Below are 46,190 nucleotides of genomic sequence, written 5' to 3' on the forward strand. Positions count from 1 at the left end.
GCTTTTAACCATAAAAATTAAGCTTAATACGTTTGTTTCGTTAATTATTGTATCGATTGCTGTCGCCATCGCCAGTGGTATGGATTTGAGTAAAGTCGTCACCTCAGTCGAATCCGGACTTGGCGGTACGTTGGGACATATTGGCTTGATATTTGGTTTCGGTGTTATGCTCGGTCGCTTGCTGGCCGATGCGGGTGGTGCACAGCGAATAGCGCTGACCATGCTGAATTATTTCGGGAAAAATAAACTTGACTGGGCAGTGGTCTGTTCGGCGTTTATTGTCGGTATTGCACTTTTTTTCGAAGTCGGTTTAATTCTTCTGGTACCTATTTTATTCGCTATTGCCCGTGAAGCAAAAATATCACCGATGTTTATGTGTGTGCCGATGCTTTCCGGTTTGCTGGTCGCGCACGGTTTTTTGCCGCCGCACCCCGGCCCGACAGTTATCGCCAGAGAATATGGCGCTGATGTAGGATTGGTACTGATATACGGTATCATTGTCGGCATTCCAACCTTTATTCTTTGCGGCCCGATATTGAATAAATTTTGCCAGCGCATTATTCCAGACGCCTTTAAAAAAGAGGGGAATATCGCCTCTCTCGGCGCGACCCGCCGATTCAGCGAAAGCGAAATGCCTGGCTTTGGGATAAGTTTTCTCACGGCAATGCTGCCGGTGATCCTGATGGCGGTTGTCACCATCATCCAGATGACTCATGCCAAAAGTGCTGCGGATTCAGGCTTATTCAACAACGTGATACTGTTCTTAGGTAACTCGACGATCGCCATGCTGATTTCACTGCTGTTCGCGATCTATACCATGGGCCTGGGGCGCGGGAAAACAATCCCTGACCTGATGGATTCTTGCGGAAAAGCTATCGCGGGTATTGCTGGTCTGCTGCTGATTATCGGTGGTGGTGGTGCATTCAAGCAAGTTCTCATCGATTCTGGCGTCGGTCAGTATATTTCCACCCTGGTTTCGGGTATGGATATTAACCCGATCCTGATGGCCTGGGGCGTGGCCGCATTCCTGCGTATTTGTCTGGGTTCAGCCACCGTCGCGGCGATCTCTACCGCCGGTCTGGTCATCCCGCTGTTGGCAGTACATCCCAATACCAACCTGGCCTTGATTACGCTGGCTACCGGTGCCGGATCCTGTATTTGTTCTCACGTTAACGATGCCAGTTTCTGGATGATTAAAGACTTTTTTGGCCTTACCACCAAAGAAACGCTGTTATCCTGGACGCTGATGTCCACACTCTTATCCATCAGTGGGCTGATTTTCATTCTGCTCGCCAGCTTAGTTTTATAATCGGGTTCTCGCCAGTGAGCCAACCTGTCGGTTCACTGGCCCTCATCATTTAGTGAGTGGCGGCAACTGTCTGCGCGGTGACGAATCGCTGACGATCAAAAAGGGGTGATATTGAACCGTTTTATTGTGCTGAAGGAGTTTACCCTCAGTAATACTGATAAAGCCGGAGCATGCCTCCGGCTTTTTTACCAACCGTTATGCAATTAAGGGATACAGCCTAGAAAATTATCTGGATAAACACCGGGCAATAACTGAAATTTTCTGAATACCGCGGTGTAAGGTAACTAAGTCACTACATATGAATAATAGGGCGTAACTTATTTTACTGCTTATGGTCGAATGGCCTGATACCCATGAGGTAAAGCAGTAATTTATCAGACATGAAAAGCAAACTCAGAATATTTTTAATATGTTACAATTGATTACACAGTACAAAATCACTCGATCTTTATTGGTTCATAACTTTAAATGAAGAGCAGTAACCGACTGATTAATCGGTAACAATGAATAGTTCTAAAACACTACAGAAAATGACAACGGCAGAATATCACCAGCACATAACAGAGAGGGATGCTCAAAACTTCATGGAACTAATATTTGTCTGTTCACATATGTTCATTATGCTTTAAAAAAGGGAACAATGTAAGATAAAATAGTACGAGAGAAAATGCCCAGCGTAAATTCCGTTATTGCAGATATGTTTTTCGCCCCCTCATAATGAGAGGGCATCATATTTATATTTTTTAAAGGTAAGTCAGTAAAACTATTCATATGAAATTACAAATGTACCCGAGGCTCTAAGATTTCCTGGTTTGTAGTCATTCCTTCGTTTTATATAAAATGCAGTGATAGGAATTGATATTTGCGACGGATTATATATTTCAATCCCTGCTTGATTCTTCCCCTTCCAATAAACAGGTTGTTTATTTCCAAACTGATCCTTATAGATAAAAATAAATCCTAAACCACTATCTTCACCATTTTCATTTTTTGCTATAAGAGAAGTACTGTCGGAAGATATAGCACTTGAAAAAAATTCAAACTTAACCTTTTGAACAGATGAGCATACGGCATTAAGAGTATTACTACTAGATGCAGTATTTAATATAACACCCAACGGAGTATCAAGAAAGTCACTACTTGATATTACAGGTAGTGAAAAGTTTAAATCTTTAGTATTTAGTACACAAGCTGGAGCTTCTACTCTTCCTTTTAAAATAAAATTATAACTATTTGTGTATATTACTGATCCTGATGAGTCTACGCGACGAACATTCATTGAAAATAAAGGCTGAGAAATGTTTGTCATTCCTAAATTAACATTGGAGGTTTTTAGTAAAGATATAATCATATTAATTTTTGTATTTACATTTGGTTTACTTAATCCGCCTGAATTTTCAAAAGTATATGAAGCAGAAAAAGGTGTGCTACTAATTCTAATTAGGTTCGGACCTGTTATAGATACCCCTGGTGCACCTGAGACATTATTTATAGTTGGTGCGCTTAATGAATAGTAAATAGTCGTACGCTTACACTCTGTATAAGAGTTGCATACTTTTGGTAAAGTTATCATTTGAGAGTGAAAAGGTTCAGTATCACTGATTATTTTATCTGGTGCCACTGACACATCATTAAAGTCAATGATAATCTCCTCTGCATAAATGTAGCCAGAATAAATCAATATGATAATTACTTTAAAAAAACATTTAAGCATGTTTATGGTCCTATTGATAGCAGATGGCATTTACCACAGTAATTGGAGATGTACTTTCTGGCAAACTATACTTGGCTAAACATCTTTTGTCAGCAGTTCTTCCCCAACTCACATTCAAAACCCCCTTCATAGGCAAGCCAGCTAAGTAAACTTGTCCATTCTCAGAAGCAATTCCGGTTTGAATATTATCATCATCTTTTAACGTTACAATGGAACCAAATGGAACCGCTTTGTTATTTAATGAAATAGATATTAACGCTCTGTTTCCTATCGATGTTTTATACTGTGAGAGAACCACGGCTCCTTTTGTTGGTATAACGGATTTATCTGCACTGATTATCTCAACATTATCAGGAATGCTATTCACATCCAATGATATGGTGTTTTTTGAATAAGGCATTAAATTAGTAATAACGCCTAATCCGAATCTATTGGTCTTCGCATAACTATTACCGTTAAACTGAATACCTTCTGCATTAGGTGTTCTTATTAGAGCATTCCCTCCTGAAAAGGAAAGCGGTGTAGACATAGCAACCCCATACCTTGAAATTAGTAAACCGCCACGTCCATTGGCACTAATCTGTCTACTGTTTTTGCTCGAACTATAGCTTCCTCCAATATCTCCCATTGAACTATGGTAATTGGTATTAAAGCCAAAAGCATTATTTGAATGATTTCCTTTACTTCCATAAAGTGAATAACTTAAATTATTATGCTGAAACATCGATCCACTTATGCCTATTTGGTTTTGTGTTTTCCCAGAACTGTTTGCCATCATATAATTTGCTGAAGCATTACCATTTTTTAAAGGAACGGATAGCATTAAAGAAATGTTGTTTTCTTTTTTATTAGAGTATATACTTTTTGAAGTTCCGGCGGCTAAATTCATAAATACAGTCCCAATTAATAAATTATACCCAACTTGAAAATTTTGGCTTGGAAGTGAACTCCCCCAATAACTATCCTGACTTCCTGATAATGTTAATGAACCATATGAATTGAGATTTTGTGAAATTGATATTGAAATTCTTGATTTTATATGGGTATCGTTTATCGGGTTTATCTTTGACAGGTTTTGTGTCTCACTAAAATTATAAAAATCATGTGAGTTATATTTCACCCCAGTAACATTTATATTAGTATCAGTTTGCTCAAAGTTTCTAGAGTAATTAATACGTAAAGATTGTCCTTTTTTATTATCAAAATTACCATATTTATCTAAAATTCTTGCATTTGCCTGCGTTATGTCAAAAGATATTGCCCCTAAAGTTTCTAAATATTTAGCTATACCTAACAATTGTGCATTATAATCTTTTGATAGTTGAAATCCGCCATATAGCGTTTCTGTTCCAAACCCCCACCCAAGAGTTGTTTGAATTATTGGGGATTCTCTAAACATTGATTTATCATCTGCACGATATTTCCCTATTGCTAATGAATACCGTGCCCTACCTTTGCGCAATAGCATTGGGACCGAAGCCGCCACCTGATTGTAAGTCTGAACCTTGCCATCTGAACCTCTGATTTCAACTTTTAGATCACTACCGCTTATCGCTTGAGGAATATCATTAAATTCAAATGGGCCAGTTTCAACATTCTTTCGGAAAATTACATTGTTATTTTGTTTAACTGTTACAACAGATGGTGACGATGCTATGCCTCTAATTATTGGTGAATATGATGTCATGTATGGTGCCAACATTGAATCATTTGAAGCTAGCTGTAGTCCAGATAATGGGAAGCTATCAAAAATGACACCATCACTATTGGCCTGGCCTAAAGTTAATTCACCACCTTGTAATACCGAATAATCTTTTTGTAAATATGTATTTAATATTTTAAATTGTTGTTTTCCTCGGCTCTGCTTACTCCAACTAAAATCCCGACGAAACCTCCATGCGTTGATATTAACACCTGAATTTATTCCAATAAAACTCGATGTGTAATATTTATTGTTATTCTTTTGATTGTTTGTATTATAGTCATAATTCAACAAAATGGAATTAATGCCTTCATTCCATTTGTCTGGCACTGTATTATAGATTCCTGGTTGTTTTAAATATATTTGAGGAATTGAGATGTCTAATCTCATTTTCTTATGATCAAATTTCACTCTTGCATCAGGAATAATTGATTCAATTTTCTCGCATTCATCTAAACATTGTTGTTTCCCTAAAAAATAAATATCAACCCCCCATGAGGAAAGCATTTCCTTAGTAATGTAAGGGTATACCTCTCCGGATTTTTCTTTACTTTCTATAAATTTTATATTCTCAGAAGTGATATTTTCATTGTTGATGACAATGTCGACTTTGTATGTACCAGGCAACACACCAGAACCATCTTGCGAGAAGTATTTTAAATTAATATCCTTCGAACTTTTACCATCAGAGTAAAATAACAAATCATTATCAAACTCCATATCTGAGTATGCCAGAGATGAGTGATATTTGAATATTAAAATAATTGCAATTGCAATTTTTTTCTTATGCATTGATATAACCACAACTTAAAAATTTAATTTTTTTTCTGATGTCAATCCACCAAAATCATTTATGGCTTTAAATTTTACGCTATTGCAATTTTTCACACATTTCAAATATTCACTTCCAAATGGAGATAACATTAACCCTTCATAACCTTCATTTTTATTATTGCCTATTTCTATTTGTGTTAATGTTATATAATACGGAGTTGGATTTTTTAATGTAAATCCTTTAGGTTCTTTTTTTACTGAGATTTTATTGAAGGCTTCATTAGCGTTGCTCTGAGAGTTTATTGATTCAGGCCTATAAAACATTTTTATTTTATTGTTTATTGAAAATTGAATTTTTGTACTATCTGTAGATTTTTTATCAACCGGTGGAATAATCATTGCATTTATATAAAAAAGAGATTCTTTATTTTTTGGCAGGGCATCTGACAACCTGTTTATTTTTAAGTTTATGGTATTTTGTGGATCTAACCTATATAAAGGTGGTGTAATGATAAAATCATTGTTTTTTTCATCATCAGAATCACCTAAAGATACCCAAGAACGAACAAGCCAAGTTCCATTTTTACTAGAGTTTGTCACTGATAAAGATTCAGATGTTGCTGATGAAGGAAAAATAACTCGAGTGCTTCCAAGGTAAACACCACCATCATTAGCAAATGAAAATATTGTTGGTATTAATAAAAGAAGGAATAAGTATTTCATATATCTCTCTATCGGCAAAGGTTTTACCTCCTTTGCCGAATTGCCTTATTGTGCTATAAAATTTATTGGTATGCTAATGTATAATTAATGGTTCCTGCTAGAGGACCAGTCAGTCCTGACAGTGATCCGCTACCACGAACCAATTCAATATTCAATGGAACGACCTTATCTGCGGTATTAGCACCTGTTACAGCAACTAAGTTTGCAGCGCTTGTTACATTACCATTCAAATCAAGAAGTTTACTGTTATCTTGAGTGTATGTGCGATAATAAATTGTTGTCGTATCCTTCCCTGCGATTGTCAACGCACCTTTATTAGCAGAACCAGCAACTAATTTATTTGCAGTTAATCCGAATTTAATCGTTCCTGCTGGGCAGTCACCAAATGTAAAATTAACTTTCTGAGCAGCACCTTTAATAAATGAGTTTGGGTTTGTAGTTTTAACTACGTTAGCTTCTACATTACCAAAGTTGAAGGTGGTTTTATCTAAATCAACCGAGCATGTTGCAACTTTAAGCTGACCACTAATTGTGAGAGTTCCTGTGTTCCCAACAATTGGCGTCGTAGCAGCAAGGCATGAGGTAGTAAAAACAGAACCAATAACCACAGCAAAAATTGTTTTCTTTAAGGATGTCTTCATTTAAATACCTATAAAATGAAATATTATTTGAACTATTAATGTTGATACAAGCACATGTAACAACTGACTTCATTAAATCATTATGGATGCTGACTTTTCAAGTTGAATAAAAGCGCCAGTAATAAGTCTAATGTTTATATTCGAGATTTTATTTGCGTATTTATATCTAATACTTTCACTTCAAGATAGTTTACAAAGATGATGATTTTATTTTTCAGGCTGTTTTTGATATTTTTACAATATTACAAATTTGAAAAAATCCGATTATTATGTTTTTGGACCTTATATTGGCATCAATGATTTTGAAAACCAATTCAATTATCTTGTTTGTTACTTTTATTCTAGGTAAAATGAACCGTCAGATGCACCTAAGCTATTGTGTATTTAATGATTTTGAAATTATCACTCAATAATGAGTTTGTTTCTCAACTGTGATTCCAATCCGCTTAATCTTCCAAGAGGAAAGGATTTTTACATTAAAAAGCAAATTCGCCAGCGGGATTCATTGGGAATGTTAAGATTGGTTGCACTGATCGAGCCGCCAGACGGTATCTCAGATACCTTAAGCTGCCAGGCAGAAAAACAAGCTATAGAACAGTTACACGTAAACCTTCATGAACTGAATCGTCATAGGTTTAACAGACACCTCAGAGTCATTTATGGACTGACCCCGCCACGCTAGACGATCCTGCCCTATAGTTTGAGCATAGGGTAAGTATATGTGCACACTACAAGACGGCGAGGTCATCGTACATATCGATAGTAACAATGCAATGTCAGTTTTTATCATCACTCAGTTTGCCGTTTAACCGGATTGGTGTGATTACTGATGCAGTGAAGACCTTCCCGCATCCTGACTCACGCAGCGATCGACATTTTGTGTCCTGCCCTGGACTCGTCGGTTGCCGGAAGCATCTTCATGCGAGGCATCTCCTCACCGGTGCGCGTGACCCAAGAAGGACCTGACGGCTTGTTTCTTTAAGTTATCTGTCAGGAGATTCAATTCTGTTTCCTCACAAGAGCTCTGTCATGGCTGATAAAGTTACCGAAGCTGCCATTATGGTTGGCATGGATACACATAAAGATCTGCATGTTGTTGCTGTCGTTGATCAGAACAATAAAGTTCTGGGGACCCAGTATTTATCCACAACACGGCAAGGTGACCGGCAGATGCTGGCATGGATGACCTCATTTGAGGTGTTAAAGCGAATTGGCGTTGAATATACCGGTACCTATGGTTCCGGGCTGCTTCGCTATTTTCAGAACGCCGGGTTGGAAGTTCTTGAGGTGACTGCGCCAGATCGGATGGAGCGACGCAAGCGGGGTAAAAGTGACACGATTGATGCTGGGTGTGCTGCTCATGTAGCATTTTCGGGTATCAGGATTGTCACCCCAAAAACACGTGATGCCATGATTGAATCTCTCAGGGTGTTAAAAACTTGGCGAAAAACAGCGATATCAGCCCGCGGAGTCGCTCCCCAGATTATCCATTCCAATATTATCTCTACACCGGATGAATCACGTGAACAGCTCAGAAATATGACGCGTATGCAACTCATCAGGACTCTGAGATCCAGTCGGCCTGATGCCAGTGAATACCACAACGTTACAAACATTTATCGCATTGCATTAAAGTCCCAGGCATGGCGCTATCTCGAATTACATGATCAAATCGCTGATCTGGATGCCCTGATTGCAGCGATTGTCGACGAGCTGGCACCTGAACAGATCAAACGTAATGCTGTTGGGTATGAAAGCGCTTCACAGTTGTGATCACTGCCGGAAATAATCCCCAACGACTAAGCTCTGAATCATGATTTGCAACACTGTGTGGTGTTAGCCCTGTTCCTGTATCTTCTGGAAAAACGAATCGCTACCGACTTAACCGGGGCGGAGATCGTGCTGCGAATAGTGCACTTCATATCATCGCCATCGGGTGTTTAAGAACAGACGCAAAAACTAAAGAATACGTCACCCGGCGAGTAGCCGAAGGACATACAAAAATGGATGCAATACGCTGTCTTAAGCGATATATCTCACTTAAGGTTTATACACTACTACGAAATCAAAACAGGCAGGTCAACAGCATCCCGATAATGGCTTGACTCTTAGAAGGACGTTCAGGGTAGCCAGTATAGCAGCGGCGACTAGCAGCGCTTCTGTCGGTCCAATAACCTAGCACCTAGCATGAACCTCCGTGGCAACTGCCAAGATAATGCGGTTGCTGAATCGTTCTTCAGCTCACTGAAAAATGAACGCATCAGGAAGAGGATATACAAAACCAGGACTCTGGCTCGGACGGATATCTTCGTTACGATAAAAATTATTTTCAGTAGTAACTCGGGTAGTTAATCCACCTAACATAGTGACTTTTTTAATAAACTCTAATGGAGGAGTGTTTATAAGGATATTGTTCTTGATCTGTTCTCGAGAAAACCAGTGGGCTCCATAATATCATTCATTCCAGACAGCTGACTAACACAAATTAAGTTAAACCTACTGTTTGTAAATTCAGAGTAGGTAGTCTGTTTTTGGATGATATGAAGTAAGTGAAAATACAGAAGAAAAAATCAATAAAAGCTATCACCATATAGAGTTAGGAGTTTTTAATAAAAAAACAAAAGACTTGACAGTCTTATGCAACAAAGAAAGGCAGAACAACAGTACTAACAAAAGTGTTATATCAAGAAGCCAAACGCCATGACTTAACCAGGTCTTTATTTTATATGATTGCGTCTATTATTGTCTTTTTACTGTAGGATTTTACGTTTAAAATATAAGAATAATATATCAATTAACTTTATTTGTTATTATTGTTTAGTTCAGTTAATAATACGTATACTTCTCATAAGACACTTAATTTAGTAATCACGATAATTTTACAAGGTGTAAAATGGTTAATCATGAAAATTTATTCATAAAGCAAGTCTCAACTGGAATTTATGATGAAAAAATCAGAAACTTAGAAATATCTTTGCCTTTTTGTCTTTTGCTATATACAAAAGATAAACCTTTTTATATATCATTTGACGGTGTAATTCATTTAATTACTAAAGATTCAGCTGTTTTTATAAACAAGTCAATACCATTCTCAGTGTTGCTTAATTGGGGGAGGTTAGAAAATGGTTTAGCCAGGACTGATATTGTTTCTTTAAAAATACCTCAGCAAGCAATTAGTGAGTATATTCGTGACTATTTACAAGAAGATCTACTTGAAGCAAAAAAAGCATCAACGGATGATTATGTTTTGATAAATTTAAATGATAAAATATCAGAGGACTTTAAAATAATTGACTCACTAATAAACAGCTTTCATGTTACCTCCACAGGAGATGTTATTTACGACGATGTTGACAAGGCAAAATATATGCTCATTCTATCGTTAATACAAAAAACATCACCTAAACTAGAGGGGATAATATTGTCATGTTCATCGCTTACAATATCTGAAAAAGTTTCTAATCTTGTCATGAGTGATTATAGTAAAAACTGGACAAGTAAGGAAATAGCAAAAACATTAAACATGAGTGTATCCACACTCAAAAAGAAAATGTATCAGGATGTTGGTGCTGTTAATCACTTTATCACAAAGGTAAAAATGATAGAGGCTCTTAGGCAATTAAGACGAACGAACTTACCAATAAACATTATAGCGATGTCCCTAGGTTATACATCAGCATCTTATTTCACAAGTGTTTTTAAGAAACATTTAAATATATTTCCTTCGGACGTAAGAAAACAAGATAATAATTTAGATTAAATAGAGACTTATTTTCAACAACATAAAACCATCATGAAGATTTATTTAATGCTGATTAATTCAACTATCTAATTGTGGTAAGTAATTATGGAGTAGAAAAACAATTGATTTGTTGTTTCTTTCAATATTTTTATGAAGACGCATTTAATTTATTGTTTTCTCACTCGCATCAAATACATCAGTAACTTATTATAAAAAACCAATGATAAATCGCGATTTAGAGGTATATTTGAAGAAATTAATTTTCATTATTAATCCCTTGTTTAACTTGGATTAGTTGATATATAACTTAAAGACATTAAGAGGGTAACTGTATCTGTTAAGATGATGACATTGCGATTGTCATAAGTGCTGATAATACAGCAGAACAGGCTCCAATAGTGCAGTGTGATATAGGGAATATATCCTTAATGACTGCTTCACGGAAAAATTTGGATTGGCAGGCAATCCCTATTATTATATTATTGATTCTGAAGGCACTGGCTTTGTTGCTATACAACGCCAGTGCTTTATAGTGCTTTTCCAGATCGGACCGGGTGGTTTCAAAGTAAGTGAAGGTTGATTCCGATTTCACAAATTCGAGTTGTATCGTCAACGTAGACCAGATCAGTATAAGCGGGAGCGCGGTTCTCAACCAATAGTGGTTACTACAATCTGGATCAGTTCATCGCAGCAGGCACGGCGATAGCGTGGCTGCTGAATTTTTGGTGCTCGTTACTTGCGGGGCCCCATAGACCGACTTTAACTATAAGTGACCGGACAATCCAGATACTGCCAGACATGAAGATCTTTTCTCAGAAAACGATGATTTTCTTTGTCTTCAAAAGGATAAAGATTATATAGTGTCAGCTTTTTAGAATTTATGCTGGACCAGCCAAGTAAACATAGCCTGCAAATTCTCATCATTATCCAGAAGATGGTGAACATCGAAATCATCAATATGTCTTTCCGGGATATGATATGTCATTCATATAATATGCCATATTTATTTTTTGATGTGATGCAGAAAGTTAAGTCACGGCATTTATATTTTATTACTTATGTTTTTAAGAAATCTACAAGGAGTAACTCCATAAAAACACTTAAAGACAGATATGAAATATGATGGATTATGGTAACCACATAGTTCTGATATTTGATTTATATTCAGTTCACTAGTCCGCAAGAGCTTCGCTGCATGATGCATTCTACAATTAGTTAATATTTTACCATAACTGACTTTCTCAGATTTTAACTTCTTCTTTAAAATACTACTGCTTAAATATAGTGACTTTGCAACTATATTTAAATTCCATTCAAACTTCAAATCACTATTCAGTAGTTGGCGAACTCTATCACTTACACGTATTCGATTTATATCTATCAAATATAATAGGAATTCAGAATTAGTAAGAAAATTAGATAATAATGTAAAAAGGAGAAAGCGCATGCGCTGTGATTCACAAAAGTCAACTATTTCTGCTGAACTGTATTGCGACGCAGTCTTGAATATTTCTGGTGTTCGATTGTAACAAACGAACACTGGTGGCAAAGGAGGCTTATTCACTCTATGTTTAAAGCCAATAGAATCGCACTTGATTGAGTTTAGATAATCTACAATCACATCATGACCAATGTGAGTAACAAGTTTTGTATTTAATGATGAAAATTCTACATGCTCCCTTCCTGACAGAAATACCAGATGCCCCTCAGGTATCGTTATAGGCTGTAAATCATTGACTCTTACTTTAGTTGATTCCTCAGTTAATACTATCGCACACGTTTTTTTTGTATAAAAAATCATTTTCTAATCCAACTTGTTATTTGCTTTTAAATTATTAAAACTGAAGTTGAATGTCTTAACAACAATGTAATCAATGAATAAAACATCAACCAGCATAGTTCGTAAATTAAATTACATTTAAATCAACTCTTGTTGATAATAATAAAACAATAAAAACAATGTGTTTCAACATGTAGTTATCATACCATGATTTTTTTTGAAAAATGTAAATATCAGATAAATATACTGCAATTAATAGCAATAGAATAAACTACCTAATTCTTAAATTTAAATAACTAAAAGTGGTATAAATCATGTCTTAATATAATAAGGTAAATGCATTTTAGACTGGTCACGTAAATCACCAGACACTTCGCCTCTCTAAAAATAAGAGAGGGACTTAGCTTTATATTAAACATCAGTCAAAATGATTAGACGGTTGAAGTGTTATCATGACCTGAGCGGCGTCGACTCTATACACTGAATAAAAAAACAGCCATTATTCAGTAGATTATGGCGCCCGATATGACGGTGTCTCAAGTAACCCATCTGTATGGTATCAATGCTAGCTAAATCTTCAAATGACGCAGGCAGTATTAGGGCGGATCTCTGACCGCCGTTGCATCGAGCGAAGAGGTTGTACCCACCTATGAACTTGCTGCGACCAATAAGTAAATCCGCGAGCCCCAGCGTCTTCTGGGCAAAAAGACAGTAGAAGCTAAGCCTTACGCCAAATCGGACATCCGGGTAGTGTTAGCTTTCAATTATTACAACGAACCTCATCCGCGCAGCGCGATGGGATATCGTTCACCACAGGAGCATAAATGCAGAAGGCTATCGCAACCGTAGGAGATGAAACATGTAAGGATATATAGGTTAAAATCCATCTAAATATAACACTTAAATGCCAAATGTTTTTATCCTAAATATTTACGACATGATACTATGTAAAAATATATTAAAACACCATTTCTAGGATATATAAAGTAGGATGCACATGAAAAATAAACAGTATGATGAATGTCATGTTCTTAACTCAGAATCATTTGAACCCTATTTCCAACCGATAATTGATATTAATAATGATAGATGCATAGGTGTAGAGGTTTTGGCTAGACTGGTAAGTACTGAACATTCTTTTGCAAGTATTTTCCCAACGTTATTGGCGACTTATGTCGAGCAAAAAGAAATAACCAGGATTATGTTTGATAAAGTTATTTTACTTCTTAAAGACATTCCTTTCCCTCATGATTTTAAATTGAGCTTTAACATTCCAGCAAATCTTCTTTCTGAAGATTGGTTATCAATAGTTTGCGATGATTTTCTTCGAGCCTGTAATAATAATTTAAAATTAATACTTGAAATAACTGAGCATACTTCTCTTTCAATCAATAACGACTCAATTAAATCTGGCTTGTCTAGATTGAATAATAAAAACATTCAAATTGCTCTTGATGATTTTGGAACTGGATATTCAAATATTATACTGGTTAAAATGTTACCTGTGGATATAATAAAAATACCTAAAGATTTTATAGATCAGTTACCTAATAGTAAAATAGACAGTGCTATCATTGATAGCATTATTAACTTATCTCTGCATGCCAGTATTCAGCTTGTAGCTGAGGGAGTCGAATCAGCTAAGCAATCTCACTATCTTGTAAACAAAGGAATTAATTTTCAGCAAGGCTATTATTTTAGCCATCCAATAAACTCGAGCGACCTTGCGCTTTATTTAAATAAAAAGTTTAGTTTATATAACCAAATTGATAACTCTATGCCTTGTACAGAGAAACATAATTCTAATTTTAAATTCCCACAATCTTTATTAGTTAAGTGCGCAAATGAATTTAATTTATCCGGTCGAGAAAAGGAAGTTTTAACCTTTATATCTAAGGGGGTCAGTGTAAATACAATATCAAGAATTAAGCATAGAAGTTATAAAACCATATGGGCACATAAAAAAAACGCTTATAAAAAAATAGGTGTAAAAAATGATGCGGACTTTATCAATTATCTTCATGTATTAGCATCTGTTCTTTGATTTTATATATAGAGAGAATAGTATGTTATGGTATGTTGAAACATCAGTTAGACTAAGTTACCGAGATAGATACGCCCTGATTATTTATTCTACATCTTTAAGAATGATAGTTAAAGTTTCAACAACAGCGCAAATCGAAAAAAAAGACTTGCTTTATCCTATCGAAAATGCATTATATACTATCAATAAAAAAACAGATAAAACATTGAAAGTGCTATATGCGATAAAATACTCACGTCAAAAGTGGAATGCTATAATAAACATTACTCCATAAATTAATCATAATGATACTTTGTATTACTAAGTATCATTGAGTGGTAATTAGGAATGGTCATCTGCGATGAGTTATTACTGTTATTAAACATAATCACTGACGTTATAGCTGTCATCTAAATAGCTATGCCGAATACCGCTATGCTTTTGCCAGACCATGTTTATCTTTGAGGAGAGTGGGCTGGCTGTTTCCATAAAATGATGAACCGTTCTCAACAGTTGGTACATAGAACGTCACTGATGATTGCGCGTTATCGTGTCATGAAGCTCCTGCCATAGTCTCTCAACATCATTTACACATAGAGAGTAAATCATCTAAAAAATCATCCTAAATATTTAACCTGCGCTGTGTTTCTTTGCTTTTGTGGATAATGTAATTGTCCACAATGAGTGTTATCGTTTTTGCTAATCGGTACGTCAAATTAAAGTGATTTAATAGGCTGATAAAAATGACTGAGCTTTTGCTGTTACCCGCCATATAACTGAAGGGTCCCGTTCCGCTGCTCAATTCACCCACCAGATAGTATTTTTCATCTGTCCCGTCGTTACTGTAAAAGGCCCCGTTTTAGTTCCATGAATTTTTTGAGATCCCGGCCAAATAATGGTGCTGTCGAGACTCCTCCGGCGTCATATTGTTCAGTGATTCATGAGGGCGTTCACAGTTATATTCTGACCCCCATCTTTCCGTGATTTCCCGCACTTCATTCAGCGTTCTGAATAGATAAAAATCGAGTATTTCTTTACGGTATGTTCGGTTAAAGCGCTCAATAAAAGCGTTCTGCGTCGGCTTACCCGGCTGGATAAACTCCAGTTTTACTGCATGTTGCTCTGCCCATTCAGCCAGTGCAAGTGAGATAAATTCCGGACCATGCGTAGAGCTGGCAGATTCAGATCGATTTCAATCGACAACGCCTCACGGTTAAAGTCATCAACGACATTGAACGTGCGAAAACGACGCCCACAGACCAGGGCATCATGCATGAAATCGACTGACCAGCTCTGGTTCAGCGCTTCCGGTGTGGCCAGTGGCGAGGGATTACGCACCGGCAAACGCTGTTTGCCCTTACGGCGAAAATTCAGTTTCAGCAGACAATAAATACGATGGATCCTTTTGCGATTCCACGGGTATCCCTGATGCTACAAAACATGGAAAAGTTTTGGAAAAGTGTGTCGTGGATATCGCTCTGCCACTTCCTGCAAGGCAACAATTACGGGGTCATCACACGTGTTATCCGTACGGCAATAGTAAATCGTTCTGCCCAAATGCTGGATGAGACAGGCTATCTGCAGATGACCCGCGAGGAAGCCAGTCTGTCCTTCTGGTTGCTGCACCGTAGATATGAGAAAGCGAGCATCGTGCTGACGTCAAATACTGGGTTTACCGACTGGGGAGAGATGTTCGGCGATATCATGCTGGCAACGGCAATCCTGGATCGGTGCTACACTACTCAACCACACTGAACATCAAATGAGAATGCTACCGGTTAAGGGAAAAACGCAAAGCTGGAGTGCTGGAAAAAACTCCACGCCTATTAGTGATGATGAAATGGCGGAGAGCGGACAACATTAATGACCAATAGCGGATATTAAAAATGGCGAAAACGGCCAACAATCTTGGCCGTGACATTATGCGGGATACTTACATTACCACACGTTTTTGTTGTACGTGAAGTTGCTAGTCCGCATCTACTCTGGGATCAAGATGTATATCCACTTCATATTCATAAAAAACTGGATATTCTGAGCTATCTTTTTCCGGGGCTTTATGGATTGCTGCCATCTTTTCGTGTTTTATGTGGGGCACGGATATGCAGAGTTGACGCAACCCTGCGCCAAACAAGCTCTGCAGAGGATATCGGCGGCGAACAGAACAAGAAAAGTGAATTAACAAGTTAATTTATATAGTTTTTAAAAGCCCTTTTTTATAAAAGAAAGGGCTATAAAATATTATGGGAGTGTTGTAATGTCCTTTGGAATAAAAGCGTCTAAGATTACATTATTTTCGTCACATGTAATTACTGCGCGAGCATAAATGTTTAGTTCTATGATCCTCAATCCCGAATCAGACATGAATCGATGGTCAGAATAATCAGATAGAAAAACAATACTTTTATCAATATTATTTTCATTAATAAATCTAGTTTGTGCAAATGGAGTATCAACACTTACAACAAACCATTCATGATTTTCATCATCACCATTTATTCTGAGATCATTACTTAATGATTTTATTTGATGCTCACAAACAGGTGTATCTAGAGACGGAACTGTTAGGATCGTCTTTTTTTTCCCCATCTTAAATGATACTTTCTCAAGTGCAGTATTTACTAAACTGATGCTTGGTGGCAGTACCCCTCCCTTACGCATGATACCTTTATCAAGAGTGAGACGCATATCAGCAAACCATACACAATAATCTTCACCTAACATCAAATTTTCTGTGGATTTTTTAAATTCCATGTCTTACCTCTACCTTATATAAAAAAGTAATTACTTAAACGTACTCTCAACTTTCTATCGCTAAATACTAAAATTAGGTGTTTGAAGTATAACTTATAGATAACCTATATTCACTTTGATAGCTCTGTGAGATTAAATATATACTGATAAAATAGCAATATCAGAAATAGAACAAACAGGCATTAAAATAAAACATTTGCGCAAATATTTCTGTATCCTGTAACCAATATAAAAATGTACACTATAACTAATCATTATTGGGCCTCTAGCTATTCTGGTGTTCATTCACATTGATTATCATTACGGGTTAACCCGGGTAGGTAGCAGTTGTCATTTCCTCCCTGAAAACGGTGCCTTGATAAACTGAAACCTCCGGTCTTTCTCATATATCAAAGAGAGGCATATCGCCATGAAAAAGACCCGTTATACTGAAGAATAGATCGCGCTTACCATGAAATAGGCAGAAGTTGGTACTCACTCCAGAGAAGCCTGAAGAAAGATAGGCATTTTTGAAGCCACATTCATATCTATGGACTACCTTTGTTTGAAACTAGAGAGACTCATATGGCTAGTGTTTCATGGCATTGGCTAATATTACTGTTATACTTTAGAATCCATCATAATTTAGTCATAGTTACAATTGTTCTATTAAATTAAGATATAATTAATGTTCTGACAAGATCTGCGCCCGGAACTATTGTAATGCGGTGTAACTTTTAGATCTTTCCTTGTCATAAATTGGCATTTAAGTTTATTTTATGTTGATGGTTTCATTTTTATCATCTACCTTGAACGAGAACTCAGAGTACTGAGTTTCATCTATACGTTGTTGCGTTTATTTTTCTCTTGTTTATATTTTTACTTATGCGGCTTATGGCCGCATTTTTTCTAAACAAGATTTTAATTTTAGTAAAGGGATGATATAACTGATAAAAGTATTAGAAGCATACAGGGTTAAAGAATTTACAACTCCTAAGGAATGGAGCAGAACAACCTGAGTAGAGATTATGCAAGGCGCATTCAATCAGAAAAGTATAAAATGCTCAACATCTTCTTTCAGAAGGTAACTTGTCAGGTATTAAAGCCATAGCTTCTGAAATTAAATAAATTAGAAGCACGTGGCATAATAACATCAAAACGTTACTCATCCGTGCAGTTGAGTAATAGAGTAGAGAAATACTTAAGCAGAATGAATGATTCATTTAATAATTCCGCATTCCATTCATGAATCCGAAATTAAAGATTTTCATCCTCGAAATTTTTAATAAAGAAGTGCGGTTTATATAAAAAATAACCGCGACTCCAGATATTAAAGACGCACATACTAAAAAATTTCAGAACACTATCCAAATACAGTTCACTCTGTTGAGGGACAGGCACATTCCGCAATATTATACTTAATAAGTCATTTCAAAAAAACACGAACAATTTGTTATGAAATTGTTTAAATGGAGATAGTTTTATTGATATAATTAAAAACCTTAAAAGGATATTAATAATATAGAAATTTCAACTATAAAACCAAGAAAAGAAAAAACTTTTCAAGCGAGAATAGTGTTAATTGAACGTCACGTGAAGATGATGTGTGCGGGATTTTCAAGACCTTATCATCTATTATTTTTGCTATAGATGAGTCTATATATAACCAATTACAAATAGATACTACATCATGGGATGTAAATAACGAGTTAGTTTCATAACTTAATACTAACTAAATATATTTCATTACAAACATAAAACACTTCTCTTCAATAAGGCCGAATACGGCCCTGAACTTTTGTAAGAGTTCATTAATCTATTCAAATACGTAGATATAAAATAAAGATAGATTGTAAAAAGCCATTTGCAACTAAAAAGTCTCTTTTTATGAATGTTCTTTAATCCTTGTAATGGTGCTGTGCTAGACAAGGAATTGCTATGGAACACACTCTAAATTCATTTTCTATAAACTTTGCATACCACTGCATCATTTGCCCCCTCCCTTCCAGATATTGAGGATGGTTATCCGTCCCGCGAATTGAGTTTTATAGACGGGAGCCAACTGAGTCTCAATCCGAGCCGTATTGAACCCTTCCTCATGCAAAATTGTACTCATAGTGTGCCTAAAACCATGTCCAGTAACCTTTCCCCTATACCCAATCCGCTTGAACACCTGATTAATACTCGCTTCGTTCCTCGGTTTGCGAGGATCATTACACCCAGAAAACACCAGAGGAAATTACCCAGACATCACTTTGAGCTGCTGTATGATCTCCAGCGCTTGGGTAGAAAGGGGGATAAGGTGAGGCCGTTTCATCTTCATTCGCTCGGCAGGAATTTCCCACACCGCTTTCTCAAGATCTAACTCACTACAGAAAGCACCTCGAAGCTCGCCAGTACGAACTCCCGTAAGGATCAGCACATGAGGCAAGAACAACTAGCGGGCTTCCTGTATAGCTGGATAGGGCCTTAAAGAAGTTTGGTAACGCTTCAACGGTAAGGAAGGGATAATGCTTCGACTCATGCCCTGACATCGCACTGGTAAGGTCCGCAGCAGGGTTGTATTCCGCACGGCCGGAAACGATGGCGTAACGAAAAATCCGCTGCAGCGCTGGCGAACCTTCCTGAACTTTTCGGTCGCGCCACGACTTTCCATGCGACGTAGCACATTCGGCAGAACAAGGGGTTTAATGTCGTTGACTAGCTGCTGACCATCTCCAGGTAATTAGGCTTTAGCTTCAGGCTTAGCGCGGCGAATCTGCATATCCTTGAAAGGCATGTGTATAGGAATCCAGACCGAACAGGAACATATACACAATCCTATACACATTCAGTACCGGATTCTACTGGATGGTTACGGACTACTATGGACTTAAAAAAATAAAAAACGTTATAAGTCAGAGATTTTATGGACTAATACGGACGTTTGAGGAAGTTGAGATGGTGCCGATAATAGGAGTCGAACCTACGACCTTCGCATTACGAATGCGCTGCTCTACCAACTGAGCTATATCGGCCCTGAAAAGGACATGTCCACGAATGTGAACACGGGTAGAAGGTTAAAACTAACCGGGCGACGCGTCAATGGCCTTGCTAATCAAACGCCTATTTTTGCATCATCCGGTATCAATTAGGCACGAATCATGTCGTCACAGGAAAGCTTGTACACGGTCGGGTAATTCTATAACCAGCGTCAAACACGCTACTCTTAGCGTTCCCATTCCAGCCCCAAATGTATCCGCAGTTGCTCCTCTTCAAAATCAATATGCAATCTGGCAACCGCCAGCATAATCAATGATACAACCAGTACCCCAACCAGACTGACACCAGCCAGCAATGCACTGATTACGATACTCACTGCGCCAAAGATGATGACAATTGTTTAACCGAAACGCTGAAATAACGTGCCGAATCTGTTGTCTTGGTAATTTTTTTCGATAATGAACTCTCAGCCAAAGTCATTATCGACGTGATATCACCAACATTAATTGCCCAGCCGGAAAAAGATGTTACTAATCCTACCAACATCGCTGCCGGTAAATATTTATTCATGACATCATTCCTGATAAATTCTGGAGAAAAAAATCTCCTGAATTTTTATTTCTTAGGCAGACGGAGTCGTCCAGATTGCATTGAACTGTATTTTTACATCCCCAATCCAGTAGCCGTCTGGCAGACGCGGAGTAATCTGTGACCGGTGTACTACCATCAGGAACAAGACGTGAATTGCGGTCCAGGAAAATTCATGTGGGCACGGAAAATTCTGCGATATGCAGACTTCTGACGCGACGAAGGAGAGCAAAGATGATTAATAAATTGCAGAACGGAAAACAACCACGTACCAGAAGCAACAGATAAAACTAACCGGGAGATGCATTAACCTTGCGCATCAACGCCTGCTTGTGCATCACCCGGTTTCAATTACGCTCGGATCGTGTCGTCGCCGAAGCCAACCCACTTATATGTGGTCAGTGCTTCCAGCCCCATTGGACCACGCGCGTGCAGTTTTTGCGTACTTACCGCTACTTCCGCACCCAATCCGAACTGGCCGCCATCGGTGAAACGCGTAGAAGCGTTAACGTACACGGCAGAAGAGTCTACTTCATTCACGAAACGATCGGCGTTACGCAGCGTGCGCGTCAGGATCGCATCGGAATGTTGGGTCCCATGCTCGCGAATGTGGGCGATGGCATCGTCCAGGTCAGTAACGACTTTCACATTCAAATCCAGCGACAGAAACTCGTCGTCATACTCTTCGGCTTTCACCGCGACCACGTTAGCGGGCCCTGACTGCAATGTAGCCAGCGCCATCTCATCGGCATGCAGCGTGACGCCACTTTGCGCCATCTGCTCGCTCAGTGCAGGCAGAAAACGTGGCGCGATGTCCTGATGCACTAACAGAGTTTCTACAGTGTTACAGGTGCTCGGACGCTGGGTTTTGGCGTTGACGATAATCTTCAGCGCAGGGGCGATCTCTGCCGTGTCATCTACATAGATATGACATACGCCAATACCACCGGTGATCACCGGAATGGTCGACTGCTCACGACATAACTTGTGCAGACCCGCGCCACCGCGAGGGATCAGCATGTCGATGTACTTATCCATACGCAGCATTTCAGCGACCAGTGCGCGGTCCGGGTTGTCTATCGACTGCACGGCTGCGGCGGGTAAACCGCAGGCTTCCAGCGCCTTTTGGATCACCGCCACGGTTGCGGCATTCGTCCGGTACGTCTCTTTTCCTCCGCGCAGGATCGCCGCATTGCCGGTTTTCAGGCACAGGGAAGCCACGTCGACGGTGACGTTTGGACGCGCTTCATAAATCACGCCAATCACACCCAGCGGGACACGACGACGCTCCAGACGCAGGCCGCTGTCCAGCAGACCGCCGTCAATCACCTGCCCGACCGGATCGGCGAGATGACACACCTGGCGCACATCGTCAGCAATCGCTTTCAGACGCGCCGGCGTCAGGGTCAGGCGGTCGAGCATCGCATCGCTCAGGCCGTTGGCTCGCGCCTGCTCAACATCTTGTACATTTGCGCTGAGGATGCTTTCGGTTTGTGCTTCCAGCTCATCAGCGATTGTTTCCAGTACGCGATTTTTTTCGCGACTGGAGAGCAGCGCCAACTTGTATGACGCGGCTTTGGCAGCAATGCCCATTTTTTCCAGCATATGCCTGTTCCTTAACGGGTAATCATGTCATCGCGATGGACAGCAACCGGGCCGTATTCATAGCCCAGGATGGTATCAATCTGTTGTGAGTGGTGTCCGGCAATACGGCGCAGCGCGTCGCTGTTATAGCGGGTTACGCCGTGGGCAATATCGCGCCCTTCCAGATTGCAGATGCGGATCACTTCACCACGAGAGAAGTTACCTGTCACGCTTTTAATACCTTTTGGCAGCAACGAGCTGCCGCGCTCCAGAATAGCTCCTGTTGCGCCTTCATCGACGGTAATTTCACCGGCAGGTGGCGCGCCGAAAATCCAGCGTTTACGATTTTCCAACGGAGAAGCCTGAGCATGAAAACGCGTCCCAACGGAAACGCCTTCCATCACGTCGCCAATCACGCCTGGCTTGCTGCCTGCGGCAATAATGGTGTCGATCCCGGCGCGGCACGCGACATCGGCGGCCTGTAGTTTAGTCCCCATGCCGCCGGTTCCCAGGCCAGAGACGCTGTCCCCGGCAATAGCGCGCAGCGCATCATCAATACCGTGCACGTCTTTGATCAGCTCCGCCTGCGGATTAGTACGCGGATCGGCGGTGAACAGTCCCTGCTGATCGGTCAGCAACAGCAGCTTATCGGCCCCGGCCAGAATCGCTGCCAGCGCCGAAAGGTTGTCGTTGTCACCCACTTTAATTTCGGCGGTAGCCACCGCATCGTTCTCATTAATGACCGGAACGATGTTGTTATCGAGCAGCGCGCGCAGCGTATCGCGGGCATTGAGGAAGCGCTCTCTGTCTTCCATATCCGCACGCGTTAGCAGCATCTGCCCGATATGAATACCGTATATCGAGAACAGCTGTTCCCACAGTTGAATCAATCGGCTCTGCCCTACCGCCGCCAACAGCTGTTTCGAAGCTATCGTTGCCGGGAGCTCAGGGTAACCAAGATGCTCACGTCCGGCAGCAATCGCGCCCGAAGTAACGATAACAATACGATGCCCTGCGGCATGGAGCTGCGCGCACTGGCGAACCAGTTCTACGATATGGGCGCGGTTCAGGCGGCGCGATCCGCCCGTTAACACACTGGTGCCTAGTTTTACCACCAGCGTCTGGCTGTCACTCATGATTCTCTGCCATTCAAAATTGGGGAAAATGATATCAAACGAACGTTTTAGCAGGACTGGCCCCGGTTGCCAACAACCAGCGTACAAAGCATGAAATTTTATTGCGCAGGATCAGCAAGCGTAGCGGCTGATTTTGACGCCTTTATTACAGAAACAAAAAAACATCCTTTTTTAAAATTATTCTTACTTTGTCATAAAACGTTCATTGCCAGACGTTAAAAACCTTCCTGTCTTTTAGCGGGGATCACACCCAGTAAATATTAGCGCGTACTTTTTAATCAGGAATGAAAATGAAAAAGAGCACTCTGGCATTAGTGGTGATGGGAATTGTTGCGTCGGCATCCGTACAGGCAGCGGAAGTGTATAACAAGAACGGCAATAAACTGGATCTCTATGGCAAAGTAAAAGCCATGCATTACATGACGGATTATGACAGCAAAGACGGCGACCAGAGCTATGTCCGTTTAGGTTTTAAAGGTGAAACGCAAATTAACGATGAACTGACGGGATATGGCCGTTGGGAAGCGGAGTTTGCCGGTAATAAAGCCGAAAGTGACTCCAACCAGCAAAAAACGCGTTTGGCTTTTGCTGGTCTGAAATTAAAAAATCTTGGCTCATTTGATTATGGTCGTAACCTGGGCGCGTTGTACGACGTGGAAGCATGGACCGATATGTTCCCGGAATTCGGCGGCGACTCCTCTGCGCAAACCGATAACTTTATGACCAAACGCGCCAGCGGCCTGGCGACCTACCGCAACACTGACTTCTTCGGTGTTGTGGATGGCCTGGATCTCACCTTGCAGTATCAGGGTAAAAACCAGGACCGCGATGTGAAAAAACAGAACGGAGACGGTTTTGGTACTTCCGTGACCTATGACTTTGGCGGAAGTGATTTCGCGGTAAGCGGCGCGTATACCAACTCCGATCGTACCAACCAGCAGAATCTGCAATCGCGCGGTACGGGCGATAAGGCAGAAGCCTGGGCGACCGGCTTAAAATATGATGCTAACGATATCTATATTGCGACCATGTACTCCGAAACACGCAATATGACGCCAATTTCCGGCGGCTTTGCCAATAAAACACAAAACTTCGAGGCGGTTGTTCAGTACCAATTTGACTTTGGTCTGCGTCCGTCACTGGGTTATGTGCTGTCGAAAGGTAAAGATATTGAAGGCGTTGGGAATGAGGACCTGGTGAATTATATCGACGTGGGTGCAATGTACTATTTCAACAAAAATATGTCTGCGTTTGTTGATTATAAAATCAACCAGCTTGATAGCGATAATAAGCTGGGTATCAATGACGATAATATCGTTGCCGTCGGTATGACCTACCAGTTTTGATTATACCCTTCATACTTCAAGCTGCATGTGCGTTGGCCTTCCTGCAACGCGAATTATTTAGGGTCTAGCATAAAAAATGCCGGATGGGGTTGCGCCGCCATCCGGCATTTTGCTGTTCGTTATGCCGTTAATTTAACGGGTTCATCCTTAAAATCATCAGCAGGCTCCAACGCCAGATTCAGCGACGTTAACAATCCATGTAATTTTTCATGAAACTCACGCAAGGTGTATTCCAGTCGCTCGACCACTTCGGTCTCTTTCACTGGCACCGCAGTCCAGTTACCATCTTTATCAAACAAACCAAAATGATAGCTGTAGGTAAAGCGTTTTTCCTGCGCTTCCAGTTCCATCCACCAGCCCCAGAACTCGCGTTTCTCGGGGGCGGGTTTCACGTTGACGCAAACAGCCAGACAATCGAAGAAAAATCGATTATCTTCGCACTGTCCTTCGCGGATATACGGACCCAGCGCGGTGAATTTCTTGATCAATCTACTTTTCGGATGCCCACTCGGTAACGTCATTACGATCTCCTTAGGTGAAGCACCTGTTTTACCAAATCGATAAAATTTAGCAAACTTTTAACACAATCTCTGATTGATCCAACCGGTTATTTCCTGCAGCCCTTTGTCAAAATTGCGATACACCGGGTTGAATGGAATCTCCAGCAACTTACCGTCAGAAGATGAAGATGTGATTAAACGCGACTCCTCTTCCGGGCTAAATGGATCGTTTTTCCAGAACCCCGACAACATTGGCGTCGGACAACGTCTGCCCAGCAGACCCTGCACTTTTAATGAATAGCGATTAAGCTCTACACGCAGCGCTTCATCGGAGGCGTCATGCATCCCCAGACGACTTGCCAGAACGTCAAGATACATTTCCGGAACGCTTGCCTGGCGCTGCGGGTCGCTAAGCAGCGCGTGAACCACTGGCCCCAAACAGGCCACCGCTTTCAGACGCGATGATTCCAGATACGCCAGGCGTACCGCCACGTTAGCGCCAAAGCGAAAACCGAAGGCCGCCACGCGGGTGTGATCCACCCAGGGAACGTTTGGCAACGCTTTTAATACGTGCTGGTGCAGCAGGCTGGAATCCTGGGTCAGTTTCCATTTTGACGAGAACCCGACCGACGGCATATCCAGCGTCAGCATGGCGATACCGCGCGGGGCAAAGTAGCGCTCATACAGACTGTAGTAATCCGTTTGCATAGAGTCGAGGCCACCGCACATCAGCACCGTCGGGAACGGACCGTCGCCTTTTGGCATATGCAGGAAGCCAGTGATTGGCGCGCCGCCGGTAACGGCAAATTCCATCTCACGCAGCGTACCCGGCAGACGCTGTGCGGCCTCTTCATAGGCACGGTTGGCCAGAGCCTGCGCCTGCTCTGCCAGCTCATCACCTTTTAAGTGGGGATAAGCGGCAATGTTGTACAACGTGGAGGCATGTAGCCAGTGGCGTCCGCTCACCTGCGGATCCGCTTCCATAGACGCTTTCTGTTGCCAGTCCATCGCCTGCTTCGCCCACTCGTAGATCCAGTTCCCGCCGCGATACCCGATGACCGTGTCGTAGAGTTCTTTATCCGTACGTTCGGCTTCACTCATGACGATGCGGGCCTGCACTTCGAGAATTTCACGCGGATCGACGCCACGCCAGATCCACATCAGGCGATTCACCATGCGATACCAGTGCGGAACTGTTTTGCCATCAAGAGCCGATTGTACGGACGGCTGCGCGCCGCGATTAAAACGACGAACCAGCGTTGACGTTTCAGGGTGTTTGAAGCGGGGTTTAAACAGGACTTCGCTGAGGTTAGCCTGTGACATGATTGCAGCCTCCATGAATACTCACTAAGGCATAGTGTAACCTGACACCGCAAAAAAAGAACAACGCCCGGCATTGCCAGGCGTCGAAAACGTTATTGATTAGCGACCAGAGATCGGCGGGACAAACACAACGCCCATATCCCACGGCTGCTCAATCCAGGTATCCTGAGGGATATCAACAACATAATCATTCACCAGCGGACGACCGGCCGGCTTAGCGAAGATCGTGACGAAATGCGCTTTAGGATACATTTCGCGGATCGCAACGGCGGTACCACCGGTATCAACCAGGTCATCAATTACGATAAAACCTTCACCGTCGCCTTCGGCACGCTTCAGCACTTTCAGTTCGCGCTGGTTGTCGTGATCGTAGCTGGAGATGCATACGGTATCGACATGACGAATACCCAATTCACGCGCCAGCAATGCGCCCGGCACCAGACCACCACGGCTAACGGCAATAATGCCTTTCCATTGTTCAGAAGGCATCAGGCGGCTTGCCAGTTTACGTGCATGGATCTGCAACATGTCCCAGGTGACGACGTATTTTTCGCTCATGTGAAGTGTCCCAGCCTGTTTATCTACGGCTTAAAAAGTGTTCGAGGGGGAAATAGGTTGCGCGAGATTATAGAGATCTGACGCACTAAAAACCAGTGTTTCGCGGAATCCGCGCCTCTTTTTGCATGCTTTATGCTAGCCGTCGGCGGAGAAAGTGGTATTCTCAATCGCATCGCGCAAGCCTGACTTGTGGTGTTTTTAATTCTGCTAACCCTGTGGCCTGCAAGCAAGTTTTGCAGGACATCGCCAAGGAGACTCAACGTGTCTGAACTGTCTCAGTTATCCCCGCAACCGCTGTGGGATATTTTTGCCAAAATCTGTTCTATTCCTCATCCGTCCTACCATGAAGAGCAGCTCGCTGAACACATTCTGAGCTGGGCCCAAGAGAAAGGTTTCCACGTCGAGCGCGATCAAGTCGGTAATATCCTGATTCGCAAACCCGCTACCGCAGGAATGGAAAACCGCAAGCCGGTCGTTCTGCAGGCGCACCTGGATATGGTCCCGCAGAAAAACAACGACACCGTGCACGACTTCACCAAAGATCCTATCCAGCCTTATATTGATGGCGAATGGGTAAAAGCCCGTGGCACCACGCTGGGTGCGGATAACGGTATCGGTATGGCGTCCGCGCTGGCCGTTCTGGCTGATGACAATGTGGTACACGGTCCGCTGGAAGTCCTGCTGACCATGACCGAAGAAGCAGGTATGGATGGCGCATTTGGTCTGCAGGCTAACTGGCTGCAGGCGGATATCCTGATCAACACCGACTCAGAAGAAGAAGGTGAGATCTATATGGGTTGCGCAGGTGGGATCGACTTTACCTCTAACCTGCCGCTGTCCCGTGAAGCAATCCCGGCTGGCTTCCAGAGCTTTAAGCTGACGTTAAAAGGTCTGAAAGGTGGCCACTCCGGCGGTGAAATCCACGTGGGTCTCGGCAACGCGAACAAGCTGCTGGTACGCTTCCTGGCGGGTCACGCTGAAGAGTTGGATCTGCGTCTGGTTGATTTCAACGGCGGTACGCTGCGCAATGCGATTCCGCGTGAAGCCTTCGCTACCCTCGCCGTGGCTGCAGATAAAGTTGATGCGTTAAAAGCGCTGGTCAGCACCTACCAGGAAATCCTGAAAAACGAGCTGGAAGCTAAAGAGAAAAATCTGGCTCTGCTGCTGGATGCCGTTACTAACGACAAAGCCGCGCTAACCGCGCAGTCTCGCGACAGCTTTGTACGTCTGCTGAACGCCACCCCTAACGGTGTGATCCGCAACTCCGACGTCGCCAAAGGCGTGGTAGAAACCTCCCTGAACGTCGGTGTGGTAACCATGACTGACGATAATGTCCAGATCCACTGCCTGGTACGTTCGCTGATCGACAGCGGTAAAGACTACGTGGTGAGCATGCTGGATTCACTGGGTAAACTGGCTGGCGCCAAAACTGAAGCCAAAGGCGCGTATCCAGGCTGGCAGCCGGATGCAAACTCTCCGGTTATGCACCTGGTTCGTGAAACCTATCAGCGTCTGTTCAATAAAACGCCGAACATTCAGATCATCCATGCTGGTCTGGAATGTGGCCTGTTCAAAAAACCGTATCCGGAAATGGACATGGTTTCCATCGGGCCAACCATCACCGGTCCGCACTCCCCGGATGAGCAGGTTCATATCGAAAGCGTCGGCCACTACTGGACGCTGCTGACTGAACTGCTGAAGTCTATTCCGGCGAAGTAAATCTGCGTTAAATGCCGGATGGCGCTGTGCTTATCCGGCAATACATGTATGTCACAACCCCAATAACAGCTGCCTTTCTATTTGTGGATCCAGCAGCGTGACGTGTAACCCCACCAGCCTCACACCTCGCCCTCCCCGACGTGCTTCCCAGGTTTTGTGTGCCGTCGCAATTAAGTCGTCTTTATTTAAGCGCGGCCAGACATGCTCCTGAGTGGTCTGCTGAAAATCATTAAACTTGAGTTTTATTCCCTGGCGGGCGATCAGGAGATCCGGCTTAACCTTTGCCAGACGCCGTTCCAGTTCGGGATAGAGCCGCTCAATAATCGCTTCACACTCTGACCACTGATGAATATCTTCCGCCAGTGTCCGCTCGACGCCGACGGATTTGCGCAGCCTGTCGCTGTTGACGTCCCGCTCGTCAATTCCCTGACTGCGCTCCCACAACACGCGGCCAAACTTACCAAAACGTTTGAGCAGCGTAGCCAGATCGTATTTTTGAATATCTTCGCAGGTACGCAATCCCATCGACTCCAGCTTAGCGGCGGAGACTTTACCGACGCCAGGAATTTTCCCCAGCGGTAACGTTTTGAGAAATTCAGGGACATCAGCAGGGGTTATCACATATTGCCCGTTGGGTTTATTAAGATCGGAGGCGATTTTTGCCAGGAATTTAACCGGCGCAATCCCCGCAGAGGCGGTTAGCTGTAGTTCATTGAAGATCGTCTGGCGGATCTCCTGGGCGATCAGCGTCGCGGAGCCGTGGCAGTAAACGCTGTCGGTGACATCCAGATAGGCTTCATCCAGCGAAAGCGGTTCAATCAGCGAGGTATAGCGGGAGAAGATCGCCTGAATCTGGCATGACGCTTCTTTGTATGCCTCATAACGACCGGGTAACAGGGTAAGATGCGGGCACAGCTTTAACGCCATTCCGGTTGGCATTGCGCTGCGCACGCCAAATTTACGCGCCGGATAATTGGCTGTGCTGATAACCCCGCGGCGTTCACGACTGCCGCCAATGGCAATGGGAATGTCACGCAGGGCGGGATTATCACGCATTTCCACCGCCGCGAAAAAGCAGTCCATATCGACATGTATGATTTTGCGCATGACTCACCTCTCACAACACTGTTTAAGTATACAGTATTTTTGCGACATGAGAAGTCAGTTCCTCTGCAACGTCAGTGCGTGTCCATTCATCACAAAGCGCGCATCACACAGATAACGCACAAATTGTCCGTCGCGTACACACGCTCGCGCAGCGTCTCATTTAACTCATGAGGTTCGGTGTACCATAAAATTCGCTAACCCACAAAATACGCCACGCCTGACAGACTTTAAGCACAATTTTCCGTATAAAGAAAATCTAAAGTGTAAACGCAGCACGAGAGACTTGCGAAAAACTCTCTGGGTGATAATGTGAGCGCTCCAGATCCAGATTTATCCGATTTGGGGACTCTTTTTGCCGTCCTGGCGTGTGTAATCGTTTTATCAAGGAATAAGTAGTATGCGTAAAATCGCATTTTTTCTTGCGATGCTTTTATTGCCGTGCGTTTCGTTTGCCGGTTTGCTGAGCAGCAGCAGCCCGACTACGCCTGTCAGCAAAGAATATAAGCAGCAATTAATGGGCTCCCCTGTCTATATCCAGATCTTTAAAGAAGAGCGAACGTTGGATCTGTACGTCAAGATGGGCGAACAGTATCAATTGCTCGACAGTTATAAGATCTGCAATTATTCCGGCGGCTTAGGGCCGAAACAGCGTCAGGGTGATTTCAAAAGTCCGGAAGGATTTTACAGCGTACAGCGCGGACAGCTGAAACCGGATAGCCGCTTTTACAAAGCGATTAACATTGGTTTCCCTAACGCCTACGACCGCGCACACGGTTATGAAGGTAAATACCTGATGATTCACGGTGCCTGCGTTTCCGTCGGCTGCTACGCGATGACCGATAACGGCATTGATGAGATTTTCCAGTTTGTCACCGGTGCGCTGGTGTTTGGGCAGTCCAGCGTGCAGGTCAGCATTTATCCGTTCCGTATGACCGACGCCAACATGCAGCGCCATAAATTCTCGTATTACAAAGAGTTCTGGTCACAGCTAAAACCGGGATACGATTACTTCGAACAAACGCGTAAGCCACCAACAGTTTCCGTCGTAGATGGCCGTTACGTTATCAGCAAGCCGTTGAGTCACGAAGTGGTCCAGCCGCAGCTGGCATCAAACTACGCGCTCCCCGAGACAAAATAATGCCCACTCGCCTGGCATAATCTTTTGCCAGGTTTCATTGCCGGTTAACGGCTGCGTGGCAATCACGGTGACCACATCATTGGGTGTGGTCTCTGAGCTAAAATCGATTTCCACATCCTGATCCAGCAACGTCGCTACACCAAATGGCGCACGCCGGGTGATCCAAAACAGGTTAGTCGAACAGAAGGCCATCACATAACGCCCGTCAGACAGCAGCATGTTGAAGACCCCCTTCTCTCGCAGTTCTCCTGCCAGCACCGCGATATACTTAAATACTGCCGTCATATTGCCAGGCGTGCGTGGATAGCGCTCAGTCAGCTTATGCAGTAGCCAGCAAAATGCTTTTTCGCTGTCGGTTTCCCCGACCGGACGGAAATTACCGGTTTCCAACGATTTATAGCCGCTGAGCTGGCCGTTATGAGCGTACGTCCAGTTACGTCCCCACAGCTCTCGCGTAAATGGATGGGTATTTTCCAGTGCTACTTCGCCACGGTTCGCCTGACGAATATGGGCAATCACAGAACAGGATTTGATGGGATAGTCTTGTACCAGTTTGGCGATAGGCGAATTAAAGCTGGGTTGCGGATCTTTAAACGTACGGCAGCCCTTACCTTCATAAAAAGTAATCCCCCAGCCGTCTTTGTGCGGACCGGTACCTCCGCCGCGCTGAACCAACCCGGTGAAGCTAAAGCAGATATCGGTTGGCACATTGGCGCTCATCCCGAGCAGTTCGCACATATATCACCTCCACAACAGCGGGGGCGACGAGCCCCCAGCGAAGTCTTATTTAACCATCTCTTTTTCGATCAACTGGATCAGGATATGAATAACTTTGATATGAATTTCCTGAATGCGGTCAGCGTAGCCAAAGTGCGGCACGCGAATTTCGATATCCGCGCTGCCTGCCATTTTACCGCCATCTTTGCCGGTCAGGGTGATGACTTTCATTCCCTTCTCACGCGCCGCAGCAATCGCTTTAATCACGTTACCGGAGTTACCCGAAGTGGAGATGCCTAACAGGACATCGCCCTCGCGACCCACAGCTTCCACATAACGGGAGAACACATAATCGTAACCGAAATCGTTGCTGACGCAGGAGATATGGCTAACGTCAGAGATAGCGATCGCCGGGTAGCCAGGGCGGTTTTCGCGATAGCGTCCGGTCAGCTCTTCGGCGAAGTGCATCGCGTCACAATGGGAGCCGCCGTTACCGCAAGAAAGTACCTTACCGCCCGCTTTGAAGCTGTCTGCCAACAGGACCGCCGCGCGCTGAATGGCGTGAATATTGGCGTCATCTTTAAGAAAATTAGCCAGCGTTTCCGCCGCTTCGCTCAGTTCGTTACGAATAAGATCCTGGTACATGAGGATATCCTTCAGCATGAATGTAAATGACAAGATGCAGTGTACCGGATAGCGCTACCAGCGAGAAGTCCAAGCCACAGGAATGGCGGCGGCTTTTGATTTTTTGTGCCGGTTAAAACGACAACAATGTGAGCTTTGTTGTAATTATTTTGTAAACATATTGCTAAAAGAATTCACATCCACTACAACCATATCATCACAAGTGGTCAGACCTCCTACAAGCAAGGGAGCTTTTCGTTATGATGATTTTGAGTATTATCGCTACGGTTGTCCTGCTCAGCGTTCTGTTTTATCACCGCGTGAGCTTATTCCTCAGCAGCTTAATTTTGCTCGCCTGGACGGCTGCGCTTGGCGTAGCTGGCCTGTGGTCAGTCTGGCTGCTGGTTCCTCTGGCCATTATCCTCGTACCGTTTAACTTTACGCCTATGCGCAAATCCATGATCTCTGCGCCGGTGTTCCGCGGTTTCCGCAAAGTCATGCCACCGATGTCGCGCACTGAGAAAGAAGCGATTGATGCCGGTACGACCTGGTGGGAAGGCGACCTTTTCCAGGGCAAGCCAGACTGGAAAAAACTGCATAACTATCCTCAGCCACATCTGACTGCTGAAGAACAAGCGTTTCTTGATGGCCCGGTGGAAGAGGCCTGCCGCATGGCGAACGACTTCCAGATCACCCACGAACTCGCGGATCTACCGCCGGAGCTGTGGGCATATCTAAAAGAACATCGCTTCTTCGCAATGATCATTAAGAAAGAGTACGGCGGGCTGGAATTCTCCGCCTACGCTCAGGCTCGCGTTCTGCAAAAACTCTCCGGCGTTTCCGGGATCCTGGCGATCACCGTTGGCGTACCTAACTCATTAGGCCCTGGCGAACTGCTGCAGCATTACGGCACCGAAGAGCAGAAGAATCATTACCTGCCGCGTCTGGCACGTGGTCAGGAAATCCCATGCTTCGCCCTTACCAGCCCGGAAGCGGGTTCCGACGCAGGCGCGATCCCGGATACCGGCGTGGTTTGTATGGGTGACTGGCAGGGGCAGCAGGTGCTGGGTATGCGCCTGACCTGGAACAAACGGTATATCACGCTAGCGCCTATCGCTACCGTGCTGGGTCTGGCATTTAAACTCTCCGACCCGGAAAAACTGCTGGGTGGCGAAGAAGATCTTGGCATTACCTGTGCGCTGATCCCAACCTCAACGCCGGGTGTACAAATTGGACGTCGTCACTTCCCACTGAACGTACCTTTCCAGAACGGCCCAACGCTGGGTAAAGATGTCTTCGTACCGATTGATTACATCATCGGTGGCCCAAAAATGGCCGGTCAGGGCTGGCGTATGCTGGTGGAATGTCTGTCCGTAGGACGCGGTATTACCCTGCCGTCTAACTCGACGGGCGGCGTGAAGTCGGTCGCGATGGCAACCGGTGCGTATGCGCACATTCGTCGCCAGTTCAAAATCTCTATCGGTAAGATGGAAGGTATTGAAGAACCGTTGGCACGTATTGCGGGTAACGCCTACGTGATGGATGCTGCGGCATCGCTGATTACCTACGGCATTATGCTGGGTGAAAAACCGGCTGTGCTGTCGGCCATCGTGAAGTATCACTGTACCCACCGTGGGCAGCAATCAATCATCGATGCAATGGATATTACTGGCGGTAAAGGCATTATGCTTGGGGAAAGCAACTTCCTCGCTCGTGCTTATCAGGGCGCGCCGATCGCCATTACCGTTGAGGGCGCCAACATTCTGACCCGTAGCATGATGATCTTCGGTCAGGGTGCGATTCGCTGCCATCCGTACGTTTTGGAAGAAATGGCGGCGGCACAGAGTAACGATGTGAATGCCTTCGACAAACTGCTGTTCAAACACATTGGTCACGTCGGCAGTAACAAAGTGCGTAGCTTCTGGCTTGGCCTGACGCGTGGTTTAACCAGCAGCACGCCAACTGGCGATGCAACCAAACGTTACTATCAGCATCTGAACCGTCTTAGCGCCAACCTGGCACTGCTTTCAGATGTGTCCATGGCCGTACTGGGTGGCAGCCTGAAGCGCCGCGAACGCATCTCCGCGCGTCTGGGTGATGTGTTAAGTCAGCTGTATCTGGCCTCTGCGGTGCTGAAGCGTTATGACGATGAAGGCCGTAATGAAGCCGACCTGCCGTTGGTTCACTGGGGCGTTCAGGATGCGTTGTACAAAGCGGAACAGGCGATGGACGATCTGCTGAAAAACTTCCCGAACCGTCTGGTCGCAGGCCTGCTGAGTGTGGTCATCTTCCCTACCGGTCGCCACTACCATGCACCGTCTGACAAGCTGGATCATAAGGTTGCGAAGATTTTGCAGGTTCCGAGCGCCACCCGTTCTCGCCTTGGTCGCGGTCAATACCTGACGCCGAGCGAGCATAACCCGGTTGGTTTGCTGGAAGAGGCTCTGCTGGATGTGATTGCAGCCGACCCTATCCACCAGCGGATCTGCAAAGAATTGGGTAAAAACCTGCCGTTTACCCGTCTGGATGAACTGGCGCACAATGCGTTGGCTAAAGGACTGATTGATAAAGACGAAGCTGCAATTCTGGTGAAAGCCGAGGCGAGTCGTCTGCGCAGCATCAACGTGGATGACTTTGAACCCGAGGAGCTGGCGACTCAGCCGGTAAAGCTGCCAGAGAAGGTGCGTAAAGTCGAAGCCGCATAACGACACACGCACAACGTTTAGCCCCGCTTAATGCGGGGCTTTTTATTGCCACATTTTCGTAAGAGCTCATGCTACAGTGTCAAAATGTTATTCAACGAGGAGCCTCGATCGTGCCTGGTTTGAAAATTACGCTGCTGCAACAACCACTGAGCTGGATGGATGGCCCAGCCAACCTGCACCATTTCGACCGCCAACTGGAAACCGTCAACGGACGTGATGTCATTGTGTTGCCCGAGATGTTTACCAGCGGATTTGCCATGGAAGCGGCAGGCAAATCGCTGGCACAGGAAGAGGTCGTAAGCTGGATGCGCGCTAAGGCGCAACAGACGAATGCCCTGATAGCGGGTAGCGCCGCTCTCCAGTCTGAACACGGCCCGGTTAACCGCTTTTTATTGGTCGACCCCGAAGGTGATGTCCATTTTTATGACAAACGCCATCTGTTCCGTATGGCGGATGAGCATCAGTATTATCAGGCCGGTGACGCGCGGGTGATTATTGAATGGCGCGGCTGGCGTATTCTGCCGTTGGTCTGTTATGACCTGCGTTTTCCGGTGTGGTCACGCAACCGCGGCGACTACGACCTGGCATTGTATGTTGCCAACTGGCCGGCGCCGCGTTCGCTGCACTGGCAGGTTTTGCTCACCGCCCGGGCGATTGAGAACCAGGCTTATGTAGCAGGATGTAACCGCGTGGGCACTGACGGTAACGGACATCATTATCGCGGCGACAGCCGGGTGATTAATCCGCAGGGTGAGATTATTGCCACCGCCGAACCGCATCAGGCCGCGCGTATTGACGCTGAACTGTCTCTCTCGGCGCTGCGTGAGTATCGCGAAAAGTTTCCCGCCTGGCAGGATGCCGACCCGTTCACACTATAAATATCGCCAACCCTCCCGCTGCGGAACATTTTCCGTGGCGGGATTGTTTCACTCCGTAACCAACCGCAAAACAAATTCGCGTGGCGACACGCTTCTGGCAACGTATCCTGCCAGGGATAATTACTCGTAACCGACAAGTGGCAAATATTGTCGATAATTCCCTTCTCAGGATTGCAATAATGAAGAACTCCGTACGCATGACTTTGCTGGCAGTTACCGTGGCTGGCGCGTCTTTTAGCACGTTTGCAGCAACCACATCTAATGTTCCGGCTCCTGCCCAGGATCCGATAGTACAGCATCTTAAGCTGAGCACTGACCAGGTTGCGCAGATTAAAAAACTGCACCAGCAGCTTGAAACCAATGTCGGGCAGATTTCGGTGAAGGATGTGAAAGACGGCGCGTTGATTGACGTCATCAAGTCCGGGAAATGGGATGAAGCGGCCGTCAAAAAACAGCTTTCCGCGTTCAGCAATATCGAACAGCAAGCGCGTTATTACCGCGTGAAATACTATTTTGATCTGAACAAAGTGCTGACTCCAGCACAGCGCCAGCAGGTACAAAAAGATATCGCGCAGACGCTGAGCGAGTAACAACGAAGCCTGCAATAACACATGGTTGCAGGCTTTTATTTTTCTGGGTTAAAACGACGAAAGCCTGAATCATTTCTGACTCAGGCTTTCTGAATATTGGCGGAATGGACGGGACTCGAACCCGCGACCCCCTGCGTGACAGGCAGGTATTCTAACCAACTGAACTACCACTCCGCGTTGTGTTCCGCTTGGGAACGAAGCGAATATTACGGATTGCCTCGCGCCTCGTCAACGCTTTTTCTCACGATTTTTAATCGTTTGCTGCAAAAATCACCCGAATGGTCATTTCCATACGAAAAACGTACAAACTATGCCCGCCAGAGGCAACTTCCGCCTTTCTTCTGCACCAGGTCAAGGCGCGACTCATGGGCCGCTAACTCTTCATCAGTGGCGAAAACAACGCGTAGTTTGCTGGACTGTCGCACAATGCGCTGGATCCCCGTGTCATTCTGCTGCTGGCTGTCACCTTCCATTGAGAACGCCATCGTTGTCTGCCCACCGGTCATCATCAGATAAACGTCGGCCAGAATCTGAGCATCGAGCAATGCGCCGTGCAAGGTACGTTTACTGTTGTCTATTTCATAGCGTGAGCACAATGCATCAAGGCTGTTGCGCTTGCCAGGAAACATTTTCCTCGCCAGCGCCAGGCTATCGGTTATTTTGCAGAATTCGTTGGTCTTCGGAATATCCCGCTTGAGCTTAGCGAATTCGTAATCCATAAAGCCAATATCAAACGATGCGTTATGGATGACCAGCTCCGCGCCGCGAATGTAGTCGAGAAACTCATCGGCCACATCGGCAAACGTAGGTTTATCGAGCAGGAACTCGTCAGCGATGCCATGCACGCCAAATGCTTCCGGGTCCACCAGCCGATCCGGCTTCAGGTAAACGTGGAAGTTATTCCCGGTCAGGCGGCGGTTCACCACTTCAACCGCACCGATCTCAATGATCTTGTGGCCTTCGTAGTGGGCACCAATCTGGTTCATACCGGTGGTTTCGGTATCGAGGACTACCTGTCGTGTAATTCCAGTGCTCATAACGGTCATTTATGTCAGACTTATCGTTTGATTTCGATTTGCTAAAACAGGAAGTCTACCAGAGATGCTTAAACAGGTAGAAATTTTCACCGACGGTTCTTGCCTGGGAAATCCGGGGCCAGGTGGTTACGGAGCGATTTTACGCTATCGCGGGCGCGAAAAAACCTTTAGCGAAGGCTACAACCTCACCACCAATAATCGCATGGAGCTAATGGCGGCAATCGTTGCGCTGGAAGCCCTGAAAGAACAGTGTGAAGTGATACTCAGCACAGACAGCCAGTATGTGCGTCAGGGCATTACGCAGTGGATCCACAACTGGAAGAAGCGCGGCTGGAAAACCGCAGATAAAAAGCCGGTGAAGAACGTCGATCTATGGAAACGTCTGGATACCGCGCTGGGGCCGCATCAAATCAAATGGGAGTGGGTGAAAGGCCATGCGGGTCATCCGGAAAACGAACGCTGCGATGAGCTTGCGCGCACCGCAGCCATGCGTCCAACTCAGGATGATATTGGGTATCAGGCTGAGGCTTAAGCGTCGGGTTTGCGGTATTGCCGGGTCGCGCCGACGGCCTGGCGGATAGGCGTTTTGCTTTTATTTTGTTTCATCGGGTTGAGCGTGAGCGGAATGGTTCGCTTACGCGCAACCACCAGTTGCAAACATCCCAGCGCGGGAATATGGGCGCTTAACATTTTTCCGCCCTTCTTATTCCAGGGCAGGACGTGAAAACGGCTGTAGTGCAGCACTTCAAAATTCAGCAATGAAAGCCAGTCCAATTGCCGCATGAGCGTAAACATCCGGCTGTTGTAGGGTGATGTTTTACGCAATACGGGCACCAGTTTACGCAATCCCATCAGGCTTACCGGGTTAAAACCGCTCAGAATCAACCAGCCGTCATCAATAAGCACGCGATCGGCCTCACGCAATAAGCGATGGGGATCGGAACACCACGGTAGCGTATGGGCCAATAAACAGACATCCACAGACTTATCGGCAAAAGGTAGATGCAAAGGATCGGCCGTCACCTGCATGGGAGACCCTTGCAAAGAAACATTAACCTGATGAGAAACCGCGCACGCTTCGGAATCGATTTCTGCGCTTAAATTACCAATCTTAAGCAGATGAAAACCGTACATTTTTGCGAACCACGGGTTAAGCTGATACTCCAGCGCCTCACGATAGTATTCGCCCCATGGCAAATCATTCCAGCTAACGGGCGCTACGACAGTTTGAGGGATCCTTGCCGGTTTCATCACAACCTTCCGTTACGCATTGAGAGGTAATCTATGAATCTTAACAGTATTCCTGCATTTCAGGACAATTACATCTGGGTCCTGTCGAATAATGACAAGCATTGTCTGATTGTGGACCCGGGCGAAGCAGCTCCCGTTTTGAAAGCTATTGCAGAACATAACTGGGTTCCTGATGCCATTCTGCTGACCCACCATCATCAGGATCACGTGGGCGGCGTGAAAGAACTTTTACAACACTTCCCACAAATAGTGGTGTATGGACCGGCTGAAACGCAAGATAAGGGAACGACGCACGTAGTTGAAGATGGCGATAATGCACTGGTTTTGGGGCATGAATTTACGGTAATTGCTACGCCGGGTCACACTTTAGGACATATCTGTTACTTTAGTCACCCTTATTTATTTTGCGGCGACACGCTCTTTTCCGGCGGCTGCGGACGTCTGTTCGAAGGAACGGCATCTCAAATGTATCAATCACTTAAAAAAATAAACTCACTTCCTGACGATACGTTAATTTGTTGCGCACATGAATACACATTAGCAAACATGAAGTTTGCCTTAAGCATTCTGCCTCACGATTCGTTTATTAATGAATATTATCGTAAAGTTAATGAGTTACGGGTAAAAAAACAAATGACACTACCCGTAATTCTGAAAAATGAGCGACGAAATAATCTTTTCTTAAGAACGGAAGATATTGATTTAATTAATGAAATAAACAAAGAAACAATATTGCAACAACCTGAAGAGCGTTTTGCCTGGTTAAGGTCAAAGAAAGATACGTTCTGACAATTCCGGGTTGCCTTTTGAAAACTTCGCCGTTATGATCGGTCGTCTTTTAAGCAACTATTGACACACACATGAAGGCAAAAGCGATATTACTCGCCTCTGTCCTGCTTGTTGGGTGCCAGAATACTGGTAACGTCCAACAACACGCACAGAGCCTTTCTGCAGCTGGTCAAGGGGAAGCAGGAAAGTTTACAAGTCAGGCGCGATGGATGGACGACGGAACGTCTATCGCTGCTGATCAAGATTTGTGGGCTTTCATTGGTGACGAGCTAAAGATGGGAATTCCGGAAAACAGCCGGATTCGCGAACAGAAACAGAAGTATTTACGCAATAAGAGCTATCTCCACGATGTAACTTTACGGGCAGAGCCGTATATGTACTGGATAGCCGGGCAGGTTAAGAAACGTAACATGCCAATGGAACTGGTACTACTACCCATAGTGGAGAGCGCTTTTGATCCTCACGCAACGTCTGGCGCCAATGCCGCAGGTATTTGGCAGATCATTCCGAGCACGGGGCGCAATTATGGTTTAAAACAGACCCGCAATTATGATGCACGTCGCGACGTTGTGGCTTCCACCACCGCCGCACTGGACATGATGCAGCGTCTGAACAAGATGTTTGATGGCGACTGGCTGCTGACCGTAGCTGCTTATAATAGCGGTGAAGGACGTGTCATGAAGGCGATTAAAACGAACAAAGCCCGTGGTAAACCCACTGACTTTTGGTCGTTGCCATTGCCTCAGGAAACAAAGCTGTATGTGCCTAAAATGCTGGCATTGAGCGATATACTCAAAAACAGCAAACGCTATGGCGTGCGTCTGCCAACAACAGACGAAAGCCGCGCGTTGGCACGTGTTCGCTTGAGTAGCCCGGTTGAAATGGCTCAGGTTGCCGATATGGCGGGTATCTCCGTCAGCAAGTTGAAGACCTTCAATGCTGGCGTGAAAGGCTCCACGTTGGGTGCAAGCGGCCCGCAATATGTGATGGTGCCAAAGAAGCATGCAGAGAAGCTGCGTGAGTCTCTGGCTTCAGGCGAGATTGCGGCCGTACAGTCAACGCTGGTTGCGGATAACACGCCGCTGAACAGCCGTAGCTACAAAGTTCGCTCTGGCGATACGCTTTCCGGCGTCGCTGCACGTCTTGGCGTGAGCACGAAGGATCTGCAGCAGTGGAATAATCTGCGTGGGTCGTCGCTGAAAGTGGGCCAAAGTCTGACGGTAGGTGCGGGTACCAGCGCACAACGGTTAGCTAATAACAGCGATAGCATCACCTATCGTGTGCGTAAAGGCGACTCACTGTCGAGCATTGCCAAGCGTCACGGGGTTAACATCAAGGATGTGATGCGCTGGAACAACGATACGGACAATCTGCAGCCTGGCGATCAGCTAACGTTGTTTGTGAAAAACAACGGCATGCCGGACTCCTGATAGTATTGTAGAAATAAAGGCACTGGCTTCCCCCCAGTGCCTTTTTTATTTATCCCGCTTTATGCGCCTCAACCATGATCGTGTCGCTGGTAAACGAGCCATCTTCCTGCAACGCAAAATAGGTTTTCACTTCGGCAGAAGCACTCTGTTGGTAAACACGAATCGCGTCACTCAACGCTGCAGGCGTGCGCATCCGCGCCACCCACGAACTGAACTCCAGCGGCAGACGATCGGTTAACAAGGTATCGGCAATCAGATTGGCGTTATTGATTAATGACAGCCACTCTCCGCTGGAGTAGTTGCGGACGTGCGCGGTATCACGTAACGCCTCCACGGTTTGCAACCAGATATCACGTACAGGATGGCCTGGCGACATCACATCCATCACAATCAGCACACCGCCGGACTTCAGAACGCGATTCACTTCCCGCAGCGCACTCCCGACATCATGCCAGTGATGCGCGGAATAGCGGCTAATCACTACATCAAATACGTCATCTTCAAATGGCAGGCTTTCAGCATACCCCTGCTGTGTGACGATATTTTCCAGACCTCTGTCTTTTGCCGCTTCAGAGACCACTTCAAGCATCTGTGACGATAAATCATAAGCCACGACCTGCTTTACGTGTTGCGCAGCCACAAAGCTGGCGTGCCCCGCTCCGCATCCCATATCCAGTACGCGGGCCAGCGGAAATGCCGACAGCCTTTCTGCCAGACGTTGCAAGTCACGACCAGAGGCATGCACCGCACTGGTTAAATAGGCATTTGCCTGAGAGCCAAACTGCTTTTCGACGTTGTCATGATGAGAGCGTGTTGTCATTGTGTTGTCCTTCGGTTGTTGTGAAAAATGAAGGGCAACCATCACAGGCCTGCCCTACGGCAGACCTGACACACCGTTATTGTTCAGGTTTGCCGGGACTGAATTCAACGAGTAGCGGGTTATGGTCGGATGCGCGGGTAACCAGCACTGAGGCTTCACTCACGTTCAGACCGCGATAGAACACAAAATCGAGAGGACGACCAAACGCGCGGCGACGCTGATCGTCGGTAAAGCGCACCTGGCGCAGCGACATTTCACGCGCAAAGCGGTACAGCGCATTCATCCGTCGACGGCTCCAGGCATTAAAATCGCCAGCCATGATCACCGGGCCGCTGTGATGAGCAATCTGATCGCCAATGGGAAGTAATTGCTTACTATAGACATCAACGCCAAGGCTAAAGTTAACCGCGTGGATATTCACCACCATTAACAACCGAGTGTCAGGCAACGGGTACACCGTCACCAGCGCCGATTTCGCCAGCCGTAAAATAGGCTCACGCTCGCGCAATGGGCAACAGTATACTGGGTGAGCGGAGGAAAGCGTCATAACGCCAGAGGGATGCTGAGGCAGCACAAAGGCCGGAACCTGATCGGCCGCAAGATAATTAGCGGTCGCAAACTGCACCAGTTCTGGCGTGGTTTGCGCTTCCTGCAATAACACCAGATGCGCGTCTTTGCCAAAATTCTTCAACACCGACTGCCATTCAGCTCGCTGCTGTTTAAAAATATTCCATACCAGCACGCGAATGCGATCTTCACTGCTCAACGGTACGCCTGCGGGTAATGCCTGGCCAATATGCGCAAACGACCCTGGCGGTAAAATCCGCTCGGCGGGTTGTCCGGCAACATAACGCATGGCATAGGTGTTTTTTCGCACTTTAGACTTTCAAACCTCTGTAACGTCAACCAGTCCGCAGCCGGACTGGTTCTTCTGTTATAGGGATTTTAGCAGTCACTTTCAACGAACAATTGCAGTTTGTTTTGTAAGTGGGCGCTTACATCAATGATTTACCCCAAAACAACGCGCGCGGGCTTATCAAGACGACCGCTGAGCCACATTAGCAGGAAAGCAACCAGGACAATAAGTGCGCCAATCCACGGCGTCTGCGCCAGACCATAATGCTCGACCGTTTGTCCACCAATCACTGAACCCAGTGCAATGCCAATGTTAAACGCCGCAATATTCAACCCTGACGCCACATCAACAGCATTAGGCGTAAATTGTTCCGCTTTCTGTACCACGTAGACCTGCAACCCTGGTACGTTGCCAAAGGCAAAGATCCCCATCACCAGAATGGTAACCAGCGCGGCGTATTGCGTGGAAGCCGTCAGTTGGAAAACCATCAGCAGAACAAACAGCGCGGCGAAAATGAATTTCAACGCAGGAACCGCACCATGCTTATCCGCCAGCTTACCGCCCCAGATATTGCCGATAGCCACTGATACGCCGTAACCCAGTAAGATCCAGCTTACTGCTGCCGGAGAGAATCCCGCCAGATCCTGCATCATCGGTGCCATGAAGGTAAATGCTGTGAACACGCCGCCGTAGCCCAGTGCCGTAACAGCGTAAATCAGCAACAGACGGGGATGAGTCAGCACTTTCACCTGGTCGCGAATGCTGGCGGCTGCACGACCGGGAATGTTGGCGGGGATCAGCAGTTGACTGCTGATCAGCGCAATCACGCCTAACATTGATACTGCAAGGAAAGTCTCACGCCAGCCAAAGTGCTGACCGATAAACGTACCCAGCGGCACACCCGTTACCAGCGCCACCGTTAAGCCGCCAAACATAATGGCAATGGAGGAAGCCGCTTTCTCTTTTGGCACCAGACTGGTCGCGATAGTAGAGCCAATCGAGAAAAATACACCGTGAGCTAGTCCCGTCAGCAAACGGGCGACAATGAGTGTCATATACCCGGGAGCTTGCCATGCCAGCAAATTCCCTGCCGTAAACAGGACCATCAGCGCTACAAGTAACTGTTTACGCGGCAGACGTCCGGTGAGAGCGGTTAGCACCGGTGCGCCAATCGCCACACCCAGCGCGTAAATTGAAACCAGCAGTCCGGCGGAAGGTAACGAGATCCCCAGCTGTTGCGCGATAGTCGGTACCAGGCCAACAATCACAAACTCAGTCGTCCCAATAGCGAAGGCACTAATTGTGAGTGCAAATAAAGCGAGAGGCATAAATAACTCCATAACATCAGTAATCAGATGACACGCAGTATGCCGGGATGTTTTAATGACAAAAATATTCAAAATCTAAATATAATTTTGCTCCAGGTGCAAAAATGAAAGCGACATCCGATGAACTTGCGATTTTTGTGGCCGTTGTGGAAAGCGGCAGTTTCAGCCGGGCAGCAGAACAGCTCGGACAGGCTAATTCTGCGATCAGTCGGGCAGTAAAAAAACTGGAGATGAAACTGGGCGTAAGTTTGCTTAATCGCACGACCCGGCAGCTAAGTCTCACTGAAGAAGGAGAGCGTTACTTCAGACGTGTGCAGCAGATACTGCAAGAGATGGCAGCCGCAGAAACGGAAATCATGGAGTCGCGTAATACTCCGCGCGGTCTGCTGCGTATCGATGCGGCAACGCCGGTGATGCTGCATTTCCTGATGCCGCTAATCAAACCGTTCCGTGAGCGATATCCTGAGATGACGTTGTCTCTTGTCTCCTCAGAAACGTTCATCAATCTTATTGAAAGAAAAGTGGATGTCGCGATACGAGCAGGTACCCTGACTGACTCGAGCCTGCGTGCGCGCCCGTTATTTAGCAGCTATCGCAAGATTATCGCGTCCCCTGACTATATTGCCCGTTTTGGCAAGCCCGAGACCATCGAACAGCTAAAACAGCATCTGTGTCTGGGGTTTTCCGAACCCGTTTCACTCAATACCTGGCCGATTGCCTGTAGCGATGGACAGCTCCATGAGGTTGAGTGCGGGATTTCTTCCAACAGCGGGGAAACGTTAAAACAGCTTTGTCTGAGCGGTAACGGCATCGCATGTCTTTCAGATTATATGATTGATAAAGAGATTGCGCGGGGAGAACTGGTGGAACTGCTGGCCGATAAACGTCTGCCGGTCAAAATGCCTTTCAGCGCCGTTTATTACAGCGATCGTGCGGTCAGTACACGCATTCGGGCATTTATAGACTTTTTAAGTGAATATATAAAAACAGCTCCCGAAGGAGCTGTGAAAGAGGGTTAAAGAGTACAAAGGATCGAGCAATTAATCCCAGGCAGGAGCCAGTCCTTCCGGGCTGACAAGACGATCGTTGCAGTCCAGTGCTACGATCGCTTTTTTATCTTCGCCATCCAGATGCAGACCCAGCGCCAGCATGAACTCCTTAACGGATACTGCATCGCCCGGAGATGGCCAGTGGATCAGCGTCAGATCAACATAATCTGTACGCAGTTTCTTCAGGCTTTCTTTCAGGCTTGGGATTAGTTTGTCTTTGCTAAGATTTTCAATCCAGATCTTGGTGGTGAGGTACAACTCGTTACGCGGTACGCCGCTTTCGGCAATCACCTACCCCACAGCCGCTTCATTATCATAGATTTGCGCAGTGTCGACAGCACGGTAGCCCAGCTCAAGCGCCGTTTTAACAGAAGCGATAACCACGTCATCTTTCAGGCGGAAAGTGCCCAAACCGAATGCAGGGATAGCCATAGAATTCCTCTTTATAATCACTATGTTCGTTAATTAAAAAGATTATGGCCTTCAGCTCTTTATAGAAAAAGAGTGATAAATGCAGAGGATTTTTGCAGATGTAGCAATAATTAAATTGCAGGAAAAGAAAAAGCCCTGAGCTAATGCTCAGGGCTCTTAATAAGTGGCGGAACGGACGGGACTCGAACCCGCGACCCCCTGCGTGACAGGCAGGTATTCTAACCAACTGAACTACCGCTCCACCGAATTTCTTTGTCACTACCCGGATTATTCATCCCGGTTTACTGCAATTTGATGCCTGGCAGTTCCCTACTCTCGCATGGGGAGACCCCACACTACCATCGGCGCTACGGCGTTTCACTTCTGAGTTCGGCATGGGATCAGGTGGGACCACCGCGCTACAGCCGCCAGGCAAATTCTGTTTATCAACACACTTTTTAGTCTGTCGATGTCATCTGTATCAGGCTGAAAATCTGTCTCTTCGCCAAAACATCTTCGGCGTTGTAAGGTTAAGCCTCACGGTTCATTAGTATCGGTTAGCTCAATGTATCGCTACACTTAC

General features: G+C 45.2%; 34 protein-coding genes, 3 tRNA genes, 1 rRNA gene and 10 pseudogenes (1 of these 48 running past the window's edge). 17 read left to right on the plus strand and 31 right to left on the minus strand.

Going from position 1 to position 46,190, the window contains the following annotated elements; all coding sequences use genetic code 11:
* Positions 1–1,309: the 3' portion of a GntP family permease gene (locus ACU8YC_RS12100; RefSeq protein WP_446895370.1), read on the plus strand. The gene continues 41 nt to the left of window position 1, outside the view; only the last 1,309 of its 1,350 coding nucleotides appear in the window; its start codon lies off the left edge, out of view; it ends in the stop codon at positions 1,307–1,309.
* Between the two features lie 763 nt (positions 1,310–2,072).
* Here the strand turns inward: ACU8YC_RS12100 and ACU8YC_RS12105 are convergent.
* The 4 genes from ACU8YC_RS12105 to ACU8YC_RS12120 form a co-directional block, all read right to left on the minus strand.
* Positions 2,073–3,023 carry a fimbrial protein gene (locus ACU8YC_RS12105; protein ID WP_151224190.1) on the minus strand — a complete coding sequence of 317 codons (951 nt, stop codon included), beginning with the start codon at positions 3,021–3,023 and terminating at the stop codon, positions 2,073–2,075.
* A gap of 10 nt (positions 3,024–3,033) precedes the next feature.
* A complete protein-coding gene (locus ACU8YC_RS12110; protein ID WP_414437997.1) occupies positions 3,034–5,517 on the minus strand; it encodes a fimbria/pilus outer membrane usher protein in 2,484 nt (827 codons plus the stop codon).
* Between the two features lie 15 nt (positions 5,518–5,532).
* A complete protein-coding gene (locus tag ACU8YC_RS12115; RefSeq protein WP_286543212.1) occupies positions 5,533–6,222 on the minus strand; it encodes a fimbrial biogenesis chaperone in 690 nt (229 codons plus the stop codon).
* 62 nt (positions 6,223–6,284) lie between these two features.
* On the minus strand, positions 6,285–6,863 hold the full coding sequence (locus tag ACU8YC_RS12120; RefSeq protein ID WP_151224186.1) for a hypothetical protein: 579 nt from the start codon (positions 6,861–6,863) through the stop codon (positions 6,285–6,287).
* Positions 6,864–7,892: 1,029 nt separating this feature from the next.
* Between ACU8YC_RS12120 and ACU8YC_RS12125 the strand changes: the two are divergent.
* From ACU8YC_RS12125 to ACU8YC_RS12135, 3 genes and pseudogenes are all read left to right on the plus strand, one after another.
* Positions 7,893–8,968, plus strand: a pseudogene (locus ACU8YC_RS12125) (IS110 family transposase).
* 16 nt (positions 8,969–8,984) lie between these two features.
* A pseudogene (locus tag ACU8YC_RS12130) lies at positions 8,985–9,197 on the plus strand (IS3 family transposase); the annotation flags it as partial.
* Between the two features lie 559 nt (positions 9,198–9,756).
* Entirely contained in the window at positions 9,757–10,623 is an 867-nt protein-coding gene (locus tag ACU8YC_RS12135; RefSeq protein WP_446895371.1) for a helix-turn-helix transcriptional regulator, read from the plus strand.
* Between the two features lie 460 nt (positions 10,624–11,083).
* Here the strand turns inward: ACU8YC_RS12135 and ACU8YC_RS12140 are convergent.
* Both ACU8YC_RS12140 and ACU8YC_RS12145 read right to left on the minus strand, forming a co-directional pair.
* Positions 11,084–11,384 (minus strand): annotated as a pseudogene (locus tag ACU8YC_RS12140) (ISNCY family transposase); the annotation flags it as partial.
* A 263-nt stretch (positions 11,385–11,647) separates the two neighbouring features.
* Positions 11,648–12,406 (minus strand): helix-turn-helix domain-containing protein, encoded by a 759-nt coding sequence (locus tag ACU8YC_RS12145; RefSeq protein ID WP_353655334.1) that lies wholly within the window; start codon positions 12,404–12,406, stop codon positions 11,648–11,650.
* Positions 12,407–13,382: 976 nt separating this feature from the next.
* Between ACU8YC_RS12145 and ACU8YC_RS12150 the strand changes: the two genes are divergently transcribed.
* Positions 13,383–14,429: an EAL domain-containing protein gene (locus ACU8YC_RS12150; RefSeq protein WP_446895372.1), complete on the plus strand. Its 1,047-nt coding sequence runs from the start codon at positions 13,383–13,385 to the stop codon at positions 14,427–14,429.
* A 22-nt stretch (positions 14,430–14,451) separates the two neighbouring features.
* Entirely contained in the window at positions 14,452–14,703 is a 252-nt protein-coding gene (locus ACU8YC_RS12155; protein ID WP_187252989.1) for a hypothetical protein, read from the plus strand.
* A 138-nt stretch (positions 14,704–14,841) separates the two neighbouring features.
* Here ACU8YC_RS12155 and ACU8YC_RS12160 read toward each other — a convergent pair.
* Together ACU8YC_RS12160 and ACU8YC_RS12165 are read right to left on the minus strand one after the other, a co-directional pair.
* Positions 14,842–15,243 (minus strand): annotated as a pseudogene (locus ACU8YC_RS12160) (IS630 family transposase); the annotation flags it as partial.
* 24 nt (positions 15,244–15,267) lie between these two features.
* Positions 15,268–15,983: pseudogene (locus ACU8YC_RS12165) on the minus strand (integrase core domain-containing protein); the annotation flags it as partial.
* On the opposite strand from ACU8YC_RS12165, the pseudogene ACU8YC_RS12170 reads away from it, so the two are divergent.
* A pseudogene (locus ACU8YC_RS12170) lies at positions 15,966–16,272 on the plus strand (ATP-binding protein); the annotation flags it as partial. The pseudogenes ACU8YC_RS12165 and ACU8YC_RS12170 overlap by 18 nt on opposite strands.
* Positions 16,273–16,380: 108 nt before the next feature.
* Here ACU8YC_RS12170 and ACU8YC_RS12175 read toward each other — a convergent pair.
* The 8 genes and pseudogenes from ACU8YC_RS12175 to proB all read right to left on the minus strand — a co-directional run.
* A pseudogene (locus ACU8YC_RS12175) lies at positions 16,381–16,558 on the minus strand (IS630 family transposase); the annotation flags it as partial.
* Positions 16,559–16,649: 91 nt separating this feature from the next.
* On the minus strand, positions 16,650–17,162 hold the full coding sequence (locus ACU8YC_RS12180) for a redoxin family protein (protein WP_187252990.1): 513 nt from the start codon (positions 17,160–17,162) through the stop codon (positions 16,650–16,652).
* 1,877 nt (positions 17,163–19,039) lie between these two features.
* Positions 19,040–19,863, minus strand: a pseudogene (locus ACU8YC_RS12185) (tyrosine-type recombinase/integrase); the annotation flags it as partial.
* A 219-nt stretch (positions 19,864–20,082) separates the two neighbouring features.
* Positions 20,083–20,158: transfer RNA gene (locus tag ACU8YC_RS12190), tRNA-Thr, on the minus strand.
* Positions 20,159–20,349: 191 nt separating this feature from the next.
* Positions 20,350–20,499, minus strand: coding sequence for a hypothetical protein (locus tag ACU8YC_RS12195; protein ID WP_261990542.1), 150 nt, complete (start codon positions 20,497–20,499; stop codon positions 20,350–20,352).
* Between the two features lie 2 nt (positions 20,500–20,501).
* Positions 20,502–20,693 (minus strand): annotated as a pseudogene (locus tag ACU8YC_RS12200) (hypothetical protein); the annotation flags it as partial.
* A 369-nt stretch (positions 20,694–21,062) separates the two neighbouring features.
* Positions 21,063–22,316 (minus strand): glutamate-5-semialdehyde dehydrogenase, encoded by a 1,254-nt coding sequence (proA, locus tag ACU8YC_RS12205; RefSeq protein WP_210904669.1) that lies wholly within the window; start codon positions 22,314–22,316, stop codon positions 21,063–21,065.
* Between the two features lie 11 nt (positions 22,317–22,327).
* The gene (gene proB, locus ACU8YC_RS12210) at positions 22,328–23,431 is read right to left on the minus strand and encodes a glutamate 5-kinase (protein ID WP_005133587.1); all 1,104 of its coding nucleotides are present in this window, start codon (positions 23,429–23,431) and stop codon (positions 22,328–22,330) included.
* A gap of 290 nt (positions 23,432–23,721) precedes the next feature.
* On the opposite strand from proB, the gene phoE reads away from it, so the two are divergent.
* Positions 23,722–24,777 carry a phosphoporin PhoE gene (gene phoE, locus ACU8YC_RS12215; RefSeq protein WP_446895373.1) on the plus strand — a complete coding sequence of 352 codons (1,056 nt, stop codon included), beginning with the start codon at positions 23,722–23,724 and terminating at the stop codon, positions 24,775–24,777.
* Between the two features lie 119 nt (positions 24,778–24,896).
* Here the strand turns inward: phoE and crl are convergent, their stop codons facing one another.
* From crl to gpt, 3 genes are all read right to left on the minus strand, one after another.
* Positions 24,897–25,298, minus strand: coding sequence for a sigma factor-binding protein Crl (gene crl / locus ACU8YC_RS12220; RefSeq protein WP_151218493.1), 402 nt, complete (start codon positions 25,296–25,298; stop codon positions 24,897–24,899).
* 57 nt (positions 25,299–25,355) lie between these two features.
* Complete coding sequence (gene frsA, locus ACU8YC_RS12225; RefSeq protein ID WP_151218492.1) at positions 25,356–26,600, minus strand: esterase FrsA; 1,245 nt, start codon at positions 26,598–26,600, stop codon at positions 25,356–25,358.
* 99 nt (positions 26,601–26,699) lie between these two features.
* Positions 26,700–27,158 carry a xanthine phosphoribosyltransferase gene (gpt, locus tag ACU8YC_RS12230; protein WP_003031380.1) on the minus strand — a complete coding sequence of 153 codons (459 nt, stop codon included), beginning with the start codon at positions 27,156–27,158 and terminating at the stop codon, positions 26,700–26,702.
* A 261-nt stretch (positions 27,159–27,419) separates the two neighbouring features.
* Here gpt and pepD point away from each other — a divergent pair, with 261 nt between their 5' ends.
* The gene (gene pepD, locus ACU8YC_RS12235) at positions 27,420–28,877 is read left to right on the plus strand and encodes a cytosol nonspecific dipeptidase (protein WP_151218491.1); all 1,458 of its coding nucleotides are present in this window, start codon (positions 27,420–27,422) and stop codon (positions 28,875–28,877) included.
* Between the two features lie 51 nt (positions 28,878–28,928).
* On the opposite strand, the gene dinB is transcribed toward pepD, so the two are convergent.
* Entirely contained in the window at positions 28,929–29,984 is a 1,056-nt protein-coding gene (gene dinB, locus ACU8YC_RS12240) for a DNA polymerase IV (RefSeq protein ID WP_151218490.1), read from the minus strand.
* 397 nt (positions 29,985–30,381) lie between these two features.
* Between dinB and dpaA the strand changes: the two genes are divergently transcribed.
* Entirely contained in the window at positions 30,382–31,122 is a 741-nt protein-coding gene (dpaA, locus tag ACU8YC_RS12245) for a peptidoglycan meso-diaminopimelic acid protein amidase (protein ID WP_003843847.1), read from the plus strand.
* Here the strand turns inward: dpaA and ACU8YC_RS12250 are convergent.
* A complete protein-coding gene (locus tag ACU8YC_RS12250; RefSeq protein ID WP_038637544.1) occupies positions 31,093–31,860 on the minus strand; it encodes a class II glutamine amidotransferase in 768 nt (255 codons plus the stop codon). The two genes, dpaA and ACU8YC_RS12250, sit on opposite strands and share 30 nt — an antisense overlap.
* Positions 31,861–31,905: 45 nt before the next feature.
* The gene (lpcA, locus tag ACU8YC_RS12255; RefSeq protein ID WP_016151815.1) at positions 31,906–32,484 is read right to left on the minus strand and encodes a D-sedoheptulose 7-phosphate isomerase; all 579 of its coding nucleotides are present in this window, start codon (positions 32,482–32,484) and stop codon (positions 31,906–31,908) included.
* 239 nt (positions 32,485–32,723) lie between these two features.
* Here lpcA and fadE point away from each other — a divergent pair, with 239 nt between their 5' ends.
* The 3 genes from fadE to ACU8YC_RS12270 all read left to right on the plus strand — a co-directional run bounded on the left by fadE (position 32,724) and on the right by ACU8YC_RS12270 (position 36,636).
* Entirely contained in the window at positions 32,724–35,168 is a 2,445-nt protein-coding gene (gene fadE / locus ACU8YC_RS12260) for an acyl-CoA dehydrogenase FadE (RefSeq protein ID WP_151224179.1), read from the plus strand.
* A gap of 110 nt (positions 35,169–35,278) precedes the next feature.
* Complete coding sequence (locus ACU8YC_RS12265; protein WP_446895374.1) at positions 35,279–36,046, plus strand: amidohydrolase; 768 nt, start codon at positions 35,279–35,281, stop codon at positions 36,044–36,046.
* A gap of 179 nt (positions 36,047–36,225) precedes the next feature.
* Positions 36,226–36,636 carry a Spy/CpxP family protein refolding chaperone gene (locus ACU8YC_RS12270; RefSeq protein ID WP_151218488.1) on the plus strand — a complete coding sequence of 137 codons (411 nt, stop codon included), beginning with the start codon at positions 36,226–36,228 and terminating at the stop codon, positions 36,634–36,636.
* A 97-nt stretch (positions 36,637–36,733) separates the two neighbouring features.
* Here ACU8YC_RS12270 and ACU8YC_RS12275 read toward each other — a convergent pair.
* Together ACU8YC_RS12275 and dnaQ are read right to left on the minus strand one after the other, a co-directional pair.
* Positions 36,734–36,810: transfer RNA gene (locus ACU8YC_RS12275), tRNA-Asp, on the minus strand.
* Between the two features lie 134 nt (positions 36,811–36,944).
* Positions 36,945–37,673: a DNA polymerase III subunit epsilon gene (dnaQ, locus tag ACU8YC_RS12280; protein ID WP_187252996.1), complete on the minus strand. Its 729-nt coding sequence runs from the start codon at positions 37,671–37,673 to the stop codon at positions 36,945–36,947.
* A 64-nt stretch (positions 37,674–37,737) separates the two neighbouring features.
* Between dnaQ and rnhA the strand changes: the two genes are divergently transcribed.
* Positions 37,738–38,205, plus strand: coding sequence for a ribonuclease HI (gene rnhA, locus ACU8YC_RS12285; RefSeq protein ID WP_151224178.1), 468 nt, complete (start codon positions 37,738–37,740; stop codon positions 38,203–38,205).
* On the opposite strand, the gene ACU8YC_RS12290 is transcribed toward rnhA, so the two are convergent.
* Positions 38,202–38,924, minus strand: a complete 723-nt coding sequence (locus ACU8YC_RS12290; protein WP_151224177.1) for a class I SAM-dependent methyltransferase — start codon at positions 38,922–38,924, stop codon at positions 38,202–38,204. The genes rnhA and ACU8YC_RS12290 overlap by 4 nt on opposite strands.
* Positions 38,925–38,957: 33 nt before the next feature.
* On the opposite strand from ACU8YC_RS12290, the gene gloB reads away from it, so the two are divergent.
* Together gloB and mltD are read left to right on the plus strand one after the other, a co-directional pair.
* Positions 38,958–39,713 (plus strand): hydroxyacylglutathione hydrolase, encoded by a 756-nt coding sequence (gloB, locus tag ACU8YC_RS12295; RefSeq protein ID WP_286543238.1) that lies wholly within the window; start codon positions 38,958–38,960, stop codon positions 39,711–39,713.
* Between the two features lie 71 nt (positions 39,714–39,784).
* Entirely contained in the window at positions 39,785–41,143 is a 1,359-nt protein-coding gene (gene mltD, locus ACU8YC_RS12300; RefSeq protein WP_187252998.1) for a murein transglycosylase D, read from the plus strand.
* A gap of 49 nt (positions 41,144–41,192) precedes the next feature.
* Here the strand turns inward: mltD and ACU8YC_RS12305 are convergent, their stop codons facing one another.
* From ACU8YC_RS12305 to ACU8YC_RS12315, 3 genes are all read right to left on the minus strand, one after another.
* A complete protein-coding gene (locus ACU8YC_RS12305; protein WP_446895375.1) occupies positions 41,193–41,963 on the minus strand; it encodes a class I SAM-dependent methyltransferase in 771 nt (256 codons plus the stop codon).
* A gap of 76 nt (positions 41,964–42,039) precedes the next feature.
* The gene (locus tag ACU8YC_RS12310) at positions 42,040–42,840 is read right to left on the minus strand and encodes an endonuclease/exonuclease/phosphatase family protein (RefSeq protein WP_151218483.1); all 801 of its coding nucleotides are present in this window, start codon (positions 42,838–42,840) and stop codon (positions 42,040–42,042) included.
* Positions 42,841–42,971: 131 nt separating this feature from the next.
* Positions 42,972–44,147 (minus strand): MFS transporter, encoded by a 1,176-nt coding sequence (locus tag ACU8YC_RS12315; protein ID WP_286543243.1) that lies wholly within the window; start codon positions 44,145–44,147, stop codon positions 42,972–42,974.
* 104 nt (positions 44,148–44,251) lie between these two features.
* On the opposite strand from ACU8YC_RS12315, the gene yafC reads away from it, so the two are divergent.
* Complete coding sequence (gene yafC, locus ACU8YC_RS12320; RefSeq protein WP_151224173.1) at positions 44,252–45,166, plus strand: DNA-binding transcriptional regulator YafC; 915 nt, start codon at positions 44,252–44,254, stop codon at positions 45,164–45,166.
* A gap of 21 nt (positions 45,167–45,187) precedes the next feature.
* Here yafC and ACU8YC_RS12325 read toward each other — a convergent pair.
* The 3 genes and pseudogenes from ACU8YC_RS12325 to rrf all read right to left on the minus strand — a co-directional run bounded on the left by ACU8YC_RS12325 (position 45,188) and on the right by rrf (position 46,040).
* A pseudogene (locus ACU8YC_RS12325) lies at positions 45,188–45,628 on the minus strand (aldo/keto reductase).
* Positions 45,629–45,792: 164 nt separating this feature from the next.
* A tRNA-Asp gene (locus ACU8YC_RS12330) sits at positions 45,793–45,869 on the minus strand.
* A 55-nt stretch (positions 45,870–45,924) separates the two neighbouring features.
* A 5S ribosomal RNA gene (rrf, locus tag ACU8YC_RS12335) occupies positions 45,925–46,040 on the minus strand.
* Between the last annotated feature and the right edge of the window lie 150 nt (positions 46,041–46,190).

The organism is Citrobacter sp. VF227 (assembly GCF_052950715.1).

Coding starts and splice junctions, on each gene's coding strand:
- ACU8YC_RS12105 (WP_151224190.1), bottom strand. CDS start 3,023: ATGCTTAAATGTTTTTTTAAAGTAATTATCATATTGATTTATTCTGGC.
- ACU8YC_RS12110 (WP_414437997.1), bottom strand. CDS start 5,517: ATGCATAAGAAAAAAATTGCAATTGCAATTATTTTAATATTCAAATAT.
- ACU8YC_RS12115 (WP_286543212.1), bottom strand. CDS start 6,222: ATGAAATACTTATTCCTTCTTTTATTAATACCAACAATATTTTCATTT.
- ACU8YC_RS12120 (WP_151224186.1), bottom strand. CDS start 6,863: ATGAAGACATCCTTAAAGAAAACAATTTTTGCTGTGGTTATTGGTTCT.
- ACU8YC_RS12135 (WP_446895371.1), top strand. CDS start 9,757: ATGGTTAATCATGAAAATTTATTCATAAAGCAAGTCTCAACTGGAATT.
- ACU8YC_RS12145 (WP_353655334.1), bottom strand. CDS start 12,406: ATGATTTTTTATACAAAAAAAACGTGTGCGATAGTATTAACTGAGGAA.
- ACU8YC_RS12150 (WP_446895372.1), top strand. CDS start 13,383: ATGAAAAATAAACAGTATGATGAATGTCATGTTCTTAACTCAGAATCA.
- ACU8YC_RS12155 (WP_187252989.1), top strand. CDS start 14,452: ATGTTATGGTATGTTGAAACATCAGTTAGACTAAGTTACCGAGATAGA.
- ACU8YC_RS12180 (WP_187252990.1), bottom strand. CDS start 17,162: ATGGAATTTAAAAAATCCACAGAAAATTTGATGTTAGGTGAAGATTAT.
- proA (WP_210904669.1), bottom strand. CDS start 22,316: ATGCTGGAAAAAATGGGCATTGCTGCCAAAGCCGCGTCATACAAGTTG.
- proB (WP_005133587.1), bottom strand. CDS start 23,431: ATGAGTGACAGCCAGACGCTGGTGGTAAAACTAGGCACCAGTGTGTTA.
- phoE (WP_446895373.1), top strand. CDS start 23,722: ATGAAAAAGAGCACTCTGGCATTAGTGGTGATGGGAATTGTTGCGTCG.
- crl (WP_151218493.1), bottom strand. CDS start 25,298: ATGACGTTACCGAGTGGGCATCCGAAAAGTAGATTGATCAAGAAATTC.
- frsA (WP_151218492.1), bottom strand. CDS start 26,600: ATGTCACAGGCTAACCTCAGCGAAGTCCTGTTTAAACCCCGCTTCAAA.
- gpt (WP_003031380.1), bottom strand. CDS start 27,158: ATGAGCGAAAAATACGTCGTCACCTGGGACATGTTGCAGATCCATGCA.
- dinB (WP_151218490.1), bottom strand. CDS start 29,984: ATGCGCAAAATCATACATGTCGATATGGACTGCTTTTTCGCGGCGGTG.
- dpaA (WP_003843847.1), top strand. CDS start 30,382: ATGCGTAAAATCGCATTTTTTCTTGCGATGCTTTTATTGCCGTGCGTT.
- ACU8YC_RS12250 (WP_038637544.1), bottom strand. CDS start 31,860: ATGTGCGAACTGCTCGGGATGAGCGCCAATGTGCCAACCGATATCTGC.
- lpcA (WP_016151815.1), bottom strand. CDS start 32,484: ATGTACCAGGATCTTATTCGTAACGAACTGAGCGAAGCGGCGGAAACG.
- fadE (WP_151224179.1), top strand. CDS start 32,724: ATGATGATTTTGAGTATTATCGCTACGGTTGTCCTGCTCAGCGTTCTG.
- ACU8YC_RS12270 (WP_151218488.1), top strand. CDS start 36,226: ATGAAGAACTCCGTACGCATGACTTTGCTGGCAGTTACCGTGGCTGGC.
- dnaQ (WP_187252996.1), bottom strand. CDS start 37,673: ATGAGCACTGGAATTACACGACAGGTAGTCCTCGATACCGAAACCACC.
- rnhA (WP_151224178.1), top strand. CDS start 37,738: ATGCTTAAACAGGTAGAAATTTTCACCGACGGTTCTTGCCTGGGAAAT.
- ACU8YC_RS12290 (WP_151224177.1), bottom strand. CDS start 38,924: ATGAAACCGGCAAGGATCCCTCAAACTGTCGTAGCGCCCGTTAGCTGG.
- gloB (WP_286543238.1), top strand. CDS start 38,958: ATGAATCTTAACAGTATTCCTGCATTTCAGGACAATTACATCTGGGTC.
- mltD (WP_187252998.1), top strand. CDS start 39,785: ATGAAGGCAAAAGCGATATTACTCGCCTCTGTCCTGCTTGTTGGGTGC.
- ACU8YC_RS12305 (WP_446895375.1), bottom strand. CDS start 41,963: ATGACAACACGCTCTCATCATGACAACGTCGAAAAGCAGTTTGGCTCT.
- ACU8YC_RS12315 (WP_286543243.1), bottom strand. CDS start 44,147: ATGCCTCTCGCTTTATTTGCACTCACAATTAGTGCCTTCGCTATTGGG.
- yafC (WP_151224173.1), top strand. CDS start 44,252: ATGAAAGCGACATCCGATGAACTTGCGATTTTTGTGGCCGTTGTGGAA.